This window comes from Duganella rhizosphaerae, assembly GCF_040364205.1.
Taxonomy (GTDB): Bacteria; Pseudomonadota; Gammaproteobacteria; order Burkholderiales; family Burkholderiaceae_D; genus Rugamonas; species Rugamonas rhizosphaerae.
In genome coordinates this window covers 113,707-168,983 of sequence record NZ_BPWK01000008.1, presented here as the reverse complement: position 1 = coordinate 168,983, position 55,277 = coordinate 113,707, and the positions used below count along the sequence as shown (strand labels likewise).

General features: G+C 63.6%; 54 protein-coding genes (2 of these 54 only partly in view). 26 read left to right on the top strand and 28 right to left on the bottom strand.

The window, feature by feature from the left end; translation table 11 throughout:
- Both queD and queE read right to left on the bottom strand, forming a co-directional pair.
- Positions 1 to 198: the 5' end (the start) of a 6-carboxytetrahydropterin synthase QueD gene (gene queD, locus RUGAMON1_RS18645; RefSeq protein ID WP_116989189.1), read on the bottom strand. The gene continues 249 nt to the left of window position 1, outside the view; 198 of the gene's 447 nt are visible here — the first part of the coding sequence; its start codon is at positions 196 to 198; its stop codon lies beyond the left edge, outside the window.
- 2 nt (positions 199 to 200) lie between these two features.
- Positions 201 to 836, bottom strand: a complete 636-nt coding sequence (gene queE, locus RUGAMON1_RS18640) for a 7-carboxy-7-deazaguanine synthase (protein WP_445231912.1) — start codon at positions 834 to 836, stop codon at positions 201 to 203.
- Positions 837 to 979: 143 nt separating this feature from the next.
- Here queE and RUGAMON1_RS18635 point away from each other — a divergent pair, with 143 nt between their 5' ends.
- Positions 980 to 1,801: a sensor histidine kinase gene (locus RUGAMON1_RS18635; protein WP_445231911.1), complete on the top strand. Its 822-nt coding sequence runs from the start codon at positions 980 to 982 to the stop codon at positions 1,799 to 1,801.
- Between the two features lie 24 nt (positions 1,802 to 1,825).
- Entirely contained in the window at positions 1,826 to 2,812 is a 987-nt protein-coding gene (locus RUGAMON1_RS18630; protein ID WP_445231910.1) for a sensor domain-containing diguanylate cyclase, read from the top strand.
- Here the strand turns inward: RUGAMON1_RS18630 and RUGAMON1_RS18625 are convergent.
- The 4 genes from RUGAMON1_RS18625 to RUGAMON1_RS18610 are packed head-to-tail and all read right to left on the bottom strand — an operon-like array spanning position 2,809 to position 6,612.
- Positions 2,809 to 4,533 (bottom strand): DUF4214 domain-containing protein, encoded by a 1,725-nt coding sequence (locus RUGAMON1_RS18625; RefSeq protein ID WP_445231909.1) that lies wholly within the window; start codon positions 4,531 to 4,533, stop codon positions 2,809 to 2,811. The genes RUGAMON1_RS18630 and RUGAMON1_RS18625 overlap by 4 nt on opposite strands.
- Before the next feature lie 50 nt (positions 4,534 to 4,583).
- Positions 4,584 to 4,832: a hypothetical protein gene (locus RUGAMON1_RS18620; RefSeq protein WP_445231908.1), complete on the bottom strand. Its 249-nt coding sequence runs from the start codon at positions 4,830 to 4,832 to the stop codon at positions 4,584 to 4,586.
- A complete protein-coding gene (locus RUGAMON1_RS18615; RefSeq protein ID WP_445231907.1) occupies positions 4,829 to 5,617 on the bottom strand; it encodes a DNA/RNA non-specific endonuclease in 789 nt (262 codons plus the stop codon). The genes RUGAMON1_RS18620 and RUGAMON1_RS18615 overlap by 4 nt, the downstream gene beginning before the upstream one ends.
- Before the next feature lie 32 nt (positions 5,618 to 5,649).
- Positions 5,650 to 6,612, bottom strand: a complete 963-nt coding sequence (locus tag RUGAMON1_RS18610) for a helix-turn-helix transcriptional regulator (protein ID WP_445231906.1) — start codon at positions 6,610 to 6,612, stop codon at positions 5,650 to 5,652.
- 85 nt (positions 6,613 to 6,697) lie between these two features.
- On the opposite strand from RUGAMON1_RS18610, the gene RUGAMON1_RS18605 reads away from it, so the two are divergent.
- Entirely contained in the window at positions 6,698 to 7,327 is a 630-nt protein-coding gene (locus RUGAMON1_RS18605) for a LysE family translocator (protein ID WP_445231905.1), read from the top strand.
- A gap of 136 nt (positions 7,328 to 7,463) precedes the next feature.
- Here the strand turns inward: RUGAMON1_RS18605 and RUGAMON1_RS18600 are convergent, their stop codons facing one another.
- Positions 7,464 to 7,706 carry a hypothetical protein gene (locus RUGAMON1_RS18600; RefSeq protein WP_445231904.1) on the bottom strand — a complete coding sequence of 81 codons (243 nt, stop codon included), beginning with the start codon at positions 7,704 to 7,706 and terminating at the stop codon, positions 7,464 to 7,466.
- A 182-nt stretch (positions 7,707 to 7,888) separates the two neighbouring features.
- On the opposite strand from RUGAMON1_RS18600, the gene RUGAMON1_RS18595 reads away from it, so the two are divergent.
- Positions 7,889 to 9,166, top strand: coding sequence for a methyl-accepting chemotaxis protein (locus RUGAMON1_RS18595; protein ID WP_445231903.1), 1,278 nt, complete (start codon positions 7,889 to 7,891; stop codon positions 9,164 to 9,166).
- Here RUGAMON1_RS18595 and RUGAMON1_RS18590 read toward each other — a convergent pair.
- Entirely contained in the window at positions 9,163 to 9,813 is a 651-nt protein-coding gene (locus RUGAMON1_RS18590) for an HAD family hydrolase (RefSeq protein ID WP_445231902.1), read from the bottom strand. The genes RUGAMON1_RS18595 and RUGAMON1_RS18590 overlap by 4 nt on opposite strands.
- A 101-nt stretch (positions 9,814 to 9,914) precedes the next feature.
- Here RUGAMON1_RS18590 and RUGAMON1_RS18585 point away from each other — a divergent pair, with 101 nt between their 5' ends.
- Positions 9,915 to 12,281, top strand: coding sequence for a diguanylate cyclase domain-containing protein (locus RUGAMON1_RS18585; protein WP_445231901.1), 2,367 nt, complete (start codon positions 9,915 to 9,917; stop codon positions 12,279 to 12,281).
- A gap of 17 nt (positions 12,282 to 12,298) precedes the next feature.
- Here RUGAMON1_RS18585 and RUGAMON1_RS18580 read toward each other — a convergent pair whose 3' ends face one another.
- Together RUGAMON1_RS18580 and RUGAMON1_RS18575 are read right to left on the bottom strand one after the other, a co-directional pair.
- Positions 12,299 to 12,940 (bottom strand): FABP family protein, encoded by a 642-nt coding sequence (locus RUGAMON1_RS18580; RefSeq protein ID WP_445231900.1) that lies wholly within the window; start codon positions 12,938 to 12,940, stop codon positions 12,299 to 12,301.
- Positions 12,941 to 12,969: 29 nt separating this feature from the next.
- Positions 12,970 to 13,389 carry an ATP-binding protein gene (locus tag RUGAMON1_RS18575; protein ID WP_445231899.1) on the bottom strand — a complete coding sequence of 140 codons (420 nt, stop codon included), beginning with the start codon at positions 13,387 to 13,389 and terminating at the stop codon, positions 12,970 to 12,972.
- Between the two features lie 40 nt (positions 13,390 to 13,429).
- Between RUGAMON1_RS18575 and RUGAMON1_RS18570 the strand changes: the two genes are divergently transcribed.
- Positions 13,430 to 13,882 carry a FecR family protein gene (locus tag RUGAMON1_RS18570; RefSeq protein ID WP_445231898.1) on the top strand — a complete coding sequence of 151 codons (453 nt, stop codon included), beginning with the start codon at positions 13,430 to 13,432 and terminating at the stop codon, positions 13,880 to 13,882.
- Positions 13,883 to 13,885: 3 nt separating this feature from the next.
- A complete protein-coding gene (locus tag RUGAMON1_RS18565; protein WP_445231897.1) occupies positions 13,886 to 14,476 on the top strand; it encodes an OmpA family protein in 591 nt (196 codons plus the stop codon).
- Positions 14,477 to 14,480: 4 nt separating this feature from the next.
- Here RUGAMON1_RS18565 and RUGAMON1_RS18560 read toward each other — a convergent pair whose 3' ends face one another.
- From RUGAMON1_RS18560 to RUGAMON1_RS18550, 3 genes are read right to left on the bottom strand one after another with little or no spacing between them, the layout of a single operon-like run.
- Positions 14,481 to 16,592 carry a CHASE2 domain-containing protein gene (locus RUGAMON1_RS18560; protein ID WP_445231896.1) on the bottom strand — a complete coding sequence of 704 codons (2,112 nt, stop codon included), beginning with the start codon at positions 16,590 to 16,592 and terminating at the stop codon, positions 14,481 to 14,483.
- An 8-nt stretch (positions 16,593 to 16,600) separates the two neighbouring features.
- Positions 16,601 to 17,569 carry an MBL fold metallo-hydrolase gene (locus RUGAMON1_RS18555; protein ID WP_445231895.1) on the bottom strand — a complete coding sequence of 323 codons (969 nt, stop codon included), beginning with the start codon at positions 17,567 to 17,569 and terminating at the stop codon, positions 16,601 to 16,603.
- Positions 17,566 to 17,919 (bottom strand): STAS domain-containing protein, encoded by a 354-nt coding sequence (locus RUGAMON1_RS18550; protein WP_445231894.1) that lies wholly within the window; start codon positions 17,917 to 17,919, stop codon positions 17,566 to 17,568. Before RUGAMON1_RS18550 ends, RUGAMON1_RS18555 begins: the two co-directional genes overlap by 4 nt.
- A gap of 136 nt (positions 17,920 to 18,055) precedes the next feature.
- Between RUGAMON1_RS18550 and RUGAMON1_RS18545 the strand changes: the two genes are divergently transcribed.
- Positions 18,056 to 19,354 carry an NCS2 family permease gene (locus RUGAMON1_RS18545; protein WP_445231893.1) on the top strand — a complete coding sequence of 433 codons (1,299 nt, stop codon included), beginning with the start codon at positions 18,056 to 18,058 and terminating at the stop codon, positions 19,352 to 19,354.
- 6 nt (positions 19,355 to 19,360) lie between these two features.
- On the opposite strand, the gene RUGAMON1_RS18540 is transcribed toward RUGAMON1_RS18545, so the two are convergent.
- Entirely contained in the window at positions 19,361 to 19,645 is a 285-nt protein-coding gene (locus RUGAMON1_RS18540) for a hypothetical protein (RefSeq protein ID WP_445231892.1), read from the bottom strand.
- Positions 19,646 to 19,771: 126 nt separating this feature from the next.
- On the opposite strand from RUGAMON1_RS18540, the gene RUGAMON1_RS18535 reads away from it, so the two are divergent.
- The 5 genes from RUGAMON1_RS18535 (at position 19,772) to RUGAMON1_RS18515 (ending at position 23,940) form a co-directional block, all read left to right on the top strand.
- On the top strand, positions 19,772 to 20,230 hold the full coding sequence (locus tag RUGAMON1_RS18535) for an Lrp/AsnC family transcriptional regulator (protein WP_116989168.1): 459 nt from the start codon (positions 19,772 to 19,774) through the stop codon (positions 20,228 to 20,230).
- Positions 20,231 to 20,299: 69 nt separating this feature from the next.
- Complete coding sequence (locus RUGAMON1_RS18530; RefSeq protein ID WP_445231891.1) at positions 20,300 to 21,454, top strand: hypothetical protein; 1,155 nt, start codon at positions 20,300 to 20,302, stop codon at positions 21,452 to 21,454.
- Between the two features lie 29 nt (positions 21,455 to 21,483).
- Positions 21,484 to 21,879 carry a type 2 periplasmic-binding domain-containing protein gene (locus RUGAMON1_RS18525; protein ID WP_445231890.1) on the top strand — a complete coding sequence of 132 codons (396 nt, stop codon included), beginning with the start codon at positions 21,484 to 21,486 and terminating at the stop codon, positions 21,877 to 21,879.
- A 92-nt stretch (positions 21,880 to 21,971) separates the two neighbouring features.
- Entirely contained in the window at positions 21,972 to 22,790 is an 819-nt protein-coding gene (locus tag RUGAMON1_RS18520) for a beta/gamma crystallin-related protein (protein WP_445231889.1), read from the top strand.
- A gap of 94 nt (positions 22,791 to 22,884) precedes the next feature.
- A complete protein-coding gene (locus tag RUGAMON1_RS18515) occupies positions 22,885 to 23,940 on the top strand; it encodes a GGDEF domain-containing protein (RefSeq protein ID WP_445231888.1) in 1,056 nt (351 codons plus the stop codon).
- A 30-nt stretch (positions 23,941 to 23,970) separates the two neighbouring features.
- Here the strand turns inward: RUGAMON1_RS18515 and RUGAMON1_RS18510 are convergent, their stop codons facing one another.
- The 5 genes from RUGAMON1_RS18510 to RUGAMON1_RS18490 all read right to left on the bottom strand — a co-directional run bounded on the left by RUGAMON1_RS18510 (position 23,971) and on the right by RUGAMON1_RS18490 (position 30,369).
- Positions 23,971 to 24,852: a PEP-CTERM sorting domain-containing protein gene (locus RUGAMON1_RS18510; RefSeq protein WP_445231887.1), complete on the bottom strand. Its 882-nt coding sequence runs from the start codon at positions 24,850 to 24,852 to the stop codon at positions 23,971 to 23,973.
- A 194-nt stretch (positions 24,853 to 25,046) separates the two neighbouring features.
- Positions 25,047 to 25,910 carry an outer envelope protein gene (locus tag RUGAMON1_RS18505; RefSeq protein WP_445231886.1) on the bottom strand — a complete coding sequence of 288 codons (864 nt, stop codon included), beginning with the start codon at positions 25,908 to 25,910 and terminating at the stop codon, positions 25,047 to 25,049.
- Positions 25,911 to 25,997: 87 nt separating this feature from the next.
- Positions 25,998 to 27,299 (bottom strand): NCS2 family permease, encoded by a 1,302-nt coding sequence (locus RUGAMON1_RS18500; protein WP_445231885.1) that lies wholly within the window; start codon positions 27,297 to 27,299, stop codon positions 25,998 to 26,000.
- A 190-nt stretch (positions 27,300 to 27,489) separates the two neighbouring features.
- On the bottom strand, positions 27,490 to 29,115 hold the full coding sequence (locus RUGAMON1_RS18495; RefSeq protein ID WP_445231884.1) for an HAL/PAL/TAL family ammonia-lyase: 1,626 nt from the start codon (positions 29,113 to 29,115) through the stop codon (positions 27,490 to 27,492).
- 15 nt (positions 29,116 to 29,130) lie between these two features.
- Positions 29,131 to 30,369: a urate hydroxylase PuuD gene (locus tag RUGAMON1_RS18490; protein ID WP_445231883.1), complete on the bottom strand. Its 1,239-nt coding sequence runs from the start codon at positions 30,367 to 30,369 to the stop codon at positions 29,131 to 29,133.
- Between the two features lie 223 nt (positions 30,370 to 30,592).
- Here RUGAMON1_RS18490 and RUGAMON1_RS18485 point away from each other — a divergent pair, with 223 nt between their 5' ends.
- The 9 genes from RUGAMON1_RS18485 to RUGAMON1_RS18445 all read left to right on the top strand — a co-directional run bounded on the left by RUGAMON1_RS18485 (position 30,593) and on the right by RUGAMON1_RS18445 (position 41,757).
- Positions 30,593 to 31,531 carry a LysR family transcriptional regulator gene (locus tag RUGAMON1_RS18485; protein WP_026334574.1) on the top strand — a complete coding sequence of 313 codons (939 nt, stop codon included), beginning with the start codon at positions 30,593 to 30,595 and terminating at the stop codon, positions 31,529 to 31,531.
- Positions 31,532 to 31,728: 197 nt separating this feature from the next.
- Positions 31,729 to 33,483, top strand: a complete 1,755-nt coding sequence (locus RUGAMON1_RS18480; protein ID WP_445231882.1) for an allantoate amidohydrolase — start codon at positions 31,729 to 31,731, stop codon at positions 33,481 to 33,483.
- A 23-nt stretch (positions 33,484 to 33,506) separates the two neighbouring features.
- Positions 33,507 to 34,997 carry a xanthine dehydrogenase small subunit gene (gene xdhA, locus RUGAMON1_RS18475; RefSeq protein WP_445232081.1) on the top strand — a complete coding sequence of 497 codons (1,491 nt, stop codon included), beginning with the start codon at positions 33,507 to 33,509 and terminating at the stop codon, positions 34,995 to 34,997.
- Positions 34,994 to 37,372 (top strand): xanthine dehydrogenase molybdopterin binding subunit, encoded by a 2,379-nt coding sequence (xdhB, locus tag RUGAMON1_RS18470; protein ID WP_445231881.1) that lies wholly within the window; start codon positions 34,994 to 34,996, stop codon positions 37,370 to 37,372. The genes xdhA and xdhB overlap by 4 nt, the downstream gene beginning before the upstream one ends.
- Before the next feature lie 2 nt (positions 37,373 to 37,374).
- Positions 37,375 to 38,475 carry a xanthine dehydrogenase accessory protein XdhC gene (gene xdhC, locus RUGAMON1_RS18465; RefSeq protein WP_445231880.1) on the top strand — a complete coding sequence of 367 codons (1,101 nt, stop codon included), beginning with the start codon at positions 37,375 to 37,377 and terminating at the stop codon, positions 38,473 to 38,475.
- A 239-nt stretch (positions 38,476 to 38,714) separates the two neighbouring features.
- Positions 38,715 to 40,037 (top strand): guanine deaminase, encoded by a 1,323-nt coding sequence (gene guaD / locus RUGAMON1_RS18460; RefSeq protein ID WP_445232080.1) that lies wholly within the window; start codon positions 38,715 to 38,717, stop codon positions 40,035 to 40,037.
- 4 nt (positions 40,038 to 40,041) lie between these two features.
- Positions 40,042 to 40,770 carry a class II aldolase/adducin family protein gene (locus tag RUGAMON1_RS18455; RefSeq protein WP_445231879.1) on the top strand — a complete coding sequence of 243 codons (729 nt, stop codon included), beginning with the start codon at positions 40,042 to 40,044 and terminating at the stop codon, positions 40,768 to 40,770.
- Between the two features lie 11 nt (positions 40,771 to 40,781).
- Positions 40,782 to 40,970, top strand: a complete 189-nt coding sequence (locus RUGAMON1_RS18450) for a 4-oxalocrotonate tautomerase (RefSeq protein ID WP_445231878.1) — start codon at positions 40,782 to 40,784, stop codon at positions 40,968 to 40,970.
- A gap of 49 nt (positions 40,971 to 41,019) precedes the next feature.
- Positions 41,020 to 41,757 (top strand): substrate-binding periplasmic protein, encoded by a 738-nt coding sequence (locus RUGAMON1_RS18445; protein ID WP_445231877.1) that lies wholly within the window; start codon positions 41,020 to 41,022, stop codon positions 41,755 to 41,757.
- On the opposite strand, the gene RUGAMON1_RS18440 is transcribed toward RUGAMON1_RS18445, so the two are convergent.
- Positions 41,754 to 42,704 carry an NAD(P)H-binding protein gene (locus RUGAMON1_RS18440; RefSeq protein ID WP_445231876.1) on the bottom strand — a complete coding sequence of 317 codons (951 nt, stop codon included), beginning with the start codon at positions 42,702 to 42,704 and terminating at the stop codon, positions 41,754 to 41,756. The genes RUGAMON1_RS18445 and RUGAMON1_RS18440 overlap by 4 nt on opposite strands.
- A gap of 95 nt (positions 42,705 to 42,799) precedes the next feature.
- Between RUGAMON1_RS18440 and RUGAMON1_RS18435 the strand changes: the two genes are divergently transcribed.
- Together RUGAMON1_RS18435 and RUGAMON1_RS18430 are read left to right on the top strand one after the other, a co-directional pair.
- Entirely contained in the window at positions 42,800 to 43,723 is a 924-nt protein-coding gene (locus tag RUGAMON1_RS18435; RefSeq protein WP_445231875.1) for a LysR family transcriptional regulator, read from the top strand.
- Between the two features lie 58 nt (positions 43,724 to 43,781).
- Positions 43,782 to 45,794: a peptidase U32 family protein gene (locus tag RUGAMON1_RS18430; protein WP_445231874.1), complete on the top strand. Its 2,013-nt coding sequence runs from the start codon at positions 43,782 to 43,784 to the stop codon at positions 45,792 to 45,794.
- Here the strand turns inward: RUGAMON1_RS18430 and RUGAMON1_RS18425 are convergent.
- Genes RUGAMON1_RS18425 through gcl form a run of 6 tightly spaced genes read right to left on the bottom strand, consistent with a single transcriptional unit; the run spans position 45,710 to position 52,810 of the window.
- A complete protein-coding gene (locus tag RUGAMON1_RS18425) occupies positions 45,710 to 46,600 on the bottom strand; it encodes an urea transporter (protein WP_445231873.1) in 891 nt (296 codons plus the stop codon). The two genes, RUGAMON1_RS18430 and RUGAMON1_RS18425, sit on opposite strands and share 85 nt — an antisense overlap.
- Entirely contained in the window at positions 46,597 to 48,036 is a 1,440-nt protein-coding gene (gene pyk, locus RUGAMON1_RS18420) for a pyruvate kinase (RefSeq protein WP_445231872.1), read from the bottom strand. The genes RUGAMON1_RS18425 and pyk overlap by 4 nt, the downstream gene beginning before the upstream one ends.
- 14 nt (positions 48,037 to 48,050) lie before the next feature.
- The gene (locus RUGAMON1_RS18415; RefSeq protein WP_445231871.1) at positions 48,051 to 49,319 is read right to left on the bottom strand and encodes a glycerate kinase type-2 family protein; all 1,269 of its coding nucleotides are present in this window, start codon (positions 49,317 to 49,319) and stop codon (positions 48,051 to 48,053) included.
- Positions 49,319 to 50,206, bottom strand: coding sequence for a 2-hydroxy-3-oxopropionate reductase (locus tag RUGAMON1_RS18410; RefSeq protein ID WP_026334569.1), 888 nt, complete (start codon positions 50,204 to 50,206; stop codon positions 49,319 to 49,321). Before RUGAMON1_RS18410 ends, RUGAMON1_RS18415 begins: the two co-directional genes overlap by 1 nt.
- 37 nt (positions 50,207 to 50,243) lie before the next feature.
- Positions 50,244 to 51,023, bottom strand: a complete 780-nt coding sequence (gene hyi / locus RUGAMON1_RS18405) for a hydroxypyruvate isomerase (protein WP_445231870.1) — start codon at positions 51,021 to 51,023, stop codon at positions 50,244 to 50,246.
- An 11-nt stretch (positions 51,024 to 51,034) separates the two neighbouring features.
- Positions 51,035 to 52,810 (bottom strand): glyoxylate carboligase, encoded by a 1,776-nt coding sequence (gene gcl / locus RUGAMON1_RS18400; protein ID WP_116989146.1) that lies wholly within the window; start codon positions 52,808 to 52,810, stop codon positions 51,035 to 51,037.
- Positions 52,811 to 52,940: 130 nt separating this feature from the next.
- On the opposite strand from gcl, the gene RUGAMON1_RS18395 reads away from it, so the two are divergent.
- Positions 52,941 to 53,849 (top strand): LysR family transcriptional regulator, encoded by a 909-nt coding sequence (locus RUGAMON1_RS18395; RefSeq protein WP_116989145.1) that lies wholly within the window; start codon positions 52,941 to 52,943, stop codon positions 53,847 to 53,849.
- Here RUGAMON1_RS18395 and RUGAMON1_RS18390 read toward each other — a convergent pair.
- Together RUGAMON1_RS18390 and RUGAMON1_RS18385 are read right to left on the bottom strand one after the other, a co-directional pair.
- On the bottom strand, positions 53,839 to 54,477 hold the full coding sequence (locus tag RUGAMON1_RS18390) for a PEP-CTERM sorting domain-containing protein (protein ID WP_445231869.1): 639 nt from the start codon (positions 54,475 to 54,477) through the stop codon (positions 53,839 to 53,841). The two genes, RUGAMON1_RS18395 and RUGAMON1_RS18390, sit on opposite strands and share 11 nt — an antisense overlap.
- 12 nt (positions 54,478 to 54,489) lie before the next feature.
- Positions 54,490 to 54,876 (bottom strand): hypothetical protein, encoded by a 387-nt coding sequence (locus RUGAMON1_RS18385; protein WP_445231868.1) that lies wholly within the window; start codon positions 54,874 to 54,876, stop codon positions 54,490 to 54,492.
- A 126-nt stretch (positions 54,877 to 55,002) separates the two neighbouring features.
- On the opposite strand from RUGAMON1_RS18385, the gene RUGAMON1_RS18380 reads away from it, so the two are divergent.
- Positions 55,003 to 55,277, top strand: partial view of a DUF481 domain-containing protein gene (locus RUGAMON1_RS18380; RefSeq protein WP_445231867.1) — the 5' portion only. Its footprint extends 466 nt past the window's final position; 275 of the gene's 741 nt are visible here — the first part of the coding sequence; the start codon lies at positions 55,003 to 55,005; the stop codon falls past the right edge of the window.

Sequence of the window (55,277 nt, the reverse complement as noted above, 5' to 3'; positions counted from 1 at the left end):
GTGTTCCTTGGCCAGCGCCTTGATGTCGGAAAAGTCCATGATCATGCCGTTGTCGGAATTGCCTTCGGCCGTGATGATGTTGCCGGTCAGCGTGATTTCCAGCGTGTAGCGGTGACCATGCAGGTTGCGGCACTGGCTCTTGTGATCGGGGATGCGGTGGCCGGCGTCGAACTCCAGCTTGCGGGTAATGGTCAGCATGATTAGGGTATCTGTAAAAGTTTATGGGTTTGCAAGCTCAGCTTCCATTTCGGATTGCGCTTGCAGGTTTCGATCGCCAGTTTGGTATTGAACTCGGCCAGCGGGCCATCCATGGCCTGGACGAAGAAATTCTCGAAGTCCAAATGCTCGTAGGCGCTCAGGTCCTGGCCGGTTTGCGGGATCACCACCTTGATTTCGCTGCCCTTGGTCACCACCAGCCTGGAGCCCATTTTCGGGCTGACGCAGATCCAGTCCACGCCCTCGGGCACCGGCAGCGTGCCGTTGGTTTCAATCGCGATCATAAAGCCGACCGCATGCATGGCGGCGATCAGCGCGGTATCGAGCTGCAACAGCGGCTCGCCGCCGGTGAACACCACGTACTTGCTGGCGGTGTAAGTTTCCGGCCACAGCGCGTTGATGGTGGCGGCCAGCGCTTCCGGCGTGCTGAACTTGCCGCCGCCCTCGCCGTCGGTGCCGACAAAATCGGTATCGCAGAACTGGCAGACGGCGCTGGCGCGGTCGCTCTCGCGCCCGGTCCACAGATTGCAGCCGGAAAAACGGCAGAATACGGCGGGACGCCCGGCGTGGGCGCCCTCACCTTGCAGCGTGTAAAAAATCTCTTTGATGCTGTACGTCACGGCAGTTCCCAATAGGACAACCCTCAATTATATCTTACGCTACACTTTCCGGTCTATGCCGGTAGAAGTTGACATTTCACAATGCTACCGCGCAGCAACCACGATATGTTGGTCTGGTGGACGCTAACTGGGGAAGAACTATCATGCGCTACGCTCAACCGCTGCTGGAAATCGATATCATCATTGCCGGCGCCGTCATGCTCGCCTGCATAGCCCTGCTGCTGCTGTGGCGGCAGCGGCGCCTGCACAGTGCCCTGATCCACCAGCAAAGCAAGCTGGCGGAGGAGCGCGGCCGCCGCGAGCTGGCCGAACAGGCATTGGGCGATACCCGTATGCAAGTATCGCGCCTCAGCGCCAGCCAGCAGTCGCTGCGGGACGCCGAACGCCGCCGCATCGCCCGCGACCTTCACGACGACATGGGCCAGCACCTGCTGGCCATGTCCTTCGACATCGCCGCGCTGGCGCAGCGCCACGACGCGCTGGCCGAGCCGCTGGCCCAGGTCGAGGCCCGGCTGCAAGCGGCCACCCGCGCCCTGCGCAATATTGTGCGCGATTTGCAGCCGGAACAGCTGGAAAGCGGCCTGCAAGGCGCGGTCCAGCAACAGGTTGAGCAATTTTCACGGCTCAGCGGCATTCCCTGCCGGCTGGAAGCCGAGCCGGCAGCCTTCAGCATCCCCGCCGACGAACGCATGGACGCCGTGGTGTTCCGCATCCTGCAGGAATCGCTGAGCAATATCGCGCGCCACGCCCAGGCGTCCGAAGTGTGCATCGGCCTGTGCCGCGTGGCCGACGGCCTGAGCCTGACCGTGCGCGACAACGGCGTCGGCCTGCCCGACCCGCCGGCGCGGCGCGGCTGCGGCCTGCGCGGCATCGCCCAGCGCGTGGCCGAGGCCGGCGGCCGTTTCGATATCTCGAGCCAGCCCGGCCACGGCACGGCGCTGACCATGTCTTTCCCGCTGCAATAAACAAACCGATAACGGGGACCACCCATGCCCACTCAAAAAATCCAGCACCTGATGGAATTCTCGCAAGCCGACATGCAACATGGCTTTGCGCTGAAACTGATGGAATTGCTGGTCATCCCCACCTTCGTGATCGACATCCACGGCAAGGTCATCATCTGGAACCGCGCCTGCGAGCGCCTGACCGGCGTCGACGCCTGGGAGGTGCTGGGCACCGCCGACCATTGGAAAAGCTTCTATCACGAGCAGCGCCCGACGCTGGCCGACCTGGTGATCCAGGGCCGCGACGGCGACGTCCAGGCCCTGTACCACCAGCACGCCCGGCGCAACGACAACGACAGCGGCCTGCGCGCGGAAAACTGGTGCGACATGCCGCGCGTGGGGCGGCGGCGCTACCTGGCGGCCGACGCCAGCCCCATCCTCGATGCCGACGGCAAGCTGGTGGCGGTGGCGGAAACGCTGCGCGACGTCACCGACGAGAAGCGCGCGCAAGTGGCGCTGGAGCAGCTGGCCACGCGCGACGGCCTGACCGGCCTGGCCAATCGCCGCTGCTTCGACGACACCCTGCAAGCCGAGTGGCAGCGCGCGCTGCGCCAGCAGCAGCCCTTGTCGCTGCTGATGGTGGACGTCGACAACTTCAAGCAGTACAACGACGCCTACGGCCACCTGGGCGGCGACGAATGCCTGCAAAGAATCGCCTGCGCGGTATCGAGCGAAATGCGCGCCAACGACCTGGTGGCGCGTTACGGCGGCGAAGAGTTCGCCGTGATCCTGCCCAACCAGTCGCTGAAAGGCGCGGCCATCGTGGCCGAGCGCATCCGTTGCCGGGTCGAGCAGCTACACCTGCCCAACCTGGGCAGCGCGCAACATGTGGTGACGGTGAGCATAGGCGCGGCCACCGCGCTGGCGGCGCCGGGCAGCGACCCCAGCCAGCTGGTGGCCACGGCCGACTCGGCGCTGTACCGCGCCAAGCACATGGGCCGCAACCGCATCAGCCTGCCGGAACAGCCTTAGGGATTAACCAGGTATTCGAAGCCGTTGACGATGGATCCGACCACATGCGCGACATTCTCCGGTGATTCGGAAATGTCGGCCAGCACCGCCTCCCGCGACGCCGCGCCGATGGCGATGTTATGCACGTAGAACTGCGTACCGCCGGCGTCCGGCTCGCGGTCCAGCACGTTGCGATACACCTGGTTGACGAATTCCGTATCGGTCAGGCTGGCGCCGTAAGTGCGGATGAACTCCTCACTGGCCATGAAATAGCCCGCCACCTGGGTCAGCGTGTAACCGACATCGAGCGCCTTGATCCAGAAGCCCAGGCCGCCGGCATCCGGCGTCCGATGAAAGGCCGCCTGGTATAAGCGATATGCTTCGCCGCCAACCTGGTAGCGGCCGACATCCAGTCCGATCGCGTTGCCGCTGTCAAAGTACAGTCGCTCGACGCCGGTCAAGGTATCCTGTCCGCCCGCACCGGTGTTATCGGTCACGATAAAATCGTTGCCACTGGCCACGACCGTGTAGTTGCTGTGAGTGCCGGTATAGTTGACGCTATCGGTGCCCGCACCGCCGTTGATAAAGTCGTTGCCGGCGCCGGCAACCAGCTTGTCGTTTGCGGCGCTGCCGTTTAAAAACTGGCCGCCGTTGGACAAATCAATGGTTCTATCGCTGAACTGCAACACTTCCACGCCGCTCAGCTGGTCCGTGCCGTCGCCACTCACCACCAGGGCCGCGGCATTCCCGGACAAGGCGTAATGCGAGTACGCGCCGGAAAACACCACCGTGTCCCTGCCGCCGTTGCCGGCGATCGTATCGCTGCCGGCGCCTTCGTAGACGAGGTCCGCGCCGGCGCCGCCGGTGATCACGTTGCCGCTGCTGTTGGCGTAAATCGTCGAGCCGCCCGAGCCGGCAACGGCGCCTTCGATCGTCACGTTATAGGCGATCGAAATATTGTTATACCCCGGCGCGGTCGAACTGAAGCTGCCGGCGTTGAGGTTGATCGTCACGGCGCCGGTGCAGCCGGCGAAGTTGAACGTATCGGTGCCAGCCGCATCCCAGATGCACTGCACCGGCGAACTCTGCACGAAGTTGTAGCTGTCGTTGCCGGTCTGGTAGCTCATGTTGGCGCCGTACAGATACTGCATCGCCTGGATGTCGTACAGCGCAGGGGTAATGCCGTACTTGTGACTCAACTGGTAGCCGGAGCCGGTGTTGTAGGACATCTGGCTGTAATCCAGGTTGTCCGTCGCCGACGGCAGGAAGGGACCGTCGATATCGCCACCGGTGGAATTGTAATTGCCCGGATGTTTCAGGCCCAGCGTATGACCCAGTTCGTGGATCAGCACCGACGGACCAAAGCTGCCTGGCGTCAGGACGTTATTGTTGCTGTCGGCATTGTTGGTGAACAGATAAGTCGGGTCGCTGCCGTTGGGCAGATACGCATAGCCGCTGCTCTGGTTACCCTGGTTGTTGGTGCCCAGCTGGATGTCGCCGCCCGAAAACACTTCGGTGAATTTGACATTGGCAACAGCCGCCCAGCTCGCCAGCGCCGTGCGCACGGCCTGTTGCTGCGCAAACGACATCGCTGCGAACCCGTTGACGTCGTCGGCGCTGCCGTCACTCGGCGCCGCAGTCATGAAGCTATAGCTTAACGAAACGGCCTTTCCGGGACTACTGGCCCAGCTGCTGTAGACCAGCGCATCAATCGAATTATTACCGGTCGTGAAGAAAGTCATGATCTAGCCAAGGCGAAGTACGATTGCATCATAGTAACACCAGCACCTGTCTAATCAAAAGGATTCGGCACCGTTACACTGGGGGGCGGCGGCAACTTCGCGGGCAGTTTCTGCGCCTCCAGCCGCGCCACCACATCGCCCAGCAAGGCATACAACGCACGGGCGTCGGCCAGTCCGGCCTGGTCGGCGGTGAGGTCGACATCGCCGCTCAGGGTGATGCGGTCCAGCCGGTTCTCGATCGACAACTGGCCGATGTTCAGCACATCCGCCTCATTGGCGTAGGGTACAAATTTGCTCATGACAGGCTCCGGGATTTACGTGGTTTGATCTTCGGCAGACGCAGCATCGTTTCTTTTTGATTCGCCGGCAACGACGGCAGCAGATTGATGCCTATTCGCGCCTCCAGCTGCGCCACGCTCAGTGTTTCATATTCGGCGTCGGCGCGGTTTTCGATAAAGAACGCCGCCCCCGCGCGCTGGCGCGGGCTGTACACCAGCTTGTACAAATGGCTGGGCACCAGCACATTGCCGGCCTTCTGCAAATTGCCGCCGATGAAGGCCGGACCGGTGATCACGTACAAATCGCCCTCCTTCCGCGCCAGCTTGCGCACCGCGCCTTCGATGCCGGCCCATACATGACGGTTATTATCCGCGTCCTGCGGCACCATGTTCGCCAGCGTGAAGCTTTCGTGCTGGGTCTCGCGGTCCGGCATGTCGCCGTTCGGCGCCATGTGGCCGCGGTCGTAACCGCTGCGGGCGTAGTCGGACAGCTCGGCGCGCAGGCTGGCCGGCAACTGCTGCTCGGAATGGAAGGAATTCTCGCGCGACAGGTTCTTGGCGGCGTCGATGTTGTCGGCGGTCAGGTGTTCGGCCGACCACAGCGGCGTGCGGGTGATCCCCGAATGCATGACGCCGAACACGCCGTAGCACAGCTCGGTGGTGGCGGCTGTCATCTTGGCGTTGCGGATTTCCGGCAGGCGACCATCGACATAATGCGCGGGACAGTTGCCGGCCCAGGCCAGGCTGGCGCCCAACAGCGCGCAAGCGAGCGCCGCCGCAGCGACGGATCGTTGAATCAGGTACATAGTTCCTTCGGATAATTTGTCGTGGCGGCATTCTAGCGGAGCTCTGCCGCCAGCAACAAGCGCGCGGCAACCGTGCGCAGCTCGTCGCGCAGGGCCGCCGGCGCGATCACCGTGAATGCGAACGGCGCAGCCGCCAGCTGCCGCGCCAGCCAGCCCAGCTCGTCGGACTGGTTATGCAGCACGACGCCGTCCGCCGTCTGCTCGAACAGGCCGATGGTGTCGATGAAGGCGCTGCGCGCGGTGGCCAGGTCGGTCTCCAGCAAGACCGTGGCGGCAAACTTGCGCGGCAGCGACGCCACCGACTGCCGCAGATGCTCCAGCGCGTCGAAACCGGGCGGCAGCTGGAACGTGCCGCGCGCGGGCGCCACCCGCACCACACGGTCGAGCCGGAAGGTGCGGATGCCGGCGCGCAAATAGCAGTGGCCGACGGCGTACCAAAAGCCGCCGTAATACGCCAGGCCGTACGTGTCGACATCGCGCTCGCTGTCGACCCCGCCGGCGCGGTAGTGCAGATGCACGCGCCGGCGCGACTTGGCGGCCAGGCTGAGCGCCGTCAGCGCCGCGTTATCCTGCGGCACTGCGGGCGACTGGGCGATGGAGCGCAAATCCAGCCGCACCGTTTCATCGATGGCATCCACACGCTGCCGCAAGCCGTCCGGCATGATCCGGCCCAGCTTGGCCTGCGCGCTGGCCACCGCCGGCGCCGCCTCGGCAAGCCCAAGGCCGCGCGCCGCCAGCAAGCCCAGCGACAAGGCCAGCGCCTCGTCGTCGGTGAACATCATCGGCGGCATTTTAAAGCCCGGCATCAGCGCGTAACCGCCGTGGCGGCCACGTTCGGCGGTGATCGGTATGCCAATATCCTCCAGCATGACGATGTAGCGGCGCAAGGTGCGGCCGTCGACACCCAGCCGGCTGGCCAGCTCGGCGCCGCTCAGGCGGCCGTGGGTTTGCAGCAGCTCCAGCACTGCCAGCACGCGGGTGGTTGGATGGTACATGCCGTAAAGATAGCAGATTTACAGGACCAAATCCGCCCTATTTAATCGCTAGACTGGCGCAAACACACCAACAAAGGAGCAAAACATGAGTCAAACCGCCAACCTGGGCCTGTATTTTGTCGTGGTATTCGGCGTGGTCGCCCTGCCCGGCCTGGACATGGCCTTCGTCATGGGCAGTTCGATGCTGGGCGGGCGCCGCTCGGGGATGGCGGCGGTAGGCGGCATCATCGCCGGCGGCTTCTGCCACCTGTGCATGGGCGCGCTCGGCGTGGCGGTGGTGCTGCAATGCTGGCCGCCGCTGTTCAAGATCATGCTGCTGGCGGGCGCGGTCTACATTGCCTGGATGGGCTACAGCCTGCTGCGCAGCGACAGCATCTTCCATCCGACGCCGGGCGCCGAGGCGATGGCCGACGCCGTCATCTTCCGCCGCGCGCTGACCACCAGCCTGCTCAACCCCAAGGCCTACATCTTCATGCTGGCGATCTTCCCGCAATTCCTCAAGCCGGGCCAGGGGCCGCTGTGGGTGCAATCGGGCGTGCTGGGCGGCATCACCGCGCTGACCCAGTTGGGCGTCTACGGCGCGCTGGCCTATGCCGCCAGCGGCGCCAGCGGCTGGTTCGCCAGCCACCCGGCCGCCGCCACGGTCGCCGCCCGCATCATGGGCGCACTGCTGATACTGACCGCCGTGCTCAGCGCCAGCCAGGCCTGGGCCTAAAAACAAAAAGGGCCGGAACCTCGACGGTTCCAGCCCTTCCAAACATCCGCCCTACCAGAGGCTTAGTTTTATTTCAATAGCGACAACTCTGCTTACTATTTTACATCGTTTTGCCGTAAAAAGGTAGAAGTTATGGTCAGGACGGCTTGTTGCGGCGTGCGGTCCGCGTGGTATTGGCGCGCCGGTGTCCGGTGCCGCCGCGGGGAGCCGCGGTCTTGCTGTCCTTGCTGTCCTTGGTCTCCCCGGCCTCGGCCCGCTGCTTGTTGACGATGCGGGCCGCCACCTCTTCCTCGCGGCCCGGATAGCGGCCTTCCTCCTCGAACTTGTGCTCCAGTTCCTTGTACTCGCGCTCGCGCTTGGGACTCGCTCCTTTCGGCATGATCTGCTCCTTCACTCAGGTTTCCCGGACCATGCTACCGAAAGCGCAACACTGTCGTCGCACGGCAGCGAAATATTGCTAAAAGTTATAGATTCGCACGACCGTTCGCTGATACACTTTCCGTTCCCCGGAGCAAATACCGGGTTTTACAAATATCATTACAAACATAAAAAACACGAGACATGAAGATAGCCGATATCAAGATAGGCCACCGCCTGACAATTGCCTTTTCATTAACGACGTTGATGCTTGCCGTGGTGGTCGCGGTGGGCACGCTGGGCCTGCGCGCCACCAGCCTGGAGCACGCCTCCGGCAACGCGCAGCAGATCGCCTCCTTCTACAGCACGCTGATGATCGCGCTCGGCCTGGCCGGCGGCGTGATGAGCCTGTTCACCGCGTGGTTCATCACGCGCGGCATCGTCGGCCCCATCCGCCATGCGGTGCGGGTGGCGCGCACAGTGGCCGGCGGCGACCTCAGTTCCAACATCGAAGTACGCTCGCGCGACGAGATCGGCCAGTTGTCGGCCGCGCTGAAGGAAATGAACGCCAGCCTGATCGGCATCGTCTCCGAAGTGCGCGGCGGCACCGAGGCCATCGGCATCGCGTCGGCCGAGATCGCCGCCGGCAATATGGATTTGTCGGAGCGCACCGAGCGCCAGGCCGGTTCGCTGGAGGAAACCGCCTCGTCGATGGAGCAACTGACCTCCACCGTCAAGCAGAACGCCGCCAACGCCCAGCAGGCCAACCAGCTGGCGGTGTCGGCCTCCGCCGTCGCCGGCCAGGGCGGCGCGGTGGTGGCGCAGGTGGTCGACACCATGGCCGCCATCGATGTCTCGGCGCGCAAGATCGTCGACATCATCGCCGTCATCGACGGCATCGCCTTCCAGACCAACATCCTGGCGCTGAACGCCGCCGTCGAAGCGGCGCGCGCCGGCGAACAGGGACGCGGCTTCGCCGTGGTCGCCAACGAAGTGCGCAACCTGGCGCAGCGCTCCGCCGCCGCGGCGCGCGAAATCAAGGGCTTGATCGGCGCTTCGGTCGACCAGGTCGATGCCGGCGCGCGCCTGGTCGACCAGGCCGGCGTGACGATGACCGAGATCGTCGCCAGCGTGCGCCGCGTCACCGACATCATGAGCGACATCGCCGCCGCCAGCCAGGAGCAGCTGTCCGGCATTGAGCACATCAACGGCGCCATCGTCGAAATGGACCAGACCACGCAGCAGAACGCCGCGCTGGTGGAACAGGCGTCGGCGGCGGCTGCCACCATGCGCGAGCAGGCCGCGCATCTGCAAGGCGCGGTCGGCGTGTTCAAGCTCAGTGGCGATGGCGGCGCAAGAAAGAGCGCCAGCAGCGCCAACGTTAAGCCGATCAAGGCGGCGCGCCGCGCCAGCGCCCATCCGTCGGAACATTTCGCCGAGCTGGAGGCGCCGCAGCCGCGCCGCTCGTCGGCCGCCCGTTAAGCGGCGATCAGCAGCTCGATCTCGGCCAGCAACTGCGGCATGGTGTCGACCACGCGCCAGGCGCCGGGGAAGTCATGGCCGCGCGTGAGCGCATTGCGCAGGATGATGCAGCGGATGCCGGCCGCCGTTGCCGCCTGCAGGCCGCGCGGCGAGTCTTCCACCACCAGGCAGTCGCCGGCCTGCACGCCGAGCCGCTCAAGGCCCAGCAGGTAAGGCTCCGGCGACGGCTTGCTGGTCGCATAGGATTCATGCGTCAGCACGAATTCGAAATGCGGCAGCAAATCCAGCCGCTGATGGATGATCTCGAAATGCTCGCGATTGGAACTGGTGACCACACCCATGCGCAGGCGCGGCGACAGGCTGGCCAGCACCGCGCCGACGCCTTCGATGGCCGGTATGTGTTCGGAAGCGAGCGTGGCGGCGTAGCGGCGATTGCGTTCGCTGCGCCAGGCGTCCATCCCGGCTTGGTCCACCTGGGGATCGAGCAGGTGCCACGCGCCGCAGTTGTCGGCCAGGTACCAGTCGAAGAAATGCTGCTCGCTCAGCTCCAGCCCAAGCGGCAGGAACAGCTCCCGGTTCGCCTCGTAAAACAGGCGTTCGGTGTCCACCAGCACGCCATCGTTATCCCACAAAATCGCCCGCAGCATCGTCACTGTCCCGTGTAAATCGTCACAGCGGGCATTGTACCCGCTGGCCTTGCCGGGCCGGGTATGCAATACTCCGTTCAACATACTAAAAACAGAGCAACATGGCCGTTTTAGCACCGCTGCCACGCAGCCTCAAATTCCGCATGACGGCGGTGGTCGTCATGCTGGTGCTGGTTGCCACAGTCGTCGTCACCTGGGTAGCGCTGGTGCTGGCCGAACGCGATATGAAAAGCGTGATCGGCAACCAGCAATACGCCCTGCTGTCCTCCGCCGCCGCGCAGGTGGACGCCCAGATCACCGCAAAAAAGGCCCTGCTGGCCAGCCTGGCCGACGCCATGCCGCCCGACGCCGGACAAGACCCCGAGCGCATGAGCGCCTTCGTCGCCCGCCATCCGGCCGTGCGCAAGGAATTCCTCAACCTGCACATCTTCAACCGGAACGGCGTACTGATACACACCGAAGGTGCAGGCGCCGCCGTACTGGCGCTCGACGAACGCCCGCGCGCCTTCATGCAGAAGGTGCTGGCCGGCGGCCGTGCGGTGGTGTCGCCGCCGTTCAAGAGCATCCTGTCCGGGCGGCCCGCCATCATGATCATCCAGCCGGTGCTGAACGCCCAAGGCAAGGCGGTGATGCTGCTGGGCGGTAGCATCGACCTGGCCGATTCCGGCTTCCTGGCGCAGATCGCGGCGCAAAAGCCGGGCAAGACCGGCTTCATGTACATCATGACCACCGGCGGCATCCTGGTGCACCACCCCAACCCCAAGCGGCTGCTGGAGCACATCAATGCGCGGCCTGGCTACAACCGCGCCACCGAAATGGCGCTGCGAGGTTTCGAGGGATGGACCGAAGCGGCCAACAAGGACGGCAGCGAAGGCATCTACTCGTACAAACACCTGTCCACGACCAACTGGATCATCGGCGCCCGCTTCCCGATCGACGAGGCGTTCGCGCCGATGATCGACATGCGCCGTCACGCGATGCTGGCGGCCGGCGCCTTCGCCGCGCTGGCCGGCCTGATGGCGTGGCTGGCGATCCAGACCTTGCTTAAACCCCTGGGCCGGCTGCGCCGCAACATCAGCGACATCCGCAGCGGCGACGTCAGTATCGGCGTGCTGCAACGGCGCCGCCGCGACGAGATCGGCGAATTAAGCAGCGCCTTCCACGAGCTGATGGCGGAGCGCGAACTGGCTCAGGAAGCGATACGCGAAAGCGAATCGCTGATCGCCGCCAGCGAAAAGCGCCTGCGCATGATCGCCGACAGCATCCCCGCCATCGTCGCGTATATCGACCGCGACAACCGCTACCACTTCACCAACGAATACTTCCGCACCATGCTGGGCCTCGATCCGCAGGCGATGATAGGCCGGACCATGTCCGAGGTGCTGGGCAAGGATTTCGTCGCCTCGATCGCGCCCTATCACGAGGCGGCGATGCGCGGCGACCGCGTGCACTACGAGCGCGAAGGCCGCAAGGACGGCCTGCCGCAGCAGGTGATGGGCGACCTGATACCGGACATCGCCGCCGACGGCAGCGTCGCCGGCGTCTACCTGATGGCGGTCGACATCACCGAACGCAAAAGCGCCGAGCTGCGCCAGGCCGCCAGCGAAAAGCGCCTGAAACTGCTGACCGACAACCTGCCGGTGCTGATCTCCTATCTCGACCACAAGCGCCGCTTCCAGTTCGTCAACGCCACCTTCTTCCAGTGGTTCGGCGTGCAGCCGGACAAGCTGATAGGCCGCCATCTGGTCGACGGCATAGGCCGCGACCACTACGAGCACGCGGAGGCGCACCTGGAACAGGCCTATCGCGGCCACAACGTCACCTACGAATTGAAGGCGCAGATCGACGGCAGCCTGCACACGCTGGAAACCACCTTCGTGCCGGAGCTCGCGGCCGACGGCACGGTGCTCGGCATCTACTCGCTGACGCACGACACCACCCGCATGAAGGAAATCGAAGAACGCCTGACGCAGCTGGCCCGCATCGATTCCCTGACCGGCATCGCCAACCGCCTGATGTTCGAAGAGATCCTGCAACTGGCGCTGGTGCGGTCCAGGCGCAATCGCCGGTCGCTGGCGCTGGCCTACCTGGACATCGACCACTTCAAGAGCATCAACGACACGCTGGGCCACGGCGCCGGCGATGCGGTGTTGAAGGAGTTCGCCTCGCGGCTGGTGGGCAATGTGCGTGCCTCGGACACGGTGGCGCGGCTGGCGGGGGATGAATTCGTGATCGTGTTCGAGCAGGTGGACGGCGCCGGCGAATGCGCGCGGCTGGCGGCCAAGATCATCGAATCGGTACGGCGGCCATTCGACGTCGCCGGCAAGCCGATGCGGATCACCACCAGCATCGGCATCGCACTGCACGAGCGCGATGCGGAAACTTCGGCCGAACTGGTGGCCCGCGCCGACTGCGCGCTGTACGCGGCCAAACGCAATGGCCGCGACGGTTACGCGCTCGCCGACTGAGCGGCAATCAAGCTTGACTAGCCCGGGACGCCGCTCACCTGTGGATTCGGCAACGGCTCGGACACCTTGAACAGCAGGTTGCGATCGACGTGGTGGAATGGTTCTTCCTGGCCGCGTATCATCATCACGGTGTCTTCCTCATAGCCCCAGCTGCCGTCGTCGTTGATGGTGACCTTGATGCGGTACTCGACGGTCTTGAAGCCGTATTCCAGGAAGGGATTGGAACGGATGCCGTAGGTATCGGACTCCAGCCGCGCCACCAGTTCAAATTCCTTCGCGTCCGGCGCCACCACGGCCGAGGCCATGGCGATCTGCCCGCGCGGGATGCCCAGCGTCTGGATCACGGTGCTGGTGGCGGGCTCCCACAGCCAGTAGCCAACCTGCTCGTGGTAGGTCTTGGCCTGGCCAGGCTTGTTGATGATGATCAGGTAGCGCAAGCCGTAGAACAGCTGCGGACCATTGGTGACCGGATCGATAGGCTGCAACTCGATGCGCTCGACGTAGGCCTGCTTGCGCGGACCATCCGCCTTCGGCTTGATATCGAGGCCACGCTCGCCCTTCCAGATGCCCGCCATCGGCGCCAGCGGTCCGAGGTTGTTCAGGGTGTTGATGTCGATCTGGGTCGGCTCGGTATAGATATCGCTGGAAAACTCGCTCATGCATAATCCTGGGTGGTTGGTGATAGCCACTATTGTAAGGCGATCTCGATGCGGTTGCGTCCTTCATGATGGCGATAGGCCACCGCGCTCCCCAACTGGCGTATCAGCAGCAGCCCGACACCGCCCACCCCAAGCTCCTCGATGGGCCGCGCCGGATCGGGCGGCGGCGGACCTTGCGTGAGCGGATTGAAGGCCGGCGCTTCGTCCTCGTACACCAGGCGCGCGCCATCCACGCCGACCCACACCGAATGGGCGCTGTCGCCGCCGTGGCCGTGCAGGATGCTGTTGCGCAGCAGCTCCTCCAGTATCAGTTCGGCGCGCGCGACCACGCTTGGCCCAAGGCCAGCCTGTTGCAGCGCCATCGCAGCAAACGACATCGCGCCGGAGACCGCATCGAGCCGCGCCGGAAACCGCAACAGGTGAGCAATACCGGTTTCTTTTCTGTCCATTCGAGCATATTATCGGAATGCTCATCTCAGGAGAAGAATCATGCGCAACTTAAAAGCCACCCTTGCCACAGTGGCCGCCGTACTCGCCATCGGCGTCGCCTGCGCCGCCGAACAGCCGGCGGGCATGGTCAAGACCACCAAGGGCGCGGCCTCCATAGAGCACGCCGGCAAACAGAGCCCGGCCACCGCCGGCGCCGCGCTGATGGCCAGCGACCGCGTGGTCACCGGAGCCGATGGCAGCGTCGGCATCACGCTGCGCGACGAGACGCTGCTGGCCGTGGGCCCGAACAGCAATGTGTGGCTGGAAAAATACGCTTTCGATCCGACCTCGCACGAAGGCGTGCTGAATGCCACCGTCAAGCGCGGCACGCTGGGCGTCATCTCCGGCAAGCTCTCCAAACAATCGCCGGGCGCGGTGCAGTTCCGCACCCCGACTTCCATCCTGGGAGTGCGCGGCACCGAATTCGTCATCGACGTCAAAGATGGAGAGTAAAGCATGGGCATGCTGATCTGGATCGTCTGCCTGCTGGCCGCAGTCTCGCAGCAACAGCGCGGCCCGACCGAGCAAATCACGCTGCTGCCCAGCCAGGACGGCAAGGCCAGCGCGGTGATCATCACCACCGCCGGCGTCGATACGGTGCTCGACCAGCCCTACCAGACCGCCGCCATCGACCGCAAGGGCGCCTTAGTCAGCGCCGGCAACGGCGCCGACATCGGCAACCGTTATGCAAGCACGCTGGCCGCCATGCCGCAACGGGCCGCGGTGTTCACGCTGTACTTCGTCACCGACACCGACACGCTGGTGCCGGAATCGGCGGCGCGGCTGGCCGACATCAAGGCGCAGCTGGCGTCGCGCCCCGCTCCGGAGATCATCGTCATCGGCCATACCGACACCGTCGCCAAGCAGGATTACAACGACCAGCTGTCGCTGCGGCGCGCGGCCACCGTCAAGCGCTTGCTGGTGGAGGTGGGCATCGACGCCGACCGCATCGCCGTACAGGGACGCGGTGAACGCGAGCTGCTGGTGCCCACCGCCGACGGCGTCGACGAGCCGCGCAACCGCCGCGTCGAAATCCGCGTGCGTTGATCGCTCAGGCCACGCCATCCCAGCGCAGCACCAGCAAGGTCAGGTCGTCCGAAGCTTCGGCCTGGCCCACGTGCAGGCGCACATCGTCCCGCACCGCCTGCACCACCGCGGCGGGCGTGGCCGCCGCCGTTGAAGGCAGCGCGGCCAGCAGGCGGTCCAGCCGCTCGTTGCCATACAAGTCCCCTGCCTCGTTCATGGCTTCGTTGATGCCATCGGTGGTCAGGCACAGGTACTCGCCGGCTTGCAGCTGATAGCGCTGCACCGGATATTCGAAATCGTCCAACACGCACAGCGGCGGGCCGTCCGCCGATTGCAGGTGCTCGACGCGGCCGTCCACGGTCAGGCGGCGCGGCGCGTCATGGCCGGCGTTGCAGAGGACGACCTGGCCGTTCGACGCGTCCAAGATGCCCGCCACGCTGGTCACGAACAGCATCTCCGGATTCTCGCGGGTCAGCTCGCGGTTGGCGCCGTTCATGATGGCCGCCATCTCCGACGGTCCGCGCAGCGCGATGCTCTTGGAGAGCGCCTTCGCCACCACCATGAACAGGCTGGCCGGCAGGCCCTTGCCCGATACATCGCCGACCATGAAGAACACGCGGTCGCGGTCCAGCATGAAGAAGTCATACAGGTCGCCGCCCACTTCGCGCGCCGGCTCCAGCAAGGCCTCAAGCGAGAAACGCCGCTCGCCGGGGAAGGACAGCGCGGCCTGCGGCAGCGTCGCCATCTGGATGCGGCGCGCCGCGCCCAGCTCACCGGCGGTCTTGGCGGCGGCGACGCGGGCCACCTGCAAGGCGCGCTCGCTGTGCTTGCGGTCGCGCACCGCCGCCGCCAGCATGCTGGTCAACAGGCTGAGTCCAACCAGCACGACGGCGCACACCACGCTGGTCGCATCGAACAGCAAACCGGCCCGCGCAAACAGCAGCGCGCCACCGCAGTACACGCCCAGCACCAGCGCGCCGCCCAACGGCACGGCCACCAGCAGGCGCAGCCTGGGCAGCAGCCACACCAGCAGCAGGCTGCATGCGGCGAAGGTCGCCACCTCGGCCCAGCGCATCCATCCGGGGCGACGCAGGAAGGCGCCATCGAAGAAGCTTTCTATCATCTGCGCATGGGTGTCCACGCCGGGCATGAAGTCGCCGCGCGCGTTGGTCTTGTAGTCGGTCAGGCCCAGGCCGGTCATGGCGACGATGACGATCTTGTTTTGCAGCGCGCCGTCGGCCAGGCGGCCGCGCATCACGTCCAGCGCCGAGACGTAGCGGTCCATCGCGGGCGCCGAGAAGTTGACCCACACCGTGCCATCCGGCGCGGTCGGCACGTGCAGGTCGCCGACCGACACGCTGTGGACGCCGTCGGCATCGGCCTCGATCTCCAGCGCAGTACTGCCGGTGGCCACGCGCAGCAATTCCATCGACAGCGCCGGCACCAGCGTCTCGCCGATCGCGCCGATCAGCGGCGCGCGCCGCACGATGCCCTTTTCCAGGTTCACCGACAGCAGTCCCTGTCCTTTGGACGCCGCCTGCAGCAAGGGCAAACTGGACATCGCCTGCGGAAAGCGCATCACCGGCAGCGACGCCGCCGGCCATTTCACATGCACCGGCCACACGCGCAGCGCATCGCTGGTGCCGGCTTCGGGATGGGCGAAACCTGCGGCGCCCAGCACAATCGGCGCACGCCGCATGGCCGCCGCCAGCACGTCGTCGTACGCGGGCAGCGCCGCCAGGCTGTCGCGCAAAGGACCGGCGGGCAGCCGGGCGGCCAGCGCCTCGGGCGAAGTGGTGTCGGGCTCCGGCATCAGGATATCCAAGCCGATGGCCAGCGGCTGCTGGGCGTTGATGTGCTCTATCAGCTCGGTCAAACGGGTGCGCGGCCACGGCCACTGGCCGAACTCCTTCAGCGAGGCTTCGTCGATGGCGATGATCTGCACCGGTCCCGATGCGCGCTGGCGCGGAAAGTGAACCTGGTAGGCGTTGAACAAGGCAAGCCGGAGTTGCGGCAGCAGGCCGTCGCCGCCGACCGTCAACGCCACGGCCAGCAGGCACGCCAGCACCAGCGCCAGCGGCCTGCCCTGGCCTGCGCGTACGCCGCCCAGGGCCTGGGTTTGCAAGCGGAGCAGCATGGCCGCGCTTACAGTTCGATTTCCATGCCGTCGTAGGCCGAGACGATGTCCAGCGGCGCTTCGCCGGTGATCTCGGCGTAGCGCCGCGTTTCGGTCAGCACGCGGGCGATCTGCGCGTCGTCGTAGATGGGTTCATGGTGGAACAGGCAAAGCTGGTGCACGCCGGCCAGCTGGCATAGTTCGACGCCGACCACGTTGCTGGAGTGGCCCCAGTCGGCCTTCACCGAAATCGAATCGGCCAGCGAATACATGGCGTCGAAGATCACCAGGTCGGCATCGCGGAAGAACTCGACGAAGGCCAGGCGTTCGGCGGCGTTATCCAGCTTGTGTTCGGAGTCGGTGCTGTAGATCATGACCTTGCCGCCCTGCTCCAGGCGGTAACCGTAGGAGTCGCCCGCATGCAGTTGCAGCTTGGCGGTCACGGTCAGGTCGTGCAGATGCAGCGGAACGCCAGGCTCCATCTGCACGAACTCGATGGTCGCGCCCAGCTGGTGGAAGCCGACCGGGAAGCTGATCGGCTCCTGCTGGCGGCGGAAGGCCGTCTCCAGCTCCTGGTGGCAGCCGTAGATGATGATGCGGTTGCCCGGTATGTAGGCCGGTGTGAAGAACGGGAAGCCCATGATATGGTCCCAATGGAGATGGGACATGAACACGTGGTAGGTCTGCGGCTTGGCCGGGCCGTAGCGCGCCAGCTTGGCGCCGGCCAGTGCGCGCACGCCGGAGCCCAGGTCGAGGATGATGTGTTCGTGCACCGTGTCCGGGTTCCACACCTCGACTTCCACGCAGCTGGAATTGCCGCCGTAGGTGCCGCGCACATCGAAACCCAGGTCGTTGTCGATATACGACGCCACCTTCTCCGGCGTATCGAGGTTGCGGCCGATCGCGCCTTCGAGCGCCGTCACCAGCTTGGAGCGGATCTGCTTGTGGTTCAGCGCCACCGGCAGCGAGCCGCGCGCGCCCCAGATGCGGGCTTTCATGAAGCGCCGCCCACGGCTGACAGCGCGCCGGCGCGATCCGGGAAGATCTCGAACAGCATGTCGAAGCGGCTGATGGTGAACACCTCCAGCACCAGCGGCTGCAGGGCCGCCAGCACCATGCGCCCACCCTGCGCCTTGACCTGCTTGATCGCCAACATCAGTGCGCGCAAGCCTATGCTGCTGATGTAATTGACGCCGCTGAAATCGAGCACCAGCGCGGCGCCATCCTTGGTACAGTCGCGCAGGTGCGGGTCGAGCGCTAGCTTGAAGCCGTCTGCATGGGTATGATCGATACGACCGGCGGGGCTGAGCACCACGGTGCTGCCGGCTTGCTGCGGCTGAAGTTCCATATTGATGACCTGTGCGCTGTGCGGGTGGAGATGGCGTTATTGTTCATTTTTACATTTTTTTGTGCAAGAAGCAATTCCGAGGAGAATCGCCTGTACATGATATTCTTCGGCCTCGACGCAACCCGGGAGAACGCGCATGTCGCCGCTCGACAAATTTTTCAAGCTCACTGAGCATGGCAGCAACGTTCGGACCGAAGTGGTCGCGGGCATCACCACCTTCCTGACGATGGCTTACATCATCTTCGTCAACCCGGCCATCCTCGGCGATGCCGGCGTGCCGAAGGACGCCGTGTTCGTCGCCACCTGCCTGGCGGCCGCGCTGGGCACCATCATCATGGGCCTGTACGCCAACTATCCGATCGGCATGGCGCCGGGCATGGGCCTGAACGCCTACTTCGCCTACGCCGTGGTGCTGGGCATGGGCGTGCCCTGGCAATCGGCGCTGGGCGCGGTGTTCATCTCGGGCTGCCTGTTCATCCTGGTGAGCGTGTTCAAGGTGCGGGAATTGATCGTCAACGGCATACCGCATTCGCTGCGGGTGGCCATTACGGTGGGCCTGGGCCTGTTCCTGGCGCTGATCGCGATGAAGAGCGCCGGCCTGGTGGTCGCCAGTCCCGAGACGCTGGTGCGCGTGGGCGACATGCACAAGCCGCAGACCATCATGGCCGTTTTCGGCTTCCTGCTGATCGTCACGCTGGACCGCCTGCGGGTGCCGGGCGCGCTGTTGATCGGCATTGTGGTGGTGACCATTATGAGCTTTTTCTTCGGCGGGAACACCTTCCACGGTTTCATGTCGCTGCCGCCGTCGCTGGCGCCGACGCTGTTCCAGTTCGACCTGAAAGGCGCCGCCTCGATGGGATTGTTCAACGTGGTGCTGGTGTTCTTCCTGGTTGAACTGTTCGACGCCACCGGCACGCTGATGGGCGTGGCCAGCCGCGGCGGCCTGCTGGTCGACGGCAAGATGAAGCGCCTGAACAAGGCGCTGCTGGCCGACAGCTGCGCCATCGTGGCCGGCTCGATGCTCGGCACCTCCAGCACCACGGCCTACCTGGAAAGCGCGGCCGGCGTGCAGGCCGGTGGCCGCACCGGCCTGACGGCGCTTGTGGTGGCGCTGATGTTCCTGGCGGCGCTGTTCTTCGCGCCGATCGCCGGCGTGGTGCCGGCCTACGCCACCGCACCGGCGTTGCTGTTCGTCGCCTGCCTGATGCTGCGCGACCTGGTCGATGTCGACTGGAGCGACACCACCGAGAGCGTGCCGGCCGCGATCACCGCGCTGGTGATCCCGTTCACCTACTCCATCGCCCACGGCATCGCCTTCGGCTTCATCACCTACGCCGGACTGAAACTGCTGACCGGCCAGGCGCGCCAGGTCAAGCCGGTGGTGTGGGTGATCGCCGCGCTGTTCCTGTTCAAGTACACCTACATTGCGGGCTAAGCGCGGCTAGCCTCGAGCCGCCAATCGCTCGGGAGACGCCACCAGCGTCGGCATCTCCCGCACCGCCAGGATGCCGACCACGTTGTTGAGCCGCATGCGGCACAGAGTCAGCGGGTCTTCGTCCTCGGCCGCCAGCCGTATCTGCACGTCCACCCCTTGCAGATGCGTGGTCGTGCGCAGGCTGCGCAACTCCAGTCCCAAGCGGCGCACGATCGCCAACACGGCTTCCAGCGTGGCGATGGGATCGTCCGGCTCGATGCAAAATCGGTAGCTTTTTTGTGTGGTATTCATGCAACCAGAATATCCGGGAGCCGGCAAAATAGGCTTCCTTGTTTTGCTCGATATTCAGTCAAATGAAGAAGATCGTCCCGACCAATGTAAAATCAGCGGGATAATCATCTTTTAGGACTCCGCAACATGGAAATCGACGAACTGGACCGCCGCATTTTGCGCGAACTGCGCCGCGACGGCCGCTTGAGCAACACCAAACTGGCCGAAAAGGTCGGCCTGTCCACCACGCCGTGCTGGAACCGCGTGCGCGCGCTGGAGGAAGGCGGCCTGATCGAGGGCTACACGGCGCTGCTCAGCCAACAGGCGCTGGGCTACCCGGACACCGTCATCATCGAGGTCACGCTGGACCGCCATGACGACGACATCTTCGAGAAATTCGGCCAGGCGCTGGCCGACCTGCCGGAAGTGATGGAAGCCTACCTGCTGACCGGCGAATACGATTACCTGATCAAGGTGGCGGTGGCCGGCACCGCGGGCTACGAGGAATTCCTGCGCCGCAAGCTGTACAAACTGCCCGGCCTGCGCCACAGCCGTTCCACCTTCGTGCTGCGTTGCTTGAAACGCGCACATTCAGTCGAACCGTGAAATAGCCTTGCCCTTTTATTTTTTCGATAGTAAATTAAAAATAGAATATCTAATAAAAGGGGAAGCACGATGCAAATTGCTAAAATTTCTGCATTAGCAACATTGACCATCCTTTCATATTCCGCCCATGCGGTAGACAGCAGTTTCAGCGGATTTGCACAATTGACTGTCGGCCGGGTTTTAAGCGGCAGCTCCGACAGCCCCGTTCCCTATCAACTTAATGCCAAGCCGGGATACAGCTATCAATGTCCCTGCTTTACCGGCAATTATGAATATGCCGGGGTTTATGAATATCACAAGACCGATCTCAAACCGGAATCGCTGGCCGGCGTGCAGGGCAATTTCAAGTTCACGCCCGAGCTGTCCGCCACCGTGCAGGTGGTCGCGCGCGGCGCCTACAGTTCGGTCAACGCAGACTGGGCCTATGGCAGCTACAAGATCTCGGACAGCCTGACCCTGCAGGTCGGCCGCAAGCGCCTGCCGCTGTACTACTACTCCGACTATATGTACGTCGGCTACGCCTACCCGTGGGTACGGCCGTCGCAGGACCTGTACGCATGGCAGATCTACTCCTACGACGGCGCCAACCTGCTCTACACCAATAACGTCGGCGACTGGACTTACACCGGCAACGTCTGGATAGGCCGCCGCAAGACCACCGACAACGAGCTGCTCGGCAATCTCTACTATTCGACGCAGATCGACGAAAGCTGGAAGAAGATGGTCGGCGGCTATATCGACGCCAGCAACGACATCTTCAGCCTGCGCGGGGTCTACATGCACACCATCGTCGAGCGCTATTCCGTCGTCAACGGCGTGCGCTCGCTGGTTATGACCGGCCAGAACGGCGATTTCGTCAACGACGTCGGCCAGGCGTTTTATGGCGTGTCCTTGAATATGGATTATAAGAACTGGCTACTGCGCAGTGAGATTAACTATATTAACCGACCGTCAGTCAAAAACACTTATACCGCCCAGTCGTACTCCGGCGGATATAAGATGGATAAACATACATTTATGATTTCCTGGTCGCAATTCCAGGAACGCGCCGCCTATTGGCCGACCGGCACTGAGAAACACGACACCACCTCTCTGAGTTATCGCTGGGATTACACCACCTCGCAGGCGCTGAAGGTGCAATTCGATAAAATCAACGATAAATCGAAATTCCAGTTCACTGGCGACGCCAATCTGCTGTCGGCCTCCTGGCAAATCGTCTTTTAATACGGAGGGATTTTATGCGGAAAATTATCATGCCGGCGGTACTCATCGGCGCCGCGTTCCTGTGCAATATAGCGGCCGCGATGGAAATCGTGGTGGTGGTCAATCCCAAGAATCCTGCCAGCCGCATGTTCTCGGAGCAGGCGTCGCAATTCTTCCTGGGTAAATCGAATATGTTCGTGCCGCTGGATCAGGGCGAAAAATCCCAGATACGCGCCGAGTTCTACCAAAAGCTGTCCGGCAAGGACGTGTCCCAGGTCAAGGCGGCGTGGGCCAAGATCATTTTCACCGGCAAGGGCGTGATGCCGGCCGAGCTGCATTCGACGGCCGAGGTCAAGAAGGCCATCGCCGCCGACGTCAACGCCATCGGCTACATTGAAAAGTCCGCCGTGGACGACAGCGTCAAGGTCATCCTGACTCTGCCCTGAGGATCGCCATCCGCTTATGTTGTCAACCGCACAGATGGAGCGCCGAAAGCGGCGCATTGTGCAGGTGCTCGAACAACTATAAAAGGATGAACATGAACAAGCCCCTCAAACTCGCCATCGCGATCGCCGCAATGACCCTGGCTTCGCAAGCCATGGCGCAAATCACGTTTTACGAACATGACGGCTGGCGCGGCCGTACCTTCACCGCCAACCGTCCAGTCAACGATTTCTCGCGCAGCGGCTTCAACGACCGCGCCTCGTCGGTGGTGGTCGAGCGCGGCCAGTGGGAAGTCTGTGACGATGCCAACTTCGGCGGCAACTGCATGGTGCTGCGCCGTGGCAGCTACGAGTCACTGGGCGGCATGGGCATGAACGACCGCATCTCGTCGGTGCGTCCTGTCGGCCGTCGCGACCGCTATGACAACGAAGCGCCGGCGCCGCTGCCGCAACCGACGTATGAATACCGTCGCCGTCCAAGCGAGCGCATCATCGACGTGCCTATCACCTCGGCACGCGCCGTGGTGGGCACGCCGGAACAACGCTGCTGGGTCGAACGCCAGCAAGTGACTGAACCGGCCCGCAGCGGCAACAACGTTGGCGGCGTCATCGCCGGCGCGCTGATCGGCGGCATCCTGGGTCACCAGGTGGGCGGCGGTACGGGACGCGACGTCGCCACGGCCGGCGGCGCCGTAGCCGGCGCGGCCATCGGCAACAACATGGCCAACAACAGCAACAACAACTCGCAAAGCTATGCGCGCGATGTGCGCCGCTGTGAAAACGTCAGCAACCCGACGCCTGAATACTGGGATGTGACGTATAACTATCGCGGCCAGCAACACCGTGTGCAGATGAGCACCGCCCCTGGCCAGACCATCGCCGTCAACGCCAAGACCGGCGAACCACGCATGTAAAGCCGCAAATTTGCCCACATTCCCGAAATTAACTGGGATGTGGGCAAACCAGCAAGTATACTCAGGCCCCCAAATGGGCCGGCCTTGAAACTGCATGCGCAAACTACTCCCCTATTCCTACTACGGCGGCGACGCCGACGAGCAGCAGCTGTTCTACTCCGAACTACGGCCTGTGGCCATCATTTCGCAAAGCGTCGGACTGGTGAGTTGGGTCACGGCCGCCATCTTGCTGGCCGCCGCCGGTCAGTCGCTGCACGCCAGCCTGCTGTTCGGTGTGCCAGGCATGTTGCTCAGCCTTGCCATCTCGCTCAGTGCCCGCTCCGTCAAGTCGCTGGTCGCCGCCGGCATCATCGGCACCACCGCCACCGCTTTCGCCTTCCGCCTGCTGATGGCCTACTGTCCCGACCCGACCTTCTGGGTGCTGCCGGTCGGCACCGTGCTGACGCTGTCGGCCGCGCCCATTTTCGGCGGCATGATCAATTACATCAGCGCCGCCGTCGCCGTGTGGCTGATACTCACGGTGGGCAATTTCCCTGCGCAGCCGGGACAGATCACCTTCAATCTCGCGTTGCTGGTCATGGGCAGCAGCTTCGCCATGGCGATCTACTTGCATGCCTATTTTCTGAACCTGCGGGTGCGCAGCCACCGTGCTCGACGGGAACTGGCGGAGATGGCGTTCAAGGACCTGGTCACCGGCTTGAACAATCGCCGCAAGTTCACGCTGGAAGTTCGCCGCATGCAATTGCTGTCCTCGCAGACGCCGCTGTTTTTCCTGATGATAGACATCGACGACTTCAAGCAGATCAACGACACGCTGGGCCACGACGCCGGCGACGAAGTACTGATCCACACGGCGCATGTGATCGCCAAGCTGGGCGTGGGTCACCTGTGCGGCCGGCTGGGCGGCGAGGAATTCGGTGTGCTGTTCCAGGGCGAGTCCGCGGACGCGCTGGATTTTGCCACCACGCTGCTGGACGGCGTGCGCGCGGCGACACATCCGCCGCGCACGGTCAGCATCGGCATCGCGGAATTCGACAAGGACAGCGACCTGTCGGTCAGCTACAAGCGCGCCGACGAGGCGCTGTATCTCGCCAAGCGGCACGGCAAGAACCGCTACGTGCTGGCAGGCCCTGTGCAGGACGCCGCCTGAGCCGACGATTGATCGCCGGCATACGCCACGTCAATGACGACGACGGCTGACGCCAACCATACCCAACAGTCCTGCACCCAGCAACAACAACGTAGCCGGCTCCGGTATCGCTTGCAGTACAGGCAAACCGCCAGGTCCCAGCACTGGACTCACCGCCGTCGTGCCGTTGCCGTTAAGGCTGAAGACCGCCGAGCCTACCACGATGGTCGGACGCCCCACGCCACCCAGTGAGCCGGACCAGAACGATGACTCACGACTGTACAGTCCATCCGCCGGCGGTGGCGCCAGGGGCGTGGCGCTGCCGCTGGTGTCCACGGACAGGTCAAATTCGAAGATCAGGTGCGGACTGGCATAGTTCGGACTGGGGCCGACGCTGGCGCCGGCATGGAACTTCGCCAGCGCCAGGTCGCCGGCATCGAGCGCGGACCATACCGGCGAACTCAAGTCAAAACCTCCCGCCGCATCGACCGGCGAGCGCACATCGTGACTCTTTTCAAACGACTGGATGCCGCTGTCGCTGATATGCACGACATAGTCGGTGCTGCCGTTCTGGAAAAACACGTCCATGAACAGGCCGGCCGTCCCGGTGGACGTGAAGCTGCCCAGGTCGTACATCAGATTGAGCGTGTGTCCGAGCGTCGACACCGGCGCACCGGCGGTCGACTGCTCCACGTAAAAGCGGGTGCCGCCCGGCGCGCCGACGTTGAAGCTGGCGGAGCTCACGGTGGGCCTGGCCGGCGCGCCGTTCGTCGCCGAGACCGTCCACTCGGCCGGGCCGAACAGCCCGTCGCTCACATGGGTCGGCGCCGCCTGCGCCGCGCAGGCAAGACCGATACCGGCCAGCGCCAGCAGGAAAGCGCCGCGCACCGCGCCGCGCCTCAGGGAAAATACGTTTGTTGGTGAATGCTTCATGGCTGTCTCCTTGGTTGTGTGTGCTGCCCCGCAGAAGAAGCAAATTCGATTCCAGTTGCATTTGCCACGGCTGGCCGGCTCACATCGCCAGCGCGGCAACGGCGTACTGTAAGTGCAGCCGACACTAAGACAGGAGCCATCAAAAAAGAAAAAGGGCAGCCTCGGCTGCCCTTCAATTGCCCGGCCGCAGCCGCTTAGAAGTGGTACTCAGCCCGTATCATCGGCGTCTTGGCGACATAGCCCTGGCCGCCGGTGGTGGCCGAGGTGTTGCCGAACTTGTTGCGCCAGTACTGATACTCGACGCCGACGCGGAAGGTGTTCTTCGCGTGGCCCATCGCCGCGCCCGCATCAAACATCAGCTGCATGTCGATATTGGTCTCGGCGCCGGTATCGTTGCCCGTTTCGTCCTTGCCCTTCGACGCGATAAAGTTCGCATAGCCCTCGAAGGCCCACAGCGAACCCAGCGGGATGCCCCAGTCCGACGACAGCATCGCATGCGTCTTGTAGGTATAGCGCCCAGTGACGGTGGAGATCGGCGGGAAGGCGCCGCTCGGCGCGTTGCTCTCGTTGAGCAACAGCAGGCTGGTGTTGAAGTGACCGGCCGGCACGTTCCACATAAAAGTCGGTCCCAGCACGAACATGCGCTTGCGCGAGTTGTAGCCCACGTCATTCTTGGTGTTGACGTCGAAACCGGCGGTGATGCCCAGGCCGCGCACCGGGCCGAACTTGTATTCCTGGCCGGTCACCTTGCTCAGGTCGACCGTGTTGCGGTACAGGATGTAGGCTTCGTTGGCGCCGGACTTCTGCGTCAGCGAGGCCGGATCGTTTTTGTCCGACATCAGGAAGTCGGCGTTGAAGAAGTTGGTGCCGTACTTGTAGCCGCTGACGTGGGTCAGCGCCAGGATGTTCTTGGAAATATCGTTGGGATTGAACGGCTCGCGATAGTCGTTGCCGTAGCGCCAGCTGACCGAGGTGTCGCTCCAGTCGGCGGCGTGGACCGAACCGGCCAGGCTCAAAAAGGCGATGCACAGCAGTTGTGGAATTTGTCTCGTTTTCATTTTAGTTTTCCATATTTTAGGACGTGACTGTCCCCGCCGGCGCCGTCAAGGCACGCCGGTGAGGAGGCAGTCGTTGGGGTTAGTTCCTCAGCCTGCGCCGAGGTAGACGAACTTGAAGGTGAACACGCAAGCGATCGCCCAGATCACTGGACGCACTTCGCGCACACGGCCGGTCAACAGCTTCAGCACCGCATAGGAGATGAAGCCGAACGCCACGCCAAGTGCGATCGAGTACGTGAACGGCATGGTCAGCGCCGCGATGGCGGCTGGCACGCTTTCGGTGGTGTCGGACCAGTCGATGTCGACCAGTTCGCGCAGCATGAGGCAGGAAACGTAGAGTAGCGCAGGCGCCGTGGCGTAGCTAGGCACAACGCCGGCCAGCGGCGAGATGAACAGGCAGGCCAGGAACAGCACGCCGACGGCGACGGCGGTCAGGCCGGTACGGCCGCCCGCCTGCACGCCGGCGGCGCTTTCGATGTAGGCGGTGGTGCTGGAGGTGCCCAGCAGCGAACCGGTGACGATGGCGCAGCTGTCGGCCAGCAGCGCCTTGTTCAGGCGTTCCATCTTGCCATTGACCAGCAGGCCGGCGCGGTTGGCCACGCCCATCAGCGTACCGGTGGCGTCGAACAGTTCGACCAGGAAGAACACCAGCACCACGTTCAGCAGGCCGACCGAGATCGCGCCCATCAGGTCCAGCTTGAACAGGGTTGGCGCCAGCGATGGCGGCATATCGACGATGCCGTTGAAGGTGTTCCCTGCGACGAAGAAGCTCAGCACCGTCACGACCAGGATGCCGATCAGGATCGCGCCCTTGACCTTCAGGCGGTCCAGCGCGACGATGATGAAGAAACCGACGATGGCCAGCAAGGTAGGCGCCTTGTGCAGGTCGCCCACGCGCACCAGCGTCTCCGGGCTGCTGACGACGATGCCGGCGCTTTTCAGCGAGATCAGGCCGAGGAACAAACCGATGCCGACGGTGATGGCGGTGCGGATCGAATGCGGAATGCCGTTGACGATCATCTCCCGCAGTTTGAAGACGCTGACGAACAGGAACAGACAGCCGGAAATGAAGACCGCGCCCAGCGCCATCTCCCAAGGCATGCCCATGCCCTTGACGACCACATATGCGAAGTAAGCGTTCAACCCCATGCCCGGCGCCATAGCAATCGGATAGTTTGCGTACAGGCCCATAATCAAACAGCCCAGGGCGGCCGCGATACAGGTGGCGACGAAGACAGCGCCCTTGGGCATGCCGGCGTCACCGAGGATGGAGGGGTTGACGAAGATGATGTAAGCCATCGTCAGGAATGTGGTCAGACCTGCCACCAGTTCGGTGCGCACATCGGTCCCATTCTCTTTCAGCTTGAAGAATTTTTCCAAAATTAACATAACGTCTCCGTGTTCTATTTTTAACTACTTATTGGTCATTCGCCGATTAAACATGGGAACAATCGACCTAGACCTTATCTCAGGGGCCACCGCGTGAAATTGCTTCTGTGGCATACCTGCTATCTGTTATGACCTATAACAGCCGGGGCGCGCCGCATTTGAATGCGGCGTAGCCCCGTTTCCAACCCTCCTAAACGAATTCGCCGATTTTCGCGACCACGGCCTTGCGCACCGAGCCAGTCACAATGAAGGAGCGCGCCACTTCAAGGTCGTCGTGCAGCCAGCGGTCGCCGTCGAGGCAGGCCGGGATCTGCGCGCGCACCGAGTCGTAAGCCACTTGCGTGCCTTTTCCGAGCACAAAACCTGGCAGCAGATTTTCTGTCATCGTCAGCGCCTGGGACGCCAGCAACATTTCTACGCCGACAATGTACTGTGTGTTCGACACCACAGTGGCGGCCTTGCGCGCGCACCAGGTGGAGTTGGACACGTGGTCTTCGCTGTTGCCTTTGGCCGGAATCGAGTCGACGCTGCCCGGCATGCACAGCGTGCGGTTCTCCATCACCAGGGAGCTGAGCGAGCATTGCATCACCGGATAACCAGTGTTCACGCCACGTACGCCGGACATCAGGTTGCGCGGTAGGCCCCACGACAGCGTAGGATCGATCAGGCGCGCGACGCGGCGCTCGACGATGCTGCCCAGGTCCGCCACGGCCATCGCCAGCAGATCCATCGCCTGCGCCAGGTATTGGCCGTGGAAGTTACCACCGGAGATGATCTCGAAGCCGCCGCCGTCCTTGCCGAAGATCAGCGGGTTGTCGGTGGCGGAGTTCACTTCCTTGTCGAGGATGGTGTCGATGTAATCGAGCGCATCGAACACCGGGCCGTAGACCTGCGGCGCGCAGCGCAGCGAGTACACGTCCTGGATGCGGGCGGTGTACGGGATGTCGGTGCGACGCAGCTCTTCCGGGAACTGCACGGCGCGCGCTTCGTGCGTGGTGCGGGTGGAGCCGTCCAGCAGGTCGCGGATAATGGCGGCGGTCTTGATCTGACCAGCGTGCGGGCGCGCTTCGTGGATGCGCGGATCGAAGGCCGACATCTCGGCGCGCATCGCTTCCAGCGTCAGGCCCAGCGACAGGCAGGCGTCGGACAGCATATTGCGCGCATCGGAAGCGGCCAGCAGCGCCACCGCCAGCGAGACGGTGCAGCCGTTGATCAGCGCCGATGCATCCTTGGCCTTTAGTTCGAAGACCACCGGGCCGACGTTGGAAGCGCGGATCGCGTCCGGAGCCGACATGCGCTGGCCCTTGTACATCACTTCCGCTTCTTCAAAGCCGGCGATGGCGGCCGCCAGGTAGGCCAGCGGCGCCAAGTCGCCCGAGGCGCCGACGGAACCCTTCTGCGGCATGATCGGGTGGATGCCGGCGTTGACGAAGGCCAGCAGACGGTCGACCACTTCCACGCGCGGCGCGGAGTAGTTGCTGGCGAAGGCGTTGGCGCGCAACAGCATGGTGGCGCGGCTGACTTCTTCGGAGAACGGCTCGCCCATGCCGCAGGCGTGGGCCTTGATCAGCTGCGTCTGGAACAGGACGATGTCCTGCACCTTGACGCGGGTATCCTTCAGCATGCCGACGCCGGTGTTAAAGCTGTACATCATCGGCGCTTCGTCGTGCATCCAGGTCGACTCGATATAGTCGCGGCTTTCCTTCAGCGCGGCGCGCGACGATGCGGCCAGGTTCACTTCGATGGAGTGGTCGCGGGCGACGTCGACGACTTGCGCCGCAGTCAGGTTGAAACCATTGATGGTGGTAGTAGTCATGATCTGTCTTCTTTATCAGTTGGCGCCGGCGGCGAACCACGCACCGAGTTCGGAGCGTTCTTCTGGCGTGATGTTGGTCATATTCCCGATCGGCATAGCCTTCAGCACCACGGCCTGCTGGTTGATCTTGGCCGCGTTCTGGTGGATCAGCTCAGGCGTGTGCAGCATGATGCCGGCGGGCGCCGTGGCAAAGCCGGGCTGTGTAGGCTGGGCCGCATGGCAGCTGACGCAGCGCTGGTTGACGATCGCCTGCACACGGTTGAAGTCTGGCGCCGACACGCTGGCATGGGCCGCACCGGCGGTGTCACCGGCGATAGCTGGCGCAGGTGCAGCCGCAGGACGAGGTGCGATCACCACGGCAACCGCCGCCAGGATCGCGACACCGGCCGCAGGGAACTGCCACGCGGTCTTGCCGTGATGGCGCAGGTTGAAGAAGTGACGTATCAATACGCCGGCCGCGATGATCGCGCCCAGCAGCGCCCAGCTGTAAGCGTGGCTGTAGGTCATCGCATAGTGGTTGCTGATCATGATCAGCAACACCGGCAGCGTGAAGTAGTTATTGTGGACGGAACGCTGCTTGGCCTTCTTGCCGTGGATAGGATCGGGCGATTTGCCCTGCTCCATCGCTTCCACCAGCTTGCGCTGGCCAGGAATAATCAGCATCAGCACGTTACCGACCATCATGGTGCCGATCATGGCGCCGACGTGGATGTAGGCGGCGCGGCCGCTCAGGAACTTGGTCAGCACATAGGCCATCGCGACGATGAACACGAACATGATGATGCCCAGCAGGCCATCTTTCTGACCCAGCGGCGAGCGGCACAGCGTGTCGTAGAACAGCCAGCCCACCAGCAGCGAGCCGAGGCCCACACCGATCGCCTGCAACTGCGACAGGTCCGCGACCGACTTATCGATCATCATCGCCGAGGCGTTGAAGTAGTAGACGATGAACAGCAGCGAGAAGCCGGAGATCCAGGTCGCGTAAGCTTCCCATTTAAACCAGTGCAGGTCCGACGGCAGTTCGGCCGGCGACACCAGGTATTTCTGCGGATTGTAAAAACCGCCACCATGCACGGCCCACAATTCTCCGGATACGCCTTTCTTGGCCAGGTCGGAACCCGGCTTCGGTGGTCGTATGCTGTTGTCGAGCCAGACGAAGTAGAAGGATGCGCCGATCCACGCGATCCCCGTGATGAGATGCAGCCAGCGCACCAATAGATTGAGCCAGTCCACGCCGTAAGCGAGCAATTCCATGTTGTCCCCAATGATTGGATTAAGCTCGTCTGCCACCGCGGGCGCTCCAGACGATTGGGATGATTTCCCTTTTGGCCGCGAACTGTTGAAAGCTCCGCTGCGACCGATTGAAAACCGTACGCAGAACACGCACGGTCTGGGACGAACGATAAAACTAATTCTGGCTTTTCGTATGGCAGTAGCCGTATATTAAAAATAGGCTCACCGTTATAGATCGATCATCATGGCACAACTTCCCGACCACTTAGACCTGCACCTCATACGCATTCTGTACATGCTCCTCTGCGAAAAAAACGTTTCACGCGTCGCGATGAAACTGGATCAAACGCAGCCCTCCATCTCGGCCTCGCTGCAAAAACTGCGCGAGCTCACAGGCGATCCGCTGCTGGTGCGCGGCGGCCGCGGCATGGTGCCGACCCAGCACGGCGAGAGCCTGAAGGCGCCCGCCAAACGCATCCTCGACGAGGTGGGACAGCTATTCCTGCACAAGACGCCGTTCGCCTCCAAGGAGGAAGGCCGCACCTTCCGCATCGGCGCGCCGGACTACCTCGATATTCAATTTCTGCCCAACGTTGTGGCGCGCTTGCGACGCGAGTCACCCAAGAGCCGCGTCATCATCCACAGCCTGGGCGCCGAAGTGGACGCGATCCGCATGCTGTCCGACGGCGAACTCGATCTGCTGATCGGTAACTGGGAACAGCCACCGGAGCACTTGCACCTGTCGCGCCTCTTCGAAGACCCGATCATCTGCGCCATGCGGGCCGACGCGCCCTATGCCAAGCGCACCGATTCCAACGACATGACGCTGGACGATTATCTGAGCCTGCCGCACGTGGCGCCCTCGCCCACGCTGCCCGGCTTCCATGGCGTAATCGACTCCTTCCTGGCGCAGCAGGGCTACCAGCGCAACGTGGTGGTGGAATCGGCGTATTTCAGTCTGATTCCCTACATGCTGACGCAGACCGACATGGTGCTCACCACGGGGCGCCAGTACCTGCGCTTCTACGAGCGCAACCTGCCGATCAAGACCTTCACGGTGCCGGTGCGCTTCCCGACGATGCGCTTCTACCAGCTGTGGCACGAGCGCGTGCACCAGGCGCCGGAACACAAGTGGCTGCGCGACCAGGTCACGCAGGCCGCGCAAGCGCTGACCGCGAAATAACCCCCAACCCGATGGGGTCTGACCCCGAGGGGTCAGACCCCTGCCTCCGGTGTGCGGGGTCAACCCGTGGCACGCCCACAACACTCTCCATAAGCCCGGGCTGAATGCGGTTATGGCTCCGGGCGTATATAACAGCCTCCCTCGCCATATATCATTCCTCATATACCAAGAGGAGACGGGCCACCGCCTGCACAACAATGACAATCACACTAGATCACCTGAACCGCTGCGGCGCCGAAGAATTCACCCAGCTGCTGCATGGCCTGTACGAACACTCGCCGTGGATCCCGGAGCGCGCCGCCGCGCAGCGCCCATTCTCCACCCTCTCCGCCCTGAAACAGGCGTTGCAAGGCGTCGTACAGAAAGCCACCGAAGCCGAACAACTGGGCCTGGTACGCGCCCACCCGGAGTTGGCCGGCAAAGCCGCCCTCGCCGGTGAACTGACCGCCGAGTCGACCGGCGAACAGGCGCAGGCCGGCCTGACCCACTGCTCCGCCGACGAACTGGCGACGCTGCACAAGCTGAACGCCGATTACAACGCCAAATTCGGTTTCCCCTTCATCCTCGCCGTCAAAGGCCCGACCGGCAACGGCCTGACGCGCCAGGAGATCACTGCCGCCTTCAGCCGCCGCCTGCGTTCGCAGCGCGACGACGAACTGGCCGAATGCCTGCGCCAGATCGGCCGCATCGCCGAGATGCGCCTGAACGCGCTGCTGCAAGTGGAACTCCAATTCGGCCCGACCATCATGCAATGGGCTGAAACCATCGGCGCCTGGAGCGACGATGCCGACAACCTCACCTGCGCCTACATGACCGACGCCCACCGCAAAACCGCCGCCCAGCTGGCGACGTGGATGAAGGAAGCGGGCATGGAAGTGTCGATCGACCCTGTCGGCAACGTCGTCGGCCGCTACAAGTCGGACAAGCCAGGCGCCAAAGCTCTCTTGACCGGCTCCCACTACGACACCGTGCGCAACGGCGGCAAGTACGACGGCCGCGAAGGCATTCTGCTGCCGATCGCCGTGGTCAAGCACCTCAATGAACGCGGCGAACGCCTGCCGTTCGACCTGGAGATCATTGGCTTCTCGGAAGAAGAAGGCGTGCGCTATCAAAGCACCTTCCTCGGTTCCAACGCCGTCATCGGCCAGTTCGACATGGCGCTGCTGGACAAGGCGGATGCACAAGGCATCACCATGCGCGACGCCCTGACCGCGGCCGGCCACGATGTCAGCAAGATCGCTTCGGTGGCCCGCAAGCCGGAAGACGTGCTGGCCTTCGTCGAAGTCCACATCGAACAAGGCCCGGTATTGCTGGGCAAAGGCCTGCCGACCGGCGTCGTCACCTCGATCGCGGGCAGCTGCCGCTTCCATGTCGAACTGACCGGCCTGGCCAGCCACGCCGGCACCACGCCAATGATCATGCGTAAGGACGCCGCCGCTGCCGCAGCAGAAATCGTGCTGTACGTCGAAGACCGCTGCGGGCGTGAACGTTCGCTGGTCGGTACCGTCGGCCAGCTGCACGTGCCGGACGGCTCGGTCAACGTGATCCCTGGCGCCTGCAAGCTGTCGCTGGACATCCGCGCCGCCGACGACGCCACGCGCGACGCCGCCGTCACCGATATCCTCAATCAAGCGGAAGCCGTCTGCGCCCGCCGCCAGATCGGCCTCAAAATCACCAAGATCATGCAGGCGCCTGCCGCTCCGTGCGCACCGTGGCTGGTCAAGCAGTTCGCCGCCGCCACCGAACGTGCTGGCGTCGAAGTATTCGAACTGCCATCCGGCGCCGGCCACGACGCCATGGCGCTGGCCCGCATGACCGATGTCGCCATGCTGTTCACGCGTTGCGGCAACGGCGGTATCAGCCACAACCCGCTCGAAACCATGACCGCCGACGACGCCGAAGTATCGGCACAGATCTTCCTGGACTTCCTGCGCCAGTTCCAAACCAAGTAAGCGGAGCCACCATGTCTACACCCGTGTCTGAACCAATTCGATTCTTCTATCGCGGCGAAGTGCATAACGTCGCAGACGGCGCACCAACCCGCACCCTGCTCCAGCACCTGCGCGAAGACCTGCACTGCACCGGCACCAAGGAAGGCTGCGCCGAAGGCGATTGCGGCGCCTGCACCGTAGTCGTAGCGGAATTGCAGCCCGACGGCGAAGTGGCCATGAAGTCGGTCAACTCCTGCATCCAGTTCGTGCCCACGCTGGACGGCAAGGCCGTCTTCACCATCGAAGACCTGAAACAGGCCGACGGCAATATGCACCCGGTCCAGGAAGCACTAGTCGAATGCCACGGATCGCAATGCGGCTTCTGCACGCCGGGCTTTGCCATGTCGCTGTGGAGCCTCTACCTGAAACAGGAGGGACAAACCACGCCGCCCTGCCGCAAGACCGTGGACGAAACCCTGTCCGGTAACCTGTGCCGCTGCACCGGCTACCGCCCTATCATCGATGCCGCACGCCGCATGGGCGAGCTGCCTCCCGTCAGCTTCGACCGCGAGGCGCTGAAAGCCTCGCTGCAAACCATCCAGCGAACCGAAATGTACAGCTACACCCACGACGGCCAGACCTTCTACGCCCCGCGCACGCTGGCCGAACTGGCAACCCTGCGCGCAGAAAATCCCACCGCCACCATCGTCGCCGGCTCGACCGACGTCGGCCTGTGGGTGACCAAGCAAATGCGCAACCTCGGCGACATGATCTACGTGCGCCAGGTGCAGGAGCTGTACCGCATGGTGGAGGAAGACGGCATGCTCTATATCGGCGCCGCCGTCTCCCTCAACGATGCCTACGAGGCGGTCTGCAAGCATTACAAGGGAGAGCTGCATGAAATGTGGCAGCGCTTCGCCTCGCAACCGATCCGCAACACCGGCACACTGGGCGGCAGCGTCGCCAACGGTTCGCCGATCGGTGACTCGGCGCCATGGATGATCGCGCTCGGCGCGGAAATCGTCATCCGCAGCGATAAAGGCCAGCGCTCCATGCTGCTGGAGAAGTTCTACCTCGATTACATGAAGAAGGACTGGCAACCGGGCGAGTTCGTCGAAGCCGTGCGCATTCCACTGCCGCGCAAGGACATCCACTTCCGCACCTACAAGCTGGCCAAGCGCTACGACCAGGACATCTCCGCCGTCTGCGCCGCCTTCGCCTTCACGCTGAAGGACGGCGTGGTCAGCGACGCCCATATCGCCTACGGCGGCATGGCCGCCACCTCGCGCCGCGCACCACTGGCCGAAGCAGCCGTCAACGGCAAGCGCTGGGATGAAGCCACGCTGACACTGGCGATGGCCGAACTGGCCAAGGACTACACGCCGCTGAGCGACATGCGCGCCACGGCCAGCTACCGCATGAAGACCGCGCAAAACCTGCTGCGGCGTTATTGGCTGGAGACCAATCCGGACTCCGCCCAGCCGCTGCAGTCGATCAACGCCTATCACTACGCAGAGGGAGTCGCCGCAGCATGAACAGCAAATCCGAAGCATTCCTGACGCAACCTGCCGTTCCGATGGCGTGGGCCGAAGTCGGCCAGTCGCACCCGCACGAATCGGCGGTGCTGCACGTCCTCGGCGAAGCCACCTACACCGACGATATTCCGGAAGTCGCAGGCACGCTGCACGCCGCACTGGGCATCTCGGCCAAGGCGCACGCCAATATCCTGTCGATGAACTTCGACGCCGTCAAAGCCATGCCAGGCGTAGTGGCCGTGTACACCCACAAGGACATCCCAGGCACCAACGACTGCGGCCCTATCATCCATGACGATCCGATCCTGTCGGAAGGCCTGGTTGAATATGTTGGCCAGCCTATCTTCATCGTGGTGGCGAACTCGCACGACAACGCCCGCCGCGCCGTCAAGAAGGCGGTCATCGAGTACGAAGAACTGCCGGCCATCCTGACGCCGCAAGCCGCGCGCGATGCCAAATCGTTCGTTGTGCCGCCAATGCACCTGGCACGCGGCGACGCGCAGGCCGCATTCGAGCGTTCCAAGCACCGCTTGAAGGGCGAGCTGCATGTCGGCGGCCAGGAGCAGTTCTACCTGGAAGGCCAGATCTCCTACGCCATTCCGAAGGAAGGCAAGGGAATGCTGATCTACTGCTCGACCCAGCATCCTACCGAGATGCAGCACGTGGTCGCGCATGCCCTGCACCGTCATTCGCACGACATCGTGGTCGAATGCCGCCGCATGGGCGGTGGCTTCGGCGGCAAGGAATCGCAATCCGCGCTGTGGGCCGCATGCGCCGCCATCTCGGCCGCGCACCTGCGCCGCCCGGTCAAGCTGCGCGCCGACCGTGACGACGACATGATGGTCACCGGTAAGCGTCACTGCTTCTACTACGAGTACGAAATGGGCTACGGCGACGACGGCCGCATCGTCGCTGCCAAGGTTGAAATGGTCTCCCGCGCAGGCTTCTCGGCCGACCTGTCGGCACCCGTCGCCACGCGCGCGGTCTGCCACTTCGACAACGCCTACTACCTCGGCGACGTCGACATCCGCGCCATGGCCGGCAAGACCAACACACAGTCCAATACCGCCTTCCGCGGCTTCGGCGGCCCGCAAGGCGCCATCGCGATCGAATACATCGTCGATGAAATCGCCCGCAACCTCGGCATGGATGCGCTGGACGTCCGCAAGATCAACTTCTACGGCCGTAATGACGAAGAAGGCCGCAACGTTACCCAGTACAACCAGAAAGTGGTCGACAACGTCATTCACGATCTCGTCGCGCAGCTGGAAAGCGAGAGCGATTACCGCAAACGGCGCGAGGACATCAACGCCTTCAACGCAAAGAGCAAGGTTCTCAAGCGCGGGCTGGCGCTCACGCCGGTCAAGTTCGGCATCGCCTTCAACGTCACGCACTTCAACCAGGCCGGCGCGCTGGTTCACATTTACACGGACGGCTCGGTGCTGGTCAACCACGGCGGCACCGAAATGGGCCAGGGCATCAACACCAAGGTTTGCCAGGTTGTAGCACATGAACTGGGCATCGACCTCGCCATGGTGCGCGCCACCGCCACCGATACCAGCAAGGTCGCCAACACCTCAGCCACCGCCGCATCAACCGGCGCGGACTTGAACGGCAAGGCGGCGCAGGATGCGGCCAACACCATCCGCAAGCGCCTGGCCGAATTCGCCGCCAAGCGACACGACGGCGATCCTGCCACGGTGCGCTTCGAGGCCAACTTCGTCCATGTCGGCGAGGAGGCGATTCCATTCGCGGAGCTGGTGCAGAAAGCCTACATGGCGCGCATCCAGCTGTGGTCCGACGGCTTCTACGCCACGCCCGGCCTTCACTGGGATCCGAAGACCATGAGCGGCAATCCGTTCTCGTACTACGCTTACGGCGCCTCGGTGTCGGAAGTGGTGGTCGACACGCTGACCGGCGAATGGAAACTGCTGAAGGCCGACGCGCTGTACGACGCCGGCAATTCCCTGAACCCTGCCATCGACGTTGGCCAGGTCGAAGGCGCCTTCATACAAGGCATGGGCTGGCTGACCACCGAAGAGTTGTGGTGGAACCCGGCCGGCAAGCTGATGACGCACGCGCCTTCCACCTACAAGATCCCCGGCGTGTCGGACTGCCCGGAGAATTTCAGCGTACGCCTGTTCAAGAACCGCAACGTCATGGACAGCATCCACCGCTCGAAGGCGGTCGGCGAACCGCCGCTGCTGCTACCGTTCTCGGTGTTCTTGGCGATCCGCGACGCCTGCTCCAGCGTCGGCGATCATCGTTACAACCCACCGCTGCGCGCTCCGGCAACCAGCGAGGCTATCCTCGACGCGATCAGCGTCGTGCAGGAACGCGCAGCGGTGCAGGATGCGGCGGAAGCAGCGAACTAATCATGTCGACTCCCTTCAATCTCAACGCACTGACGGCGGCGGCCAGCAAGGCTGTTCCGCGCGTGCTGGTCACAGTGGCGCAAGTCGCCGGCTCCGCGCCGCGCGAGCCTGGCGCCAAGATGCTGATCACCCAGTATCACGCCTTCGACACCATCGGCGGCGGCCATCTCGAAATGGTCGCCACCGACATCGCCCGGGAAATGCTGGCCATGCCGGCCGGTGAACTGCGCGCCGAACGCCGGCTGGAGCGCTTCCCGCTCGGCCCTAGCCTCGGCCAATGCTGCGGTGGCGTGGTCCATCTGGCGTTCGAACGCATCATGCCGGAAGCCGGAGAGCATTTCGGCGCCCTGGCGCGCCGCTGGCGCGATGGCCAGGACAGCTGGCGCATGGTGCCGCTGGATTGCGTCGAACCGGCCAGCATCTATGACGCCGCCGGCACCCATTTGTGCGGCCCTGGTCCTACGGCGCTGGCCCGTCCGGGCCCCGGCATCGACTGCAAGGTGCGCATCGACGATCACGGCAAGCGCTGGCTGATCGACTCCTGCCTGCCTTATCGTCCGCGCCTGTACCTGTTCGGCGCCGGCCACGTGGGCGCCGCCATCGTACGCGCCTTGGCCGAGCTGCCATGCCAGGTGGTGTGGATCGATGAGCGCGACGACATGTTCCCATCGGTCCTGCCGGCCAACGTGCGCGTCGAAGCGACCGATACGCCGGAAGCCGTGGTGGAAGAAGCGCCGGCCGGCACCTCCTTCCTGGTGCTGACGCACAGCCATGCGCTGGACCAGCAGCTGTCCGAGCATATCCTGCGCCGCACAGATTTCACCTGGTTCGGCCTGATCGGCTCCAAGACCAAGCGCGTGTCCTTCGAACGTCGTTTGCAGGAACGCGGCATTCCGGCCGCCCGCATGGCCGACATGACCTGCCCTATCGGCCTGCCCGGCATTCACGACAAGGCGCCGGCGGTGATCGCCGTCTCGGTGGCCGCGCAGTTGATGCAAGTGTGGGAGGCCGCCGCACTGGCCGCACCGGTGGAAATCGGTGCTAAAATGAGCGCATCTGCTCAAACCGTATTATCGGAAACGCAAACCACATGCACCAACTGATGTTCTTCCAACTGCCTGCAACTCGGGCGCACTCACTCTCCGGCAGCGCCGGGGCGGGAGCGCGCTATCGCCCCTCATTAGTCTAGCCACCCGCTAGCAACCCCGCCGGCAGTAAGCCCAAGCACACATAACCGGTGTGGCGCCACGCGCCCGCCTTCATCGCCGACGACCATGTCAGTCGCGTCGCGCACTCGCGCGCGTCAACTGGCGTCCGCAACACGGAAAAAGGAATGAACATCATGGCAAGCATCATCACCCAAAGCGGCACCTTCCAGGCCTATCGCGCCAGCCTCCTGCACTTCAGCGACGATCCGGCATTCGCCACCAACGCCTGCTCCTGGCACGAAGACGGCCTGTTGATCGTCAACGACGGCAAGGTCCACCTGGCCGGCGATTTCAGCCAGCTGATCGCCTTCCTGCCGCAAGGTACGCCGCTGCACGACTATCGCGGCAAGATCATCATGCCGGGCTTTATCGACACCCACGTGCACTACCCGCAAACGGACATGATCGCCTCGCCGGCGCCAGGCCTGCTGCCATGGCTGGAAAAGTACACCTTCCCGACCGAACGCAAATTCTCCGATCCTGAGCATGCGGCCAACGTCGCCAGCTTCTTCCTCGATGAACTGACCCGCTGCGGCACCACCACCGCCATGGTCTACTGCACCGTGCATCCGCAATCGGTGGACGCCTTCTTCACCGAAAGCGAAAAGCGCAACCTGCGCATGGTCGCCGGCAAGGTGCTGATGGACCGTAACTGCCCGGACTTCCTGCAGGACACCGCCGAAAGCGGCGCCCGTGAAAGCGAAGAGTTGATCAAGAAGTGGCACAAGCGAGGCCGCCAGCTGTACGCCATCACCCCACGCTTCGCACCGACGTCCACCGAAGAGCAGCTGGAACTGGCCGGTGCCCTGGCCAAAGCCTACCCGGACACCTTCCTGCAAACCCACGTTGCCGAGAACACCGACGAAGTGGCTTGGGTTAAATCGCTGTTCCCGAACGCCCGCAGCTACATGGACGTCTACGACCATTTCGGCATGATGCGTCCGCGCTCCATGTACGCCCACTGCATCTGGCTGGACGATGCCGACCGCGCCCGCATGGGCGAAACGCAGTCCGCCATCTCGATCTGCCCTACTTCCAACCTGTTCCTGGGCAGCGGCCTGTTCGACTTCGAACGTGCGGATGCGAAGCGGGTACCGCTGTCGCTGGCCACCGACGTTGGTGGCGGCACGTCGTTCTCAATGCTGCAAACGATGAACGAAGCCTACAAAGTGGCCCGCATGGGCGGCACCTACCTGCAAGCGATGCGCATGTTCTACCTGGCTACGCTGGGCGGTGCCCGCGCCATGCAATTGGAAGGCACGATCGGCAATTTCGTGCCGGGCGCGGAAGCGGACTTCATCGTGCTCGATCCGAAGGCCACCCCGCTGCTGGCGCGCCGCACGGAGCGCACCGACTCGGTCGAGGAACTGCTGTTCGCCATCGCCATGCTGGGCGATGACCGCGCCATCTCCGCCACCTACGCCGCCGGCAAAGTGGTGCACCAGCGTCAGGACTGAACGGATGAACCCAAGCGAATGGCAGGCACGCGTCGATCTCGCCGCGTGCTATCACCTGTGCGCGCTGAACGGCTGGGATGACGTGATCTACACGCACATCTCGGCCGCCGTGCCGGGCGAGGCGGAACGCTATCTCATCAATCCGTTCGGGTTGCGCTTCGATGAAGTGTGCGCATCGAACCTGGTGAAGGTGGACCGCGACGGCAACCCGGTCGACGCCGCGCAGTACGACATCAACCGTCCTGGCTTCGCGCTGCATGCGGCAGTGCATGGCGCCCGGCACGATGTCGCCTGCGTCATGCATCTGCATAACGTCAACGGCATCGCGGTCGGCGCGCAAAGCGAGGGACTGCTGCCGCTGTCGGCGCACGCGCTGCGCTTCTACGGCGTGCTGGCCTATCACGACTACGAAGGGCTGTCGATGACCGACGGCGAGCAGGCGCGCCTGCTGGAGCGGTTGGCCGACCACCCGGCCATGCTGCTGCGGAATCACGGATCGCTGATCTGCGGCAGGACCATCGCCGAGGCCTTCGTGCTGATGGAGGCGCTGGACAAAGCCTGCGCGATCCAACTGAAAGCCCAATCTGCCGGCGGCCGGCGCCATGTCCCGCCACCCGAGATCTGCCTCAAGGCGCATCGGGAACTGCTGGGCGACGGCACGCCGGACGGCAAGCTGGAATGGCCCGCGCTGTTGCGCAAACTGGACAAACTCAGTCCCAACTATCGCTCCTGAAAGGAACCGCTATGCCAACTATCAACGTACAACTGTTCGAAGGCCGCACGCAGGAGCAGAAGCGCGCGTTCGTCAAAGCCATCACCGAGGTCACGGTCCAGACGCTGGGCGCGTCGCCGGAATCGGTCGACATCATCATCCACGAGTGCAAACGCGAGAACTGGGCCACGGCCGGCAAACTGTGGTCTGAGCAGGAGTAATCGGGTACGATACAGCCAGCGCAACCGGCGCTGATCAGCGTATAGCACCATGAAACGAAGAACTTTACTCAGCCTCGCCGCGGCACTCAGCTGCGGCACCGGTTTTGCGCGGGCGGCGCAAGGCAAGGAGCTGCGGGTCGTCACGACCCACTTGCCGCCGCTGGTCATGGAGAACGACGACCAGCATCCGGGCGCGCTGCTTGAACTGCTGAGTGAACTGTGCAAGCGCGTACAAATGCGCCTCAAGCTGGAGTTTGCGCCGTGGAAGCGCGCCTTGTTTCTGGCGACTTCGATGCCCGAGACGGCGATCTTCCCCGTCACGCGCCTGCTGGAGCGCGAGACCAAATTCCGCTGGCTGGCGCCGATGTATGAAGAACACTACATGTTCCTGGCTGCGAGCAACGGCAAGTTCGACATCCTGCACCCGGAAGAAATGAAGACCCGGCGCATAGCGCTGCTGCGTGGAGCGGCGCAGGCGGCCATTCTGCAGGAACTCGGCTACCGGAATATCATCGAAGCCAATTCGATCGAAGAGGTGCACCGCTATCTGCTGAAGGGCATGGCCGACGCGGCGTTCGGCGAACAGCACATCATCCAGAGTTCACTCATGAGCCGCTCAGCGCAAAAGGACTTCCATCTCAGCGCGCCAGTGCGTACCACCATCGCATGGCTGGCGGGTTCGCTGGACTTTGACGACACCACCGTCCAGCTATTCCAGCAAACAAAGGCCGCCATGGATGCCGATGGCACGACCCGCCGCATCCTGGGCAAATACAAGCTGACTTAAAGGCTCCCCAGGCCGGCCAGGGTCCGATGCACCGCGACGTCCAGCGGCGTACGTGGTTCGGCGCCCAGCACCTGCACCAGCCGCTTGTTCGACATGTGAACCGGTTGCTGCCAAAGATAACGCATCTCGCGCAGTTCGCGGAACACCGTCACGAACGGCGAGGCCAATGCCAGCAGCCACCAGGGGAAGGCGCTGGCCTTCAGTTCGGGCTTGCGGGCCGCGCGGGCGATTGCCGCGACCATCTGGGTGCCGTCAGCGTCCCAGTGCCCCTCCATCTGGAAGCGCGCGAAGGTGTCCAGCTGCTCCTCCTTTTCGACCAGCCGCACCATCGTCTCTGCGACGTCCGGCAAATAAGCCCATTGGTGTCCGATTCCCACGCTGCCCGGGTAGCTGATGGCGGTCAGCGGCTTACCTGGTTTGATCAGGCCTTGCGCGAACCAGTTGTTACCGGCCTTGGGACCGAAGAAATCGCCGGCCCGCACGATCAGCGTGCGCACGCCGTCGGCGGCCGCCGCTTGCAAGCGCGCTTCCAGCTCGACGCGGATCGCGCCTTTGCGGGTGACCGGCTGCTGCGGCGACTCCTCGTCAATGATCGGAAACGCGTCCGGGCCATAGTTGTACACGGTGCCAGGCAGCAGGATGCGGGCGCCGCTGGCGCGGGCTGCGGCGATGCTGTTGTCTATCATCGGCAGGACCAACGCGCCCCAGTTGCGATAACCAGGTGGGTTGACGGCGTGGACGATCAGCTGGACGCCGCGCGCGGCGCTCACCACGTCGTCGCGGTTCATCGCATCGCCGGTCAACCAGTGCATGCCGTCGTTCACTTTCGCGGCGCGCTGTGGTTCGCGGTGCAGCGCCTTCACATGCCAGCCGCGCGCCACCAGAAGACGTGCCACCTCGCCGCCGATGCCGCCCGTTGCGCCCAGTACCAGTGCTGTTTTTTCCATGATGTTCTCCGTTTGGTAAGTTGACGGAGCCAGTGTCGCCCAAACCGGGTTAAAAGAAAATTAGCGAAATTAGCATAGCCACTATACAATTTCGTATGACCACGAACGAACCAAACTGGGATCACTACCGTTCCTTCCTGTCCGTGCTGACGGAAGGATCGCTATCGGGCGCCGCCCGCGCGCTGGGCCTGACCCAGCCGACCGTCGGCCGTCATATCGACGCGCTCGAGCATGCGCTCGGGTTGGCGCTGTTCACCCGTTCCCAAACGGGCTTTATTCCGACCGAGGCGGCCTATGAACTGGAACCGTACGCGCAGACGCTGGCCGCCACCTCATCGGCCCTGCTGCGCGCCGCTTCCAGCATGGGCCGCGACGGCGAGCACGGCATCCATGGCACGGTGCGAATCACGGCCAGTGAAGTCGTCAGCGTCGAGGTACTGCCGCCACTTCTGGCCAAGCTGGCGCGCAGCCATCCACGCATCCATGTCGAAGTGGCCGTATCGAACAAGCTGGAAAACCTGCTGCGCCGCGACGCCGACATCGCGGTACGCATGACCAAACCGGAGCATGAAGCCTTGATCGCCCGCCGCATCGGCAATATCGAACTGGGATTCTTCGCCCACCGCAGCTACCTGAAGCGGCGCGGCACACCCCGGAAATGGGACGAACTGGCCAACCACACCCTGATCGGCGTTGATAGCGAAACCGCCTATACCCGTGCCATGCGCGCCAGGTTCAACGCCCCGCCGCACGAAGCGCATCAGCTCCGCTGCGACAACGACGTGGTCCAGCTGGCGGCGATCCGCGCCGGCGTCGGCATCGGCATTTGCCAGGTCGCGCTGGCACATGCCCACGGGTCGCTGGTCCGGGTCCTGCCCGACCAGCTATCCATCCAGCTCGACACCTGGCTCGCCATGCACGAAAACCTCCGCAACAACCCCGCCTGCAGCGCCGTCTTCAGCGCGCTGGCCGTCGGACTGTCAGCCTATGTCGACTCCCAGGGAGCGCTCACCTTGTGAATTGAGCGCCTGTTATCGTCCTGCTATAATTTCCGGCTTCGATAGTCAGGAATCCATCATGTCACTGCTAGATCACCAACTCGAACTGCTGGCGCCAGCCAAAACCGCCGAGATAGGCCGCGAAGCCATCTTGCACGGGGCCGACGCCGTGTACATCGGCGGCCCGGCATTTGGCGCCCGCCACAACGCCAGCAACACCATCGAGGAGATCTCCGCCCTGGTGGATTTCGCGCACCGCTACCGCTCGCGCATCTTCGTCACACTGAACACCATCCTGCATGACTCCGAGCTCGATGCGGCGCGCAAGCAAATCTGGCAGCTGTACAACGCCGGCGTCGATGCGCTGATCGTGCAGGACATGGGCCTGCTCGAAATGGACCTGCCGCCTATCCAGCTGCATGCCAGCACCCAGTGCGACATCCGCACCGTGGAAAAGGCGCGCTTCCTGGGCGCGGTCGGTTTCTCCCAGCTGGTGCTGGCGCGCGAACTGACCATCGAACAAATCCGCAAGATCCGCGCGGAAGTCGATACGCCGCTGGAATACTTCATCCACGGCGCCCTGTGCGTGGCCTACTCGGGTCAATGCTACATCTCGCACGCGGACACCGGCCGCAGCGCCAACCGCGGCGACTGCTCGCAAGCCTGTCGTCTGCCGTACACGCTCAGCGACGGCCAGGGCCGCGTGGTGGCCTACGAAAAGCACCTGCTGTCGATGAAGGACAATGACCAGAGCCGCAACCTGGAAGCGCTGGTGGACGCGGGTATCCGCTCCTTCAAGATCGAGGGGCGCTACAAGGATATGGGCTACGTGAAGAACATCACCGCCCACTACCGGCTGCTGCTGGACGAGATCATGGAGCGCCGCACCGAATTCACCCGCGCGGCGAGCGGCCACACCCGCATCCTGTTCACACCGGACGTGGACAAGACCTTCCACCGTGGCCACACCGACTACTTCGCCAATGGCCGCACGGAGGAAATCGGCGCCTTCGATTCGCCCAAGTATGTGGGTATTGAGCTGGGCGTGGTCGACCGCCTTGGCCTGGACTATTTCGACATCGTCACCAATGCGCCGATGGCCAATGGCGATGGCCTGAACTACATGCTCAAGCGCGAAACGGTCGGCATCCAGGCCAACCGCGCCCAGAAGCTGGACGACGTCGACGACGGCCAGCTGTGGCGCGTATTCCCGAACGAGGACATGCGCACGCTGACCGGCCTCAAACCCGGCACCACGGTGCTCCGCAACCGCGATCACCAGTGGGAAGCGACCTTGCAGAAGAAATCTTCCGAGCGCAAGGTGTCGCTGCAGATGGAACTGAGCGAGCACGCCCGCGGCCTGCGCCTGTCGCTGCGGGACGAGGATGGTATCCGCAGCAGCACCGACGCCACCTTGGTGCTGGAGCCGGCACAGCAGGCGGCGCAGGCCGACGCCTCCCTGCGCGCCCACTTGGGAAAATTAGGTAGCACGATGTTCGAAGCGGACGGCATCGAGTTGAAGCTTTCGCAGCCATGGTTCGTGCCGGCCGGCGTCATTAACGGCCTGCGTCGCGACGCCATCGCAGCGCATGAGGCGGCGCGTCTGGCGGCCTGGGAACGCCCTGCGCGCAAGAAGCCTGCGCAGCCCCGCGCCGTGTATCCGGACACGCAACTGAGCTATCTGGCCAATGTCTACAACGAGAAGGCGCGCGCCTTTTATCACAACCACGGCGTGCAGCTGATCGCCGCCGCCTATGAATCGCACGAGGAAGCGGGCGAAGTGCCGCTGATGATCACCAAGCACTGCCTGCGCTTCTCGTTCAACCTCTGCCCGAAGCAGGCCAAGGGCGTGCAAGGCGTTCAGGGCCAGGTACGCGCGGAGCCTATGACATTGGTGAGTGGCGACGAGACCTACACCCTGCGCTTCGATTGCAAACCCTGCGAGATGCACGTGGTGGGCGCAATGAAGCCAGGCATCCTGAACTCTCCTCCACCGTCGAACGTCGCCTACTCGCCGCTGACCTTCCACCGCCAACGCCCGCGCGTCGGCAGCAGCAGCCAGGTCGCCAGCACGAACGGGGCGGTAAAGTAGGACAGGCCGGCCGCGCCCAACGCGAGGCAGAACAGGATGCTCAGCGCTGGTCCCAGCAGGCGCTGGGACCGGGAGCGTTCGAAGGTAGCCAGTGCCAGCGCGGTCAACGCGCTGTTGATGCCCATGCCGGTGGCCTGGCTGCTGACGATAGGCGAATTCAGCACCCATGCAGCGCCGCTCGCGACACACCAGGCCAGGACGGCGCCATAAAGCGTCCACATGGCCAACCGCCAGCGGCGGCGGGCCAGCGCGGCCCATACCAGCACGCCGAGTGCGGCCGGACCGATGAAGCTGACCTGACCCAGCGTACAAAACAGGAAGCTTGACGGAGCCAGGTTGCAGGCTGCGTCCGCGACTTGCACTGTCGATCGGATGCCCAGCAGCGGCGCGCAGGCAGCGGTCAGCCACATCGCGGCCACGAACAAGGAAGTCAGCACAGGGATGCCGGCACGTTGCGCAACGCGGCTGAGCAAAGCGGTCAACACGGCAATGACCGCAATCCAGGCCACCAGCGCGGCACTGAACTGGTAGCCGGCGCACAGGCCAACCCCGCTCAGCGCGGCGTTGAAGCTGTACAGGCCCTGGCGGCAGTCTTCATCGGGGAACGCCAGCGCCCAGGACGTCGCCGATGCGATGCAGGCGCCCACCAAACAGCCCAGCGCCAACACCGGCTGGGTCAGATACAGGCAAAGCAGGACGACCGTGCCGAAGATCGGCGAGTCCTGAAGGTAGATCTGCGCTATCGCCGTCAGCTGGCGTTGCAGCACCATGGGCACTGCAACGCGTGGCGACGACGATAGAATCACGCTGCTGCCGGCTCGTCGTCCGGCCAGATCTGCGCGATACGGAGCAAGTTGGTGCTGCCCGGCTGGCCAAACGGCACGCCGGCCGTGATCGCGATCTGATCGCCCGGTTTGCCGAAGCCTTCCCGCAGCGCCGCCTGGCAAGCCGCGGCCACCATGCGATCCACATTGCGCACATCAGGACTCACCGTCGAATGCACGCCCCACGCCAGCGCCAGCCGGCGCGCCGTCGACAGGTTCGGCGTGATGCTCAGGATAGGCGCCGTCGGCCGCTCGCGCGCCGCGCGCAGGCTGGTGTGGCCGGAGCTGGTGTAGGTCACCGTCGCTACCGCGCCCACAATCTGCGTCACATCGCGCAACGCCGAGCAGATCGCGTCGCCGCTGTTCGGCATCGGCGCCTGGTTCTGGGCGTCGATCATCTGGCGGTACAGCGGATCTTTCTCCACTTCGCAAATGATGCGGTTCATGATGGCCACCGCCTCCGTCGGATAAGCGCCGCTGGCCGATTCCGCCGACAGCATCACCGCATCGGCGCCGTCATAGATCGCGCTGGCGACGTCCGAAGCTTCCGCCCGCGTTGGCACCGGCGCCGAAATCATCGACTCCAGCATCTGCGTGGCGATCACAATCGGCTTGCCCTGCAGGCGGCAGGCGCGCAGGATGCGCTTCTGCACGCCCGGCACACGCTCCGGCGGAACTTCCACGCCCAGATCGCCGCGCGCCACCATGATTGCGTCGGATACGGCGACGATGGCGTCGAGCGCATCCAGGGCCGCCGGCTTCTCCAGCTTCGCCAGCAGCGATGCGCGGTTGCCGACGATGGCGCGAGCCTGCACCAGATCTTCCGGGCGCTGCACGAACGACAGCGCAATCCAGTCCGCTCCCATTTCCAGCGCAAAGTCCAGGTCCCGCAGGTCTTTCTCGGTCAGCGCCGGGATAGGCAGCACCACATCCGGCACGTTGACGCCCTTGCGGTCCGACAGCACGCCGCCGTTGACGACGCGGGTGCGGATCACGCGGCCTTCATTGCCCAGCACCGCCAGCCGCAGCTTGCCGTCGTCCAGCAGCAACGATTGGCCGGCGCCGATCACTTCGAACAGCTCCGGGTGCGGCAGGCATACGCGCTGCGCAGTGCCAGGTGCAGGATCGCGGTCCAGCGCGAACTCCTGCCCCGCAACCAGCGTCACTTTGCCCTCGGCGAACTGGCCCACGCGCAGCTTGGGGCCCTGCAGATCGGCCAGGATGGCGATCGGCCGGCCGACGCTGCGTTCGATTTCACGCACGATGTTGCAGCGCGCCTGATGGTCCTGATGGGTGCCGTGGCTGAAGTTAAAGCGGAACACATCGGCGCCCGCTTCAAACAATGCCAGGATGGCTTCCTTGCTGCTGCTGGCCGGGCCGAGCGTGGCCACGATTTTGGCCTGACGTTGACGTCGCATTGGGTATTCCTTTTTTACAGAATTAAAACGGCTCGGAAGTCGTTGACGTTGGTGCGGGTCGGGCCGCTGACCACCAGGTCGTTCAACGCGCTGAAGTAGCCGTAGCCGTCGTTGTTTTCCAGCAGAGTCTTGGCCCGCAGCTTCTGCGTCAGGCCGCGTTCCAGCGAATCCGGCCCGTACAGCGCACCGGCGTTGTCCTCGGAACCGTCGATGCCGTCGGTATCGCAAGCCACCGCGTGGATGCCGGGGTGGCCGTCCAGCGCCACCGCAAGGCTAAGCAGGAACTCGGCATTGCGTCCGCCGCGCCCGGAACCGCGTACCGTCACCGTGGTCTCGCCGCCGGAGATGATGACGCAAGGCCGCTGGAACGGCTGGCCGCGCGCCGCCACCTGCCGGGCCATCGCCGCGTGGACGATGGCGACATCGCGCGATTCACCTTCGATGCCGTCGGACAGGATGTAAGGCGTGATGCCGACTGCGGCAGCGTGCGCCGCCGCCGCCTCCAGCGCGTCCTGCGCAATAGCGATGACGTGATGACTGTTGCGGGCGAAGCGTGGATCACCCGGCTTCGGCGTTTCGCCGGCGCCGGATTCCAGGTGCTCGCGGATGCTGTCCGGGATGGCGATATCGTACTTGCGCAACACCGCCAGCGCATCGGCGCAGGTGGTTGGATCGGGCAGCGTCGGGCCGCTGGCGATGATGCCGGGATCGTCGCCGGGGACGTCCGAAATCAGCAGCGTCACCACGCGGGCCGGCGCGCAAGCCAGCGCCAGGCGGCCGCCCTTGATGGCCGACAGGTGCTTGCGCACGCAGTTCATCTCGGAGATCGCGGCGCCGCTCCTCAGCAAGGCCTTGTTCAGCGCCTGCTTCTGCTCCAGCGTGATGCCGGGCGCCGGCAATGCCAGCAGCGAGGAACCGCCGCCGGAGATCAGGCATATCACCAGATCGTTTTCGCTCAGGCCCTTTACCATGTCCATCATGCGGCCGGCGGCGGTGAGTCCCGCTTCGTCCGGCACCGGATGGGCCGCTTCGATCACTTCGATGCGCTCGCAGTCCACGCCATGCTCGTAGCGCGTGACGACCAGCCCGGAGATGTCACCTTTCCAGTGACGCTCGACAGCGCGCGCCATCGCGGCGGCGCCCTTGCCTGCGCCGATCACCAGCGTGCGGCCGTTCTTCGGCGGCTCCGGCAGGTAAGCCGGCAGGCACTTCTCGGCGCTGACAGCGTCCACCGCGCTGCCATACAGATCGAGCAGGAATTGGCGTGGATTCAGGGTACTCATTACGCCTCGGCGATCTGGTGGTTGGACATGATTTCGATCGCGCGGCACAGTGCCGAGTGGTCCATGCCGCCCAAACCATTGGCCGCGCAGGCATTCATCAGTTCCTGCGCCATCGCGGTATTCGGCAGCGACACGCCCATCGCCTTGGCGCCTTGCAGGGCCAGGTTCAAGTCCTTCTGGTGCAGTTCGATGCGGAAGCCAGGATTGAAGGTGCGCTTGACCATGCGCTCGCCGTGCACTTCCAGGATGCGCGAGTTGGCGAAGCCGCCCATCAGCGCCGAGCGTACCTTGGCGGGATCGGCGCCGGCCTTGGATGCGAACAGCAGCGCTTCGGCCACGGCCTGGATGTTCAGCGCCACGATGATCTGGTTGGCGACCTTGGTGGTCTGGCCGTCGCCGTTACCGCCGACCAGGGTGATGTTCTTGCCCATCAGTTCAAACAGCGGCTTGACGATTTCGAACGCCGCTTCCGAGCCGCCAACCATGATCGTCAGCGAACCGGCCTTGGCGCCGACTTCGCCGCCGGATACCGGCGCATCCAGGTATTCGCAACCGAGCGCATTGATCTTCTTGGCGAACTTTTTGGTTTCGATCGGCGAGATCGAGCTCATATCGACCACGATGGTGTTCGGACGCAGGCCCTTGGCCACGCCTTCTTCACCGAACAGCGCCGCTTCGACGTGCGGCGTATCCGGCACCATGACGATGATGATGTCGGCGCGCGCAGCCACTTCGGCGGCCGAGGTGCAGACGGTGGCGCCGGCTTCGATCAGCGGGAACGGCGGGTTCTTGATGTCGTGCAGGTACAGTTTGTGACCACCGTTCAGCAGGTGCTGCGCCATCGGTGCGCCCATGATACCCAGACCAATAAATCCAACTCGAGACATGATATTTTCCTTGTAAAGTTTTGGTTTAAACGCCGAATTAAACGCCGTGAGCGGCGCGCCAGCCCAGGCCAGCTTCGGTGGTGGTGCGCGGCTTGTATTCGCAACCGATCCAGCCGTCGTAGCCCGAGGCGTCCAACTGCTCGAACAGGTAGCGGTAGTTGATTTCGCCGGTGCCTGGTTCGTTGCGGCCGGGGTTATCCGCCAGCTGCACGTGGCCAATCAGCGACAGGTGCTTCTTGATGGTGTTCGTCAGTTCACCTTCCATGCGCTGCATGTGATAGATGTCGTACTGGATGAACAGATTGTCCGAACCGGTGGCGGCGATCAACGACGCCGCCTGCGCGGTGTTGGTCAGGAAGAAGCCGGGTATGTCGTAGCTGTTGATCGGTTCAATCAGCAAACGGATACCCTCGTCCTTCAGTGCCGCAGCGGCGAAGCGCAGGTTGTCCACCAGCGTGACCTGTGCGTCCTGGCGCGTCACGCCCTGCGGCAGGATGCCGACCAGGCAGTTCAGCTGCTTGACGCCCAGTTCCTTGGCGTAGGCAATGGCGGTCCACACGCCGTCGCGGAATTCCGCAACGCGGTCCGGGTGGCAGGCGATGCCACGCTCGCCGGCTTCCCAGTGACCTGCCGGAAGGTTGTGAAGCACCAGTTCCAGCTGGTTGGCCTTCAGGCGCTCGGACAGGTCGCGGGCGCTGTAGGCATACGGGAACAAGAACTCCACCGCCTGGAAGCCGGCGCGGGCTGCCGCCTCGAAGCGGTCGATGAACGGCACTTCGGTGAACAGCATGGTCAGGTTGGCTGCAAGTTTGGTCATGACGTTTCCTCTCAGTCCAGCAGGGAGATCGCGGTCGGTGCGTCGGTGCCGCGCAGCGCCAGCTCTTCGAATTCGTTGACCTTGTCGAGATCAGTGCCCATGGCGATATTGGTCACGCGCTCCAGGATGATTTCCACGACCACCGGCACCTTGAACTCTTCCATCCACTTGTGGGCTTGCTCGAAAGCGGCCGGCAGATCGTCTGCGTTCATGACGCGGATCGCTTTGCAACCCAGGCCTTCAACCACTGCAACGTGATCGACGCCGTAGCCGTTCAGCTCAGGAGCGTTGATGTTCTCGAACGCCAGCTGGACGCAGTAGTCCATGTCGAAGCCGCGCTGGGATTGACGGATCAGGCCCAGGTAGGAGTTGTTGACCACAACGTGCAGGTAAGGCAGCTTGAATTGCGCGCCCACGGCCAGTTCTTCGATCATGAACTGGAAGTCGTAGTCGCCCGAAATCGCCACCACTTTGCGCTGCGGGTCGGCGGCGACCACACCCAGCGCTGCCGAGATGGTCCAGCCCAGCGGGCCGGCCTGGCCGCAGTTGATCCAGTGGCGTGCGTTGTACACGTGCAGGAACTGCGCGGCGGCGATCTGCGACAGGCCGATGGTGCTGACGTAGCAGGTGTTGCGGTCGAAAGCCTTGTTCATTTCTTCGTACACGCGCTGCGGCTTGACCGGCACTTGTTCGAAGTGGGTCTTGCGCTGCATGGTGCGCTTGCGTTCCTGGCACTGCGACACCCATGCCGAACGGTTTTTCAGCTTGCCTGCGGCTTTCCACTCAGTGGCGACTTCGATCATCAGCTTCAGCGCGGCGCCGGCGTCGGAGACGATGCCGAAGTCCGGGCCGAAAACACGGCCGATCTGGGTTGGCTCGATGTCGATGTGGACGAACTTGCGGTCCTTGGTGTACACCTCGATGGTGCCGGTGTGGCGGTTGGCCCAGCGGTTACCGATGCCGAACACGAAGTCCGATGCCAGCACCGTGGCGTTGCCGTAGCGGTGGCTGGTCTGCAGACCGGCCATGCCGACCATCAGCGGGTGGTCGTCGGGGATGCAGCCCCACGCCATCAGGGTCGGGATCACTGGAATGCCGGTCAGCTCGGCGAATTGCACCAGCAGTTCGGAGGCGTCGGCGTTGATTACGCCGCCGCCTGGGGTCAGGATCGGGTTCTCGGCGTCGTTCAGCATCGTCAGCGCTTTTTCGATCTGGGCGCGGGTGGCCTTGGGCTTGTAGGCTTCGAGCGGCTGGTAGGTGTCCGGATCGAACTCGATTTCGGCCATCTGCACGTCGAACGGCAGGTCGACCAGCACCGGGCCTGGACGGCCGGAACGCATGATGTGGAAAGCCTGCTGGAACACCATCGGCACCAGCGCCGGCTCGCGCACGGTCACGGCCCACTTGGTCACCGGCTTGGCGATCGATTCGATATCGACTGCCTGGAAGTCCTCTTTGTACAGGCGGGCACGCGGCGCCTGGCCGGTGATGCAGAGGATAGGTATGGAATCTGCCTGGGCCGAATACAGGCCGGTGATCATGTCGGTGCCTGCCGGACCGGAGGTGCCGATGCAGACGCCGATGTTGCCGGCCTTGGCGCGGGTGTAGCCCTCGGCCATGTGCGAGGCGCCTTCGACGTGGCGCGCCAGTATGTGCTTGGCGCTGCCCTGCTTCTTCAACGCCGCGTAGAATGGGTTGATCGCGGCGCCCGGTACTCCGAACACCTGATTCACGCCCTCTTTTTCCAAAACGATTGCTGCTGCCTGCGCTGCTGTCATCCGTGCCATGATTGTCCCCTGATGGTTAAGTACTGAATTGATGGGATCATCGTAGCGGGAAAGATCGGCCGTGATAAGAAGACAAACTCTCGCTTTATTCGATACTCAAAATATGGAATAAGTGTGGAATAATCTGGATATGGATAAATTGACGCAAATCGAGGCCTTCGTCGACGTGGCCGAAAAGGGCAGCCTGGTACGCGCGGCGATGGGCCAGCACATCACGCCCGTCATGCTGGGCAGGCGTATCGACGCGCTGGAAAAGCGCCTGGGCGTGAAGCTGATGCACCGCACCACCCGCCACCTGACGCTGACCGAGCAAGGCACGCTATACCTGGACCATTGCCGCAAATTGCTCGCGGATCTGGGCCATGCCGACCGCATGGTGTCCGAGGGGCGGCACCGCGCCACCGGGCACTTGATCGTCTCTGCGCCGGCCGCCTTCGGCCGCAAGCACGTGGCGCCCCATGCGGCAGGCTTTGTGCGTGCGCATCCGGACGTGCAGATATCGTTCAACCTGACCGACCGCGTGGTCGACCTGGTGCGGGATGGCTATGACGTCGGCATCCGTATTGGTGGCGTGATCGATCCGAGTTTCGTCGCCGTCAAGCTGGCCAGCAACCGGCGCGTGGTGTGCGGCACGCCGGAATACTTCGAAAGGCACGGCATTCCGCGCACGCTGGACGATCTTTCGCAGCACAACTGCCTGGCCTTCAACCTGCAAGGCGGCCAGCAGCGCGGCTGGTACTTCCAGGATGGTGGCAAGCAGGTGACGGTACGGGCGGATGGGAATTTGAACTGCAACGACGGCGAACTGCTGCACCGCTGGGCGACCGAGGGTTTGGGGCTGGCGTGGCGCTCGTCGTGGGAGATCCAGTCGCAACTGGCGTCGGGGGAGCTGATTACGGTGCTGGACGATTACGCGCTGCCGCAGTACGACATCGTGGCCGTCTATCCGCAGCAGCGCCATTTGCCGGCCAAGGTGCGCTTCTTCATCGACATGCTGAAGGAGATCTACGCCCGGCCGGACTACTGGCTTACGAGTTGATTGTCCTGCGTCCGGCGAACGCCAGCACAGCGAGACCCGCAGCGAGCATCAGGTAGGTGGCAGGTTCCGGCACCGGCAGCGGATCACCCGGCGTGACCGGCAATACGACAGGCCCGTCATCGGCCACCCACGCTCCCATCGCCTGGAACTCGGCGATCGAATAGTGATTGTCGCCGCTGGCGGAGATGCGGAACGCCCGCGCCACCACCGGGGTAGCCAACGTGGCGCCAAACAGGTTTTGTCCCGGAGGATTACGGTCGGTATCGACAGTGGTCAGGGATTGCCAGACGCGGTCGCGGTCGAGGAACTCGATGCGGTAATCGTCATTGTTGTCCGCCTCCAGCACCAGGCGGTCGACCAGCGCAGCACGCGCCAGCGTGATGGTGACGCCGCTCTGGGTGCCGGACCAATACACGGAATCGAAATTCCACTGCTGGCCGATCGGATTGAATGCACCATCCGTCACGCTGTCGAGCCGCGCCATGCCACCGCCCCACGCTGCGCCGGCGGAGTCGCCGATGCCATCGCCATAGGTGGTGACATCGGCCAGGTAGGCCACATTATCGTCGGCGCGGGCCGCGCAGGTGAACATCACTGAAATCAATACTGCGGCGGTCAAAATTCTCATCCCGGCTCCCAATTAACGCTGCGCGACCAGATGCCGCTGACGGCGCATCTCGTCGTCCAACTGCATGGTTTGATATGCTGCCTGCAGCGTTCCAGCGTCCAGCCCTATGCTCTTGCGCACCAAGGGACGCGGCAGATCGGCCCAGCGGCTGCGCGGCGGCGCTACCGCCAAAACCACGGGCGCACTGGGCGCCGCAGTCGAGACACCGCTATTGATTGCGACACCCACCGCACCATCATCGCTGACATCCGGCCGGCTCTCCGGCGGACAATCGGCGTCGGTCAACAACACCTTGCCGTCCGCCGAAACGCAGCGATTGATACCGGCGCTGGCGTAAACGGAACTGGCGACTAATCCAACACATAACAACAACTGTGACACTCTAAGTGCGGCGTTCATGATCAATATCCCTTTAATAAGTATATTAATCTTCTCGCAAGCTTAGTTTTTTTTCTGTACGGCCTCGCACGTACCGGTCACGCCCTCTTGAATGCGTTGTTTTTTGCGCTCGGGTACAATATCGCCATGAAAGCGATCTTCCTCATCCCCACCCTTACCCTGGTCCACGGCCTCGCAGCAGCAGATACCGCCACAGTGCACGGCTGGAACAACTCCGCCGAACTGGGCGCCATTTCCACTTCCGGCAACACGGTCGGCACTTCGGTGACCGGCAAGCTCGATGCCAAGCAGGAGCTGCCCGATTGGAGCAACGAGTACGTCCTGGCCGGCTACTTCAAGGACGAACAGGTTACGCAAGCCGATGGCGAAAAAGTGCGCGAACGTTCCGCCCAGCGCTATTC

Excerpts from the sequence above, each read along its gene's own strand:
- RUGAMON1_RS18635 (WP_445231911.1), top strand. The coding sequence starts at position 980 with ATGCGCTACGCTCAACCGCTGCTGGAAATCGATATCATCATTGCCGGC.
- RUGAMON1_RS18630 (WP_445231910.1), top strand. The coding sequence starts at position 1,826 with ATGCCCACTCAAAAAATCCAGCACCTGATGGAATTCTCGCAAGCCGAC.
- RUGAMON1_RS18625 (WP_445231909.1), bottom strand. The coding sequence starts at position 4,533 with ATGACTTTCTTCACGACCGGTAATAATTCGATTGATGCGCTGGTCTAC.
- RUGAMON1_RS18620 (WP_445231908.1), bottom strand. The coding sequence starts at position 4,832 with ATGAGCAAATTTGTACCCTACGCCAATGAGGCGGATGTGCTGAACATC.
- RUGAMON1_RS18615 (WP_445231907.1), bottom strand. The coding sequence starts at position 5,617 with ATGTACCTGATTCAACGATCCGTCGCTGCGGCGGCGCTCGCTTGCGCG.
- RUGAMON1_RS18610 (WP_445231906.1), bottom strand. The coding sequence starts at position 6,612 with ATGTACCATCCAACCACCCGCGTGCTGGCAGTGCTGGAGCTGCTGCAA.
- RUGAMON1_RS18605 (WP_445231905.1), top strand. The coding sequence starts at position 6,698 with ATGAGTCAAACCGCCAACCTGGGCCTGTATTTTGTCGTGGTATTCGGC.
- RUGAMON1_RS18600 (WP_445231904.1), bottom strand. The coding sequence starts at position 7,706 with ATGCCGAAAGGAGCGAGTCCCAAGCGCGAGCGCGAGTACAAGGAACTG.
- RUGAMON1_RS18595 (WP_445231903.1), top strand. The coding sequence starts at position 7,889 with ATGAAGATAGCCGATATCAAGATAGGCCACCGCCTGACAATTGCCTTT.
- RUGAMON1_RS18590 (WP_445231902.1), bottom strand. The coding sequence starts at position 9,813 with ATGCTGCGGGCGATTTTGTGGGATAACGATGGCGTGCTGGTGGACACC.
- RUGAMON1_RS18585 (WP_445231901.1), top strand. The coding sequence starts at position 9,915 with ATGGCCGTTTTAGCACCGCTGCCACGCAGCCTCAAATTCCGCATGACG.
- RUGAMON1_RS18580 (WP_445231900.1), bottom strand. The coding sequence starts at position 12,940 with ATGAGCGAGTTTTCCAGCGATATCTATACCGAGCCGACCCAGATCGAC.
- RUGAMON1_RS18575 (WP_445231899.1), bottom strand. The coding sequence starts at position 13,389 with ATGGACAGAAAAGAAACCGGTATTGCTCACCTGTTGCGGTTTCCGGCG.
- RUGAMON1_RS18570 (WP_445231898.1), top strand. The coding sequence starts at position 13,430 with ATGCGCAACTTAAAAGCCACCCTTGCCACAGTGGCCGCCGTACTCGCC.
- RUGAMON1_RS18565 (WP_445231897.1), top strand. The coding sequence starts at position 13,886 with ATGGGCATGCTGATCTGGATCGTCTGCCTGCTGGCCGCAGTCTCGCAG.
- RUGAMON1_RS18560 (WP_445231896.1), bottom strand. The coding sequence starts at position 16,592 with ATGCTGCTCCGCTTGCAAACCCAGGCCCTGGGCGGCGTACGCGCAGGC.
- RUGAMON1_RS18555 (WP_445231895.1), bottom strand. The coding sequence starts at position 17,569 with ATGAAAGCCCGCATCTGGGGCGCGCGCGGCTCGCTGCCGGTGGCGCTG.
- RUGAMON1_RS18550 (WP_445231894.1), bottom strand. The coding sequence starts at position 17,919 with ATGGAACTTCAGCCGCAGCAAGCCGGCAGCACCGTGGTGCTCAGCCCC.
- RUGAMON1_RS18545 (WP_445231893.1), top strand. The coding sequence starts at position 18,056 with ATGTCGCCGCTCGACAAATTTTTCAAGCTCACTGAGCATGGCAGCAAC.
- RUGAMON1_RS18540 (WP_445231892.1), bottom strand. The coding sequence starts at position 19,645 with ATGAATACCACACAAAAAAGCTACCGATTTTGCATCGAGCCGGACGAT.
- RUGAMON1_RS18535 (WP_116989168.1), top strand. The coding sequence starts at position 19,772 with ATGGAAATCGACGAACTGGACCGCCGCATTTTGCGCGAACTGCGCCGC.
- RUGAMON1_RS18530 (WP_445231891.1), top strand. The coding sequence starts at position 20,300 with ATGCAAATTGCTAAAATTTCTGCATTAGCAACATTGACCATCCTTTCA.
- RUGAMON1_RS18525 (WP_445231890.1), top strand. The coding sequence starts at position 21,484 with ATGCCGGCGGTACTCATCGGCGCCGCGTTCCTGTGCAATATAGCGGCC.
- RUGAMON1_RS18520 (WP_445231889.1), top strand. The coding sequence starts at position 21,972 with ATGAACAAGCCCCTCAAACTCGCCATCGCGATCGCCGCAATGACCCTG.
- RUGAMON1_RS18515 (WP_445231888.1), top strand. The coding sequence starts at position 22,885 with ATGCGCAAACTACTCCCCTATTCCTACTACGGCGGCGACGCCGACGAG.
- RUGAMON1_RS18510 (WP_445231887.1), bottom strand. The coding sequence starts at position 24,852 with ATGAAGCATTCACCAACAAACGTATTTTCCCTGAGGCGCGGCGCGGTG.
- RUGAMON1_RS18505 (WP_445231886.1), bottom strand. The coding sequence starts at position 25,910 with ATGAAAACGAGACAAATTCCACAACTGCTGTGCATCGCCTTTTTGAGC.
- RUGAMON1_RS18500 (WP_445231885.1), bottom strand. The coding sequence starts at position 27,299 with ATGTTAATTTTGGAAAAATTCTTCAAGCTGAAAGAGAATGGGACCGAT.
- RUGAMON1_RS18495 (WP_445231884.1), bottom strand. The coding sequence starts at position 29,115 with ATGACTACTACCACCATCAATGGTTTCAACCTGACTGCGGCGCAAGTC.
- RUGAMON1_RS18490 (WP_445231883.1), bottom strand. The coding sequence starts at position 30,369 with ATGGAATTGCTCGCTTACGGCGTGGACTGGCTCAATCTATTGGTGCGC.
- RUGAMON1_RS18485 (WP_026334574.1), top strand. The coding sequence starts at position 30,593 with ATGGCACAACTTCCCGACCACTTAGACCTGCACCTCATACGCATTCTG.
- RUGAMON1_RS18480 (WP_445231882.1), top strand. The coding sequence starts at position 31,729 with ATGACAATCACACTAGATCACCTGAACCGCTGCGGCGCCGAAGAATTC.
- xdhB (WP_445231881.1), top strand. The coding sequence starts at position 34,994 with ATGAACAGCAAATCCGAAGCATTCCTGACGCAACCTGCCGTTCCGATG.
- xdhC (WP_445231880.1), top strand. The coding sequence starts at position 37,375 with ATGTCGACTCCCTTCAATCTCAACGCACTGACGGCGGCGGCCAGCAAG.
- guaD (WP_445232080.1), top strand. The coding sequence starts at position 38,715 with ATGGCAAGCATCATCACCCAAAGCGGCACCTTCCAGGCCTATCGCGCC.
- RUGAMON1_RS18455 (WP_445231879.1), top strand. The coding sequence starts at position 40,042 with ATGAACCCAAGCGAATGGCAGGCACGCGTCGATCTCGCCGCGTGCTAT.
- RUGAMON1_RS18450 (WP_445231878.1), top strand. The coding sequence starts at position 40,782 with ATGCCAACTATCAACGTACAACTGTTCGAAGGCCGCACGCAGGAGCAG.
- RUGAMON1_RS18445 (WP_445231877.1), top strand. The coding sequence starts at position 41,020 with ATGAAACGAAGAACTTTACTCAGCCTCGCCGCGGCACTCAGCTGCGGC.
- RUGAMON1_RS18440 (WP_445231876.1), bottom strand. The coding sequence starts at position 42,704 with ATGGAAAAAACAGCACTGGTACTGGGCGCAACGGGCGGCATCGGCGGC.
- RUGAMON1_RS18435 (WP_445231875.1), top strand. The coding sequence starts at position 42,800 with ATGACCACGAACGAACCAAACTGGGATCACTACCGTTCCTTCCTGTCC.
- RUGAMON1_RS18430 (WP_445231874.1), top strand. The coding sequence starts at position 43,782 with ATGTCACTGCTAGATCACCAACTCGAACTGCTGGCGCCAGCCAAAACC.
- pyk (WP_445231872.1), bottom strand. The coding sequence starts at position 48,036 with ATGCGACGTCAACGTCAGGCCAAAATCGTGGCCACGCTCGGCCCGGCC.
- RUGAMON1_RS18415 (WP_445231871.1), bottom strand. The coding sequence starts at position 49,319 with ATGAGTACCCTGAATCCACGCCAATTCCTGCTCGATCTGTATGGCAGC.
- RUGAMON1_RS18410 (WP_026334569.1), bottom strand. The coding sequence starts at position 50,206 with ATGTCTCGAGTTGGATTTATTGGTCTGGGTATCATGGGCGCACCGATG.
- hyi (WP_445231870.1), bottom strand. The coding sequence starts at position 51,023 with ATGACCAAACTTGCAGCCAACCTGACCATGCTGTTCACCGAAGTGCCG.
- gcl (WP_116989146.1), bottom strand. The coding sequence starts at position 52,810 with ATGGCACGGATGACAGCAGCGCAGGCAGCAGCAATCGTTTTGGAAAAA.
- RUGAMON1_RS18395 (WP_116989145.1), top strand. The coding sequence starts at position 52,941 with ATGGATAAATTGACGCAAATCGAGGCCTTCGTCGACGTGGCCGAAAAG.
- RUGAMON1_RS18390 (WP_445231869.1), bottom strand. The coding sequence starts at position 54,477 with ATGAGAATTTTGACCGCCGCAGTATTGATTTCAGTGATGTTCACCTGC.
- RUGAMON1_RS18385 (WP_445231868.1), bottom strand. The coding sequence starts at position 54,876 with ATGAACGCCGCACTTAGAGTGTCACAGTTGTTGTTATGTGTTGGATTA.